The organism is Chelativorans sp. YIM 93263 (genome assembly GCF_028767125.1).
Classification (GTDB): domain Bacteria; phylum Pseudomonadota; class Alphaproteobacteria; order Rhizobiales; family Rhizobiaceae; genus Chelativorans.
In genome coordinates this window covers 675,834-732,987 of record NZ_JAKCWP010000001.1, presented here as the reverse complement: position 1 = coordinate 732,987, position 57,154 = coordinate 675,834, and the positions used below count along the sequence as shown (strand labels likewise).

The 57,154-nt window shown below is 62.0% G+C and carries 54 protein-coding genes and 1 tRNA gene (2 of these 55 only partly in view); 9 read left to right on the top strand and 46 right to left on the bottom strand.

From position 1 onward, the window contains the following. The 4 genes in view from infB to rimP are tightly spaced (at most 46 nt apart) and all read right to left on the bottom strand, a layout consistent with a single transcriptional unit that may run on beyond the window. A protein-coding gene (gene infB, locus LY631_RS03585; RefSeq protein WP_274423732.1) for a translation initiation factor IF-2 crosses the window boundary here: on the bottom strand, positions 1–670 show its beginning. The gene continues 1,892 nt to the left of window position 1, outside the view; only the first 670 of its 2,562 coding nucleotides appear in the window; it begins with the start codon at positions 668–670; its stop codon lies off the left edge, out of view. After that, the gene (locus LY631_RS03580; protein WP_274423731.1) at positions 667–1,305 is read right to left on the bottom strand and encodes an RNA-binding protein; all 639 of its coding nucleotides are present in this window, start codon (positions 1,303–1,305) and stop codon (positions 667–669) included. Before LY631_RS03580 ends, infB begins: the two co-directional genes overlap by 4 nt. A 33-nt stretch (positions 1,306–1,338) precedes the next feature. After that, entirely contained in the window at positions 1,339–2,946 is a 1,608-nt protein-coding gene (gene nusA, locus LY631_RS03575; protein ID WP_274423730.1) for a transcription termination factor NusA, read from the bottom strand. A 46-nt stretch (positions 2,947–2,992) separates the two neighbouring features. Continuing rightward, positions 2,993–3,595 carry a ribosome maturation factor RimP gene (gene rimP / locus LY631_RS03570; RefSeq protein WP_274423729.1) on the bottom strand — a complete coding sequence of 201 codons (603 nt, stop codon included), beginning with the start codon at positions 3,593–3,595 and terminating at the stop codon, positions 2,993–2,995. 230 nt (positions 3,596–3,825) lie between these two features. Here rimP and LY631_RS03565 point away from each other — a divergent pair, with 230 nt between their 5' ends. Continuing rightward, complete coding sequence (locus LY631_RS03565) at positions 3,826–3,990, top strand: hypothetical protein (protein ID WP_274423728.1); 165 nt, start codon at positions 3,826–3,828, stop codon at positions 3,988–3,990. Positions 3,991–4,002: 12 nt separating this feature from the next. Here the strand turns inward: LY631_RS03565 and trmB are convergent, their stop codons facing one another. The 14 genes from trmB to LY631_RS03495 form a co-directional block, all read right to left on the bottom strand. Further along, positions 4,003–4,701 (bottom strand): tRNA (guanine(46)-N(7))-methyltransferase TrmB, encoded by a 699-nt coding sequence (trmB, locus tag LY631_RS03560; RefSeq protein ID WP_274423727.1) that lies wholly within the window; start codon positions 4,699–4,701, stop codon positions 4,003–4,005. A gap of 12 nt (positions 4,702–4,713) precedes the next feature. Further along, positions 4,714–5,991: a methionine adenosyltransferase gene (gene metK / locus LY631_RS03555; protein ID WP_274423726.1), complete on the bottom strand. Its 1,278-nt coding sequence runs from the start codon at positions 5,989–5,991 to the stop codon at positions 4,714–4,716. Between the two features lie 136 nt (positions 5,992–6,127). Then, positions 6,128–6,541, bottom strand: a complete 414-nt coding sequence (locus LY631_RS03550; protein ID WP_274423725.1) for a helix-turn-helix domain-containing protein — start codon at positions 6,539–6,541, stop codon at positions 6,128–6,130. Positions 6,542–6,658: 117 nt separating this feature from the next. Then, positions 6,659–8,188: an apolipoprotein N-acyltransferase gene (lnt, locus tag LY631_RS03545; protein WP_274423724.1), complete on the bottom strand. Its 1,530-nt coding sequence runs from the start codon at positions 8,186–8,188 to the stop codon at positions 6,659–6,661. A 68-nt stretch (positions 8,189–8,256) separates the two neighbouring features. Beyond that, positions 8,257–9,297, bottom strand: coding sequence for a hemolysin family protein (locus LY631_RS03540; protein ID WP_274423723.1), 1,041 nt, complete (start codon positions 9,295–9,297; stop codon positions 8,257–8,259). A gap of 28 nt (positions 9,298–9,325) precedes the next feature. After that, positions 9,326–9,823, bottom strand: a complete 498-nt coding sequence (ybeY, locus tag LY631_RS03535) for an rRNA maturation RNase YbeY (RefSeq protein WP_274423722.1) — start codon at positions 9,821–9,823, stop codon at positions 9,326–9,328. Further along, positions 9,816–10,811 carry a PhoH family protein gene (locus LY631_RS03530; protein ID WP_274423721.1) on the bottom strand — a complete coding sequence of 332 codons (996 nt, stop codon included), beginning with the start codon at positions 10,809–10,811 and terminating at the stop codon, positions 9,816–9,818. Before LY631_RS03530 ends, ybeY begins: the two co-directional genes overlap by 8 nt. Positions 10,812–10,855: 44 nt before the next feature. After that, positions 10,856–12,295, bottom strand: coding sequence for a tRNA (N6-isopentenyl adenosine(37)-C2)-methylthiotransferase MiaB (gene miaB, locus LY631_RS03525; protein ID WP_274423720.1), 1,440 nt, complete (start codon positions 12,293–12,295; stop codon positions 10,856–10,858). Positions 12,296–12,339: 44 nt separating this feature from the next. Beyond that, positions 12,340–13,173 carry a lysophospholipid acyltransferase family protein gene (locus LY631_RS03520; protein ID WP_274423719.1) on the bottom strand — a complete coding sequence of 278 codons (834 nt, stop codon included), beginning with the start codon at positions 13,171–13,173 and terminating at the stop codon, positions 12,340–12,342. Positions 13,174–13,184: 11 nt separating this feature from the next. Continuing rightward, complete coding sequence (rimI, locus tag LY631_RS03515; protein ID WP_274423718.1) at positions 13,185–13,676, bottom strand: ribosomal protein S18-alanine N-acetyltransferase; 492 nt, start codon at positions 13,674–13,676, stop codon at positions 13,185–13,187. Continuing rightward, positions 13,676–14,356 carry a tRNA (adenosine(37)-N6)-threonylcarbamoyltransferase complex dimerization subunit type 1 TsaB gene (gene tsaB / locus LY631_RS03510; RefSeq protein ID WP_274423717.1) on the bottom strand — a complete coding sequence of 227 codons (681 nt, stop codon included), beginning with the start codon at positions 14,354–14,356 and terminating at the stop codon, positions 13,676–13,678. Before tsaB ends, rimI begins: the two co-directional genes overlap by 1 nt. A gap of 28 nt (positions 14,357–14,384) precedes the next feature. After that, complete coding sequence (locus LY631_RS03505) at positions 14,385–16,556, bottom strand: malate synthase G (RefSeq protein WP_274423716.1); 2,172 nt, start codon at positions 16,554–16,556, stop codon at positions 14,385–14,387. Between the two features lie 59 nt (positions 16,557–16,615). Then, entirely contained in the window at positions 16,616–18,652 is a 2,037-nt protein-coding gene (locus LY631_RS03500; protein ID WP_274423715.1) for a hydantoinase/oxoprolinase family protein, read from the bottom strand. A gap of 701 nt (positions 18,653–19,353) precedes the next feature. Beyond that, positions 19,354–21,507, bottom strand: coding sequence for a hypothetical protein (locus LY631_RS03495; RefSeq protein WP_274423714.1), 2,154 nt, complete (start codon positions 21,505–21,507; stop codon positions 19,354–19,356). Between the two features lie 573 nt (positions 21,508–22,080). On the opposite strand from LY631_RS03495, the gene LY631_RS03490 reads away from it, so the two are divergent. Next, a tRNA-Arg gene (locus LY631_RS03490) sits at positions 22,081–22,157 on the top strand. A 70-nt stretch (positions 22,158–22,227) separates the two neighbouring features. Here LY631_RS03490 and LY631_RS03485 read toward each other — a convergent pair. The 14 genes from LY631_RS03485 to LY631_RS03420 form a co-directional block, all read right to left on the bottom strand. Further along, positions 22,228–23,106, bottom strand: coding sequence for an EamA family transporter (locus LY631_RS03485; RefSeq protein ID WP_274423713.1), 879 nt, complete (start codon positions 23,104–23,106; stop codon positions 22,228–22,230). An 8-nt stretch (positions 23,107–23,114) separates the two neighbouring features. Next, a complete protein-coding gene (locus LY631_RS03480) occupies positions 23,115–23,768 on the bottom strand; it encodes a LysE family translocator (RefSeq protein ID WP_274423712.1) in 654 nt (217 codons plus the stop codon). Continuing rightward, complete coding sequence (locus LY631_RS03475) at positions 23,765–24,331, bottom strand: CGNR zinc finger domain-containing protein (RefSeq protein ID WP_274423711.1); 567 nt, start codon at positions 24,329–24,331, stop codon at positions 23,765–23,767. Before LY631_RS03475 ends, LY631_RS03480 begins: the two co-directional genes overlap by 4 nt. A gap of 305 nt (positions 24,332–24,636) precedes the next feature. Beyond that, a complete protein-coding gene (locus LY631_RS03470) occupies positions 24,637–25,278 on the bottom strand; it encodes a LysR substrate-binding domain-containing protein (RefSeq protein ID WP_274423710.1) in 642 nt (213 codons plus the stop codon). A gap of 54 nt (positions 25,279–25,332) precedes the next feature. Then, positions 25,333–25,800 carry a GNAT family N-acetyltransferase gene (locus LY631_RS03465; RefSeq protein WP_274423709.1) on the bottom strand — a complete coding sequence of 156 codons (468 nt, stop codon included), beginning with the start codon at positions 25,798–25,800 and terminating at the stop codon, positions 25,333–25,335. A 92-nt stretch (positions 25,801–25,892) separates the two neighbouring features. Beyond that, positions 25,893–26,774, bottom strand: a complete 882-nt coding sequence (locus LY631_RS03460) for a GlcG/HbpS family heme-binding protein (RefSeq protein ID WP_274423708.1) — start codon at positions 26,772–26,774, stop codon at positions 25,893–25,895. Positions 26,775–26,794: 20 nt separating this feature from the next. After that, positions 26,795–27,652: an ABC transporter permease gene (locus LY631_RS03455; protein WP_445082836.1), complete on the bottom strand. Its 858-nt coding sequence runs from the start codon at positions 27,650–27,652 to the stop codon at positions 26,795–26,797. After that, positions 27,649–28,818 (bottom strand): ABC transporter substrate-binding protein, encoded by a 1,170-nt coding sequence (locus tag LY631_RS03450; protein WP_274423706.1) that lies wholly within the window; start codon positions 28,816–28,818, stop codon positions 27,649–27,651. Before LY631_RS03450 ends, LY631_RS03455 begins: the two co-directional genes overlap by 4 nt. Position 28,819: 1 nt before the next feature. Beyond that, positions 28,820–29,800 carry a PQQ-dependent catabolism-associated beta-propeller protein gene (locus LY631_RS03445; protein WP_274423705.1) on the bottom strand — a complete coding sequence of 327 codons (981 nt, stop codon included), beginning with the start codon at positions 29,798–29,800 and terminating at the stop codon, positions 28,820–28,822. Between the two features lie 14 nt (positions 29,801–29,814). Beyond that, positions 29,815–30,567, bottom strand: a complete 753-nt coding sequence (locus LY631_RS03440) for an ATP-binding cassette domain-containing protein (protein WP_274423704.1) — start codon at positions 30,565–30,567, stop codon at positions 29,815–29,817. Further along, positions 30,560–31,318: an ABC transporter ATP-binding protein gene (locus LY631_RS03435; RefSeq protein ID WP_274423703.1), complete on the bottom strand. Its 759-nt coding sequence runs from the start codon at positions 31,316–31,318 to the stop codon at positions 30,560–30,562. The genes LY631_RS03440 and LY631_RS03435 overlap by 8 nt, the downstream gene beginning before the upstream one ends. Then, entirely contained in the window at positions 31,315–32,088 is a 774-nt protein-coding gene (locus LY631_RS03430) for an ABC transporter permease (RefSeq protein WP_445082835.1), read from the bottom strand. The genes LY631_RS03435 and LY631_RS03430 overlap by 4 nt, the downstream gene beginning before the upstream one ends. Next, complete coding sequence (locus LY631_RS03425) at positions 32,037–33,008, bottom strand: ABC transporter substrate-binding protein (protein ID WP_274423701.1); 972 nt, start codon at positions 33,006–33,008, stop codon at positions 32,037–32,039. Before LY631_RS03425 ends, LY631_RS03430 begins: the two co-directional genes overlap by 52 nt. Positions 33,009–33,119: 111 nt before the next feature. Further along, complete coding sequence (locus LY631_RS03420; protein WP_274423700.1) at positions 33,120–33,452, bottom strand: c-type cytochrome; 333 nt, start codon at positions 33,450–33,452, stop codon at positions 33,120–33,122. Positions 33,453–33,623: 171 nt separating this feature from the next. On the opposite strand from LY631_RS03420, the gene LY631_RS03415 reads away from it, so the two are divergent. The 6 genes from LY631_RS03415 to LY631_RS03390 are packed head-to-tail and all read left to right on the top strand — an operon-like array spanning position 33,624 to position 41,383. Next, entirely contained in the window at positions 33,624–35,696 is a 2,073-nt protein-coding gene (locus tag LY631_RS03415) for a methanol/ethanol family PQQ-dependent dehydrogenase (protein WP_274423699.1), read from the top strand. Then, a complete protein-coding gene (locus tag LY631_RS03410; protein WP_274423698.1) occupies positions 35,693–36,511 on the top strand; it encodes a substrate-binding domain-containing protein in 819 nt (272 codons plus the stop codon). Before LY631_RS03415 ends, LY631_RS03410 begins: the two co-directional genes overlap by 4 nt. Positions 36,512–36,539: 28 nt before the next feature. Then, a complete protein-coding gene (locus tag LY631_RS03405; protein ID WP_274423697.1) occupies positions 36,540–37,370 on the top strand; it encodes a c-type cytochrome in 831 nt (276 codons plus the stop codon). A gap of 21 nt (positions 37,371–37,391) precedes the next feature. Then, positions 37,392–38,447 (top strand): cytochrome c oxidase subunit II, encoded by a 1,056-nt coding sequence (gene coxB / locus LY631_RS03400; RefSeq protein ID WP_274423696.1) that lies wholly within the window; start codon positions 37,392–37,394, stop codon positions 38,445–38,447. After that, complete coding sequence (gene ctaD, locus LY631_RS03395) at positions 38,444–40,975, top strand: cytochrome c oxidase subunit I (protein WP_274423695.1); 2,532 nt, start codon at positions 38,444–38,446, stop codon at positions 40,973–40,975. The genes coxB and ctaD overlap by 4 nt, the downstream gene beginning before the upstream one ends. A gap of 6 nt (positions 40,976–40,981) precedes the next feature. After that, positions 40,982–41,383 carry a hypothetical protein gene (locus LY631_RS03390; RefSeq protein WP_274423694.1) on the top strand — a complete coding sequence of 134 codons (402 nt, stop codon included), beginning with the start codon at positions 40,982–40,984 and terminating at the stop codon, positions 41,381–41,383. A gap of 323 nt (positions 41,384–41,706) precedes the next feature. Here the strand turns inward: LY631_RS03390 and LY631_RS03385 are convergent, their stop codons facing one another. The 9 genes from LY631_RS03385 to LY631_RS03345 all read right to left on the bottom strand — a co-directional run bounded on the left by LY631_RS03385 (position 41,707) and on the right by LY631_RS03345 (position 49,909). After that, entirely contained in the window at positions 41,707–41,928 is a 222-nt protein-coding gene (locus LY631_RS03385) for a hypothetical protein (RefSeq protein WP_274423693.1), read from the bottom strand. Positions 41,929–42,245: 317 nt separating this feature from the next. Further along, positions 42,246–43,235, bottom strand: a complete 990-nt coding sequence (locus LY631_RS03380) for a YeiH family protein (protein ID WP_274423692.1) — start codon at positions 43,233–43,235, stop codon at positions 42,246–42,248. A 55-nt stretch (positions 43,236–43,290) separates the two neighbouring features. After that, on the bottom strand, positions 43,291–44,292 hold the full coding sequence (locus LY631_RS03375) for an Ldh family oxidoreductase (RefSeq protein ID WP_274423691.1): 1,002 nt from the start codon (positions 44,290–44,292) through the stop codon (positions 43,291–43,293). Then, positions 44,289–45,221, bottom strand: a complete 933-nt coding sequence (locus tag LY631_RS03370; RefSeq protein WP_274423690.1) for a hydroxyacid dehydrogenase — start codon at positions 45,219–45,221, stop codon at positions 44,289–44,291. The genes LY631_RS03375 and LY631_RS03370 overlap by 4 nt, the downstream gene beginning before the upstream one ends. Positions 45,222–45,246: 25 nt before the next feature. Beyond that, entirely contained in the window at positions 45,247–45,750 is a 504-nt protein-coding gene (locus tag LY631_RS03365; RefSeq protein ID WP_274423689.1) for a tripartite tricarboxylate transporter TctB family protein, read from the bottom strand. Then, entirely contained in the window at positions 45,747–47,264 is a 1,518-nt protein-coding gene (locus tag LY631_RS03360) for a tripartite tricarboxylate transporter permease (protein ID WP_274423688.1), read from the bottom strand. The genes LY631_RS03365 and LY631_RS03360 overlap by 4 nt, the downstream gene beginning before the upstream one ends. 69 nt (positions 47,265–47,333) lie before the next feature. Continuing rightward, positions 47,334–48,281 carry a tripartite tricarboxylate transporter substrate binding protein gene (locus LY631_RS03355; protein WP_274423687.1) on the bottom strand — a complete coding sequence of 316 codons (948 nt, stop codon included), beginning with the start codon at positions 48,279–48,281 and terminating at the stop codon, positions 47,334–47,336. 140 nt (positions 48,282–48,421) lie between these two features. Next, entirely contained in the window at positions 48,422–49,603 is a 1,182-nt protein-coding gene (locus LY631_RS03350) for a UxaA family hydrolase (RefSeq protein WP_274423686.1), read from the bottom strand. A gap of 18 nt (positions 49,604–49,621) precedes the next feature. Next, positions 49,622–49,909, bottom strand: coding sequence for a UxaA family hydrolase (locus LY631_RS03345; RefSeq protein ID WP_274423685.1), 288 nt, complete (start codon positions 49,907–49,909; stop codon positions 49,622–49,624). A 125-nt stretch (positions 49,910–50,034) separates the two neighbouring features. Here LY631_RS03345 and LY631_RS03340 point away from each other — a divergent pair, with 125 nt between their 5' ends. Next, positions 50,035–50,772 (top strand): GntR family transcriptional regulator, encoded by a 738-nt coding sequence (locus LY631_RS03340; protein WP_274423684.1) that lies wholly within the window; start codon positions 50,035–50,037, stop codon positions 50,770–50,772. Here the strand turns inward: LY631_RS03340 and LY631_RS03335 are convergent. From LY631_RS03335 to LY631_RS03315, 5 genes are all read right to left on the bottom strand, one after another. Further along, positions 50,735–51,817, bottom strand: a complete 1,083-nt coding sequence (locus LY631_RS03335; RefSeq protein ID WP_274423683.1) for a LacI family DNA-binding transcriptional regulator — start codon at positions 51,815–51,817, stop codon at positions 50,735–50,737. The two genes, LY631_RS03340 and LY631_RS03335, sit on opposite strands and share 38 nt — an antisense overlap. Before the next feature lie 10 nt (positions 51,818–51,827). Continuing rightward, on the bottom strand, positions 51,828–54,194 hold the full coding sequence (locus tag LY631_RS03330; RefSeq protein ID WP_274423682.1) for a GH116 family glycosyl hydrolase: 2,367 nt from the start codon (positions 54,192–54,194) through the stop codon (positions 51,828–51,830). A gap of 103 nt (positions 54,195–54,297) precedes the next feature. Continuing rightward, a complete protein-coding gene (locus tag LY631_RS03325; RefSeq protein ID WP_274423681.1) occupies positions 54,298–55,383 on the bottom strand; it encodes a TRAP transporter substrate-binding protein in 1,086 nt (361 codons plus the stop codon). A 31-nt stretch (positions 55,384–55,414) separates the two neighbouring features. Further along, positions 55,415–56,701 carry a TRAP transporter large permease gene (locus LY631_RS03320; protein WP_274423680.1) on the bottom strand — a complete coding sequence of 429 codons (1,287 nt, stop codon included), beginning with the start codon at positions 56,699–56,701 and terminating at the stop codon, positions 55,415–55,417. A gap of 2 nt (positions 56,702–56,703) precedes the next feature. Beyond that, positions 56,704–57,154, bottom strand: partial view of a TRAP transporter small permease gene (locus tag LY631_RS03315; RefSeq protein WP_274423679.1) — the 3' portion only. It continues 95 nt past the right edge of the window; only the last 451 of its 546 coding nucleotides appear in the window; its start codon lies beyond the right edge, outside the window; its stop codon occupies positions 56,704–56,706.

Sequence of the window (57,154 nt, the reverse complement as noted above, 5' to 3'; positions counted from 1 at the left end):
GGTCCTCGCCGCGGGGCTTTGACGGACGGGGCGGTGCTTCGGCGGCCTTCTGCGGCGCGCCGCGCTTACCACCAGCGCCGCCACGGCCGCGATCTTCGCGTTCGACCTCGGGCTCGGGTGCGGGCTTGGCAACAACCTCGCGCGCGCGCGCTTCTTCCTCGGCGCGCTGGCGAGCCTCGGCCTCGGCTTTCAGCCGCTCTTCTTCCTCGGCTTGGCGGCGAGCGGATTCCTCGCGCTCCTTCTGACGACGCTCATCTTCCTCGGCGCGGCGCTTGGCTTCTTCCTCGGCGCGCTTGCGCTCCTCGGTCTCGCGCAGCTTGGAATCCTGGAGCGCGCGGCGGCGCGCCTCCATCTCGCCAGCTGAAAGCTCATTGAGCACGACACCCGAGCGAGCCTGCTGCTGCCTTGGCCTCTCACGCTCGGGCGCGGGGGCCTTAGGCGCGGGCGCCTTGGCGGGCGCCTCTTTTTGAACCGGAGCCTGGGTCGGCGTCGGCTCAGCGCGTTCCTCCGGCTTGGAGAACTTCCGCTTCTTCGTCTCGACGACAACAGATTTGGTGCGCCCATGCGAAAAGTTCTGGCGCACCGTGCCTTGCTCCGGCCGCTTCAGCGTCAGCGTCTTTTTCGGGTTGACGCTCAGCGTCTTATCGTCACCGGTCTTCGTATCTGTCATTCCAATCCCTCTGCGGAACCTGCCGCACTCGACGCTTCCCTGTCCGGGGCGATGCCTCGGTATCTCGCCAGCGCTTTGACGCGCCTAAGCGCTGCCACGCCCGGCCCTTGGTCGAGCACGGCAGCATGTATCACATTTGCCGCCCCCAATGCCAAACTCATTTCAGCTGCCGAAAAGAGTTTGTAAGCCGGTACATCCGACCTACCGGCATAAAAGGCAAATTTGCGGGCGGCGGTCACCTTCCGCACGCCGTCCGCCGACGCTTCGAGCGCATGCAGGACGGCAGCAGCCTTACCGCTTCGCACCGAGGCTGCGACCTTCTCCGTTCCCAATGCCACGGCTCCGGCCTTGCGCGCAAGACCAAGCGTACCCAGGGTTGCCGACCCCATGAGCGATTCAACCCGTGCAGTCAAATCCGCTGGCACCGTGACCGGAGCCTTCAGCGCCCTGGCGAACAGATTTCTCTTTGCGGCTTTCTCGACCAGCGCCTTTTCAGCACCGACCCAGCAACCGCGCCCCGGCAGATTCTGCTTCAGGTCGGGAACAATCGTACCGTCCGGCCCAGCCACGAACCGGATGAGACCATCCGGATGTTGCGCCACGCGCGTTACGATACATGTGCGTTCGTTCTTCACGTTTCGCAAGACCTGCCAGTGGCAAATTCATTTTCAGCTATCCGCAGTCTCGGCGTCAGCGGAGCCGGTATCTTCCTCGTTCGGCTGGAGATCTTCCTCGGTGATCCAGCCGACCTTTAAGCGCGCTGCGACGACCATCTGCTCCGCCTCCGCGCGCGAGACATCAAAGTCGGACAGCACACCGGGGAGGAAGGTGGTCTCACCGTTCTTACGTTCCCGCCAACCCACGAGATCGTCCACGGCATAGCCGGCGAAATCCTCGACAGTCTTCACATCATCCTGGCCCAGCGACACCATCATCGCCGTGGTGATGCCAGGAATCTCACGCAGCTCGTCGGAGACACCCAACTCCTTGCGCTTGGTATCGTGCTCGGCTTCGATCTGCTCCAGATACTCGCGTGCGCGAGTCTGGATTTCGTGCGCGGTGTCCTCGTCAAATCCGTCGATGGAGGCAATCTCGTCGCCCTCCACATAGGCAACTTCCTCGACGCTGGTGAAGCCCTCGGATGCCAGAACCTGCCCCACCATCTCATCGACGTTAAGCGCATCCATGAACAACGTCGAGCGCTCGCTGAACTCTTTCTGCCGGCGCTGGGACTCTTCCTCCTCGGTCATGATGTCGATATCCCAGCCGGTAAGCTGCGATGCGAGCCGCACATTCTGACCACGCCGACCGATTGCCAGCGAGAGCTGATCGTCGGGGACCACGACCTCGATACGCTCGGCGTCTTCGTCCAGGACCACCTTCGCCACTTCGGCCGGCTGCAGGGCGTTAACGATGAAGTGCGCCGCGTTCTCATTCCAAGGGATGATGTCGATTTTCTCGCCCTGGAGCTCACCCACGACAGCCTGCACACGGGAGCCACGCATACCGACACAGGCGCCAACAGGGTCGATAGAGGTATCGTTGCTGATGACGGCGATCTTGGCCCGCGAGCCCGGATCACGGGCCACAGACTTGATTTCGATGATGCCGTCATAGATCTCCGGCACCTCCATGGTGAACAGCTTCGCCATGAACTGCGGATGCGTGCGCGAGAGGAAAATCTGCGGGCCGCGCTGCTCACGCCGCACGTCATAGACATAGGCGCGCACGCGGTCGCCATATTTGAAAACCTCTCGCGGGATCAACTCGTCACGACGGATAATGGCCTCGCCGCGACCGAGATCGACGATCACATTCCCGTATTCGACGCGCTTGACCGTGCCGTTGACGACCTCGCCGATGCGGTCCTTGTATTCATCGTATTGGCGGTCGCGCTCGGCCTCGCGCACCTTCTGCACGATCACCTGCTTGGCGGACTGGGCGGCGATACGGCCGAAATCCATCGGCGGAAGCTGCTCGGCTAGGAAGTCGCCCACCTGGGCATCGGGATTGCGGCCGCGCGCAAGCGAAAGCGGAACCTGTCGCGCCGGCTCCTCGACGTCCTCGACCACCTCCATCAGGCGCTGCAGCTTTAGCTCGCCTGTTTTCGGATTGATGTCGGCCCGAATGTTGGTCTCCTGACCGTAGCGGGAACGCGCCGCTTTCTGGATTGCATCAGCCATCGCGGAAATGACGATTTCCTTGTCGATCGCCTTCTCCCGCGCAACCGCGTCGGCAATCTGCAAGAGTTCCAGCCTATTTGCACTTACTGCCATTTCAGTCTCCCTGGGCCGATTCTCGCCCTGAACGACGGAGCGCGCATCAAGCGTCCGCTCCTGAATTTTTGCCCCGGCGCGCCTTCTTGAGCTGCTGCCGTTCCTTCTTTTCTTTCCTCAGAGCCTCGCGAATGAGATCATCCGTCAGCACGAGCTTGGCCTCGCCGATCGCCTCAAGCGGAATCTCGGACGTCGGATCTTCGTCTTCGGCGACCTTTTCGCGCTCCAGCAGGAGCTTGTCACCAGTAACCTCGGTTATCCGTCCGCGGAACCGCTTGCGCCCGCCGACCATCACCGAAGTTTCCATCTTTGCCGTATGCCCGACCGCGGCTTCAAAATCGCCTATGCGCACAAGCGGACGGTCAATGCCCGGCGAGGATACCTCCAGCTCATAGGCCCTGTCGATCGGGTCCTCCACATCGAGCACGGGCGAGACGGCGCGGGTTACGATCTCGCAATCCTCGACGGTCATGGAGCCGTCCGGCTGCTCGGCCATGATCTGCAATGTCAGGCTATCCTGACCCGACAGGTGGACACGGACGAGCCGGTAGCCGGCCGCGGATAACACGGGAATGACAATCCCGGCGATGCGCGCCTCGAGCCCGGTCTCGCGAATGATGCGGTCGTCTGCTATCTGCCTATCAGGCATACGTATTTCAGCCTCCACGGCTTAACAAAAAAGAGCGGGACCGGTGGGACCCACTCTTCGCCATTAAGACCAAGATTTGAGAGGTGATATAGCCGAGCCGAACAAAGGTTTCAAGCCATAACCGGATATTGCGTTGCACAAAACGCATGGCAGACCTGCGAAGAAAGCCCTCCATTTCATGGGCGATGGTTCTTATGTTGTGTGCACCGCACAAGAATGGAGATTTGACCATGAGTCGTCATCGTTATCTGGCTGGCGTTGGAAATTTTTTCGGAGCCATGGGCAGTGCAATCGCCGTTTCGGCTGCCGTCCGTGATCGTCGCGCCGCCAATCCCGCCGACCTTAGCCGTCTGGGAATCGACCCAGAGCAATTTCAGCGAATCCGGTATCGCTAAGATACCGGATTTTCAAACACGCACGAAGCTCAAATAGGCCGGAACGCGGCCTTGGCGAACGGCTTTCGCCTCGTAGCGGGTGCCAGGCCAGTTCGCATAGGGCTGACGCCAATCATCCGCGCTGGCGGCCCGCCAGGAAAAAGACGGATGCTCCCGACAATGAAGCAGCGTCCAGTTGATGTAGCTTTCAATATCGGAAGCGAAGCGTAGAACAGCGCCAGGCTTCATCACCCGAGCAAACCGGTCCAGATTGTCCCGGTTGATAAAGCGCCGCTTCCAATGGCGTTTTTTTGGCCAAGGATCGGCGTAGAGCAGATCGATCCCCGATAGAGAAGCCTCCGGCAGCCAATCCAGCAGCCGCGTGGCGTCATCGTCGTAGAGCCGAAGGTTCTTGGGCTCATTACCTTCAAGCGCGGTTAGCAGCTTTGCCATCCCGTTGACGAACGGCTCAACCCCTATGAAGCCGGTCTCGGGGTAACGCTCCAGCTGGGTGAGCAGGTGCTCACCGCCGCCGAAACCGATTTCCAACCGCACCTCGCCTACAGTCGCCGCAAAGAGCGCCCTCGGATCGTCCGGCGCGGGCACCTCAAGATCAATGCGCAAGTGCGGAAGGAGCGTTTCCAGCGTCGAGACTTGCCGCGGGCGCAAACGCTTGCCGCGGCGTCGACCGAAAAACGCCTCCGTCGAACGTTCTGGATGTCCGGCGTTCACGACAATACTTCGTCAGGCTGCGGCCGCCAGAGCCTGCTTCAGGGCCTTGACCAAATCCATGCGCTCCCACGAAAAGGAACCATCCCGGCCAGGCTTGCGGCCAAAATGGCCATAAGCTGCCGTCTTGGCATAGACCGGGCGATTGAGATCAAGGTGTCGGCGGATGCCCGAGGGCGACAGGTCCATGACCTGGCGAAGCGCGATCTCGACCTCTTCCTCGGTAACCGTTCCCGTCCCGTGAAGGTCCACGTAGACAGAGAGCGGCTGGGCCACGCCGATGGCGTATGAAAGCTGGATCGTGCACCGCTCGGCGAGGCCTGCGGCGACCACATTCTTGGCCAGATACCGCGCGGCGTAGGCGGCAGAGCGGTCGACCTTGGTCGTATCCTTGCCAGAGAAGGCGCCACCGCCATGGGGTGCTGCGCCGCCATAGGTGTCAACGATGATCTTGCGCCCCGTCAGGCCAGCATCTCCGTCCGGCCCGCCGATGACGAACTTGCCGGTGGGATTGATGTACCAATGACAGTCGTCGCCGACCGCCAGTCCACCGCTCGCCAGCGCCTGGCGGATATAAGGCTCCACAACCTCCCGAACCTTCTTATTGTCCCAGTCGGGATCGAGGTGCTGGGTCGATAGAACGATCTCTGTCGCGGCGGCCGGTTTGCCGTCGACATAGCGCACGGTCACCTGGCTCTTGGCGTCGGGGCCAAGCTTGGCGGCATCACCCTGGCCGGCTTTACGCGCCTCGGCGAGAAGCTGGAGAATGCGATGAGAATAATAGATCGGCGCCGGCATGAGATCCGGCGTTTCGCGGCAGGCATAGCCAAACATGATGCCCTGGTCGCCGGCACCTTCCTCGCCCTGCCGGTCGGATGCGCTGTCGACGCCCTGGCCGATATCAGGGGATTGTCCGTGAAGAAGCACATCGATGCGCGCCTTCTTCCAGTGGAAGCCATCCTGCTCATAGCCGATGGCCCGGATGGCCCGGCGTGCCGCGGAACGGAACTTGGTCGGGTTCACGAGCGGATTACCGTGACTATCCTTCGCGACGTTACCATCCTTGTCACGCTTGAGCAGGCTGTCCGGTACGCGCACCTCTCCCGCGATCACGACGCGGTTCGTGGTGGTCAGCGTTTCACAGGCGACACGGACCTTCCACGGATCCATGCCTTCCTTGCGGGCCTCGCGATAGACCAGGTCCACGATTTCATCCGAAATGCGGTCGCACACCTTGTCCGGGTGACCTTCGGAAACGGATTCGCTTGTAAAGAGATAATGCTTGCGTGCCACGGGCGACCCCTCTGAGAACAAGCCGCCGACTCCCAGCCAACGGCAGGCGCCTTGTTAGCCAATCGCCGCAGAAATGGTCAAGGAAAATGGCTCGCAAACCGCGGCGGCAACTTCGGCAGGATCGTCAGCATCAGGATCAGTCTGTGGCAGGTTCGCTCGCCAGCGCCTTCACCAGGTCAAGCACCTTCCGCCGCACCTTCGCGTCGTGAATGCGCACGAAAGCCCGGTTGAGTTGGATTCCCTCCGAGCTGCTGAGAAAGTCAGACACATAATTGGCCCCATCCTCGGCAACCCCCGGAGCTTCCATGCCGTTCTCGCCGGGAGCCCCCTCGAAGAAGAAGGACACGGGCGCGTTGAGAATGGATGCTATCGCCTGAAGCCGGCTGGCGCCGACGCGATTCGTGCCCTTCTCGTACTTCTGGACCTGCTGAAACGTGATGCCGAGGTTCTCGCCCAGCTTCTCCTGACTCATGCCCAAAATGTTGCGGCGAAGTCTGATCCGGCTACCGACATGAACGTCGATAGGATTCGGGCTTTTCTTGGTGTTCATTTATTCCCCGTCGTTCGATTCGGCTTATAGAGACCGACGAGGTCACGCCCTCCCATTATGCTCGAGCCTCCGTACGTGAAAGTCGGTTTATCTAACTTTTTTGCACAATATCTGATATCACATCAAGCGGTCTCGCATACTAATGAGCAGGGCGAGAATGCCAAAAAATACGGCAAATGTAAGCCCTGCGTAGAATCTAATCCCCAACGTGACAACGTTTTCTTTTGTCACAGGCAAAGAAATATCAAGAGTCCCGCGACTGCCTGGGCCCATGGCGGCGAGAATCCGGCCCCGGGAATCGATCGCCGCTACAATGCCACTTGGCATGGCCAAAACCAGCGAACGTCCAGCCTCGACGGCCTGAATCTGGGCCTGCCGCAGATGCTGATAAGGCGCTGGCGTGCCGACGAATACGCTATAGTCTGCCGGGTTGAGAATGACATCCGCTTCGACCTCGTTCCCAGCCGCGCCGGGGATTATTGCCTCGGTACCTATAAGAGGCAATGCCCTGATCTCTTCATCAATTTTGAGGAGCCGCCTCGGTCTTTCAGATGAGCCAAGAGCGGCGGACATTATCGTCCGCAGGTCCGGAACACGAGCGATACCAACGAAAGGTGTATCGTTGGCCAATAAAAAGAGATCCTGCCTGTCTGCGGCATCGGCGATCTCGCCGTCATTCGTGATGACGGCAACCGCGTCGTGAACAGCCTCATCCCCGGCATATTCACGGCGCTTCGTCCCGAGGACCAAAACCTGCCCGGCCGCAACCGTCTCCCCCAGCGCGGTCAGCAGGTCGCCCCGCTCGGTGAGAACGAACGGAACGGCATTTTCCGGCCATAGGACAAGCGCGGGGATCTCGCCAGCGGCGGGAGCGGCGGTGAGTTCTCGGTAAGATGCGAAAGCCTTCTGGAAATCAGTCGCTTCCGCATTGGCCAGTTTCACCAGCCGGACCTGCACGAACTCGCCTGCCGTAGGGGAGGCGATTTGGAAGTAGCCGTATCCCAATTGCATAGCCACCAGCGCAGCAGCCAAGGCGAGCCCTGCGGCCAAATGTCGCCGGGTTCCGATGAGCGCGGGCGCCGCGAAGACGAAGACTGCCGCCGCATTCAATCCCATAAGGCCGACGACCTGAACGACTTGCATGAAGATCGGCAGCGGCGTGATGACGTACCCTATGGCATTCCAGGCGAAACCGGCGAGAAGCGTGACGCGGAGCCATTCGGCGACGGCGAAAGCGAAAGCGAGGGCCGCAATGCGCCCGAGCCCGTCGCTCCAAAGCAAACGGGAGAGCAGCGCCGCAACGCCGTAGAACAGCGCAAGCGCCGCCGGCAGGCCCATTGTATTGAAGAGGAAAGGAACTACGCTTTCCGCCCTCGCAAACGGCGTTCCGACCCACCCCATTCCCGCAAGGAAATAGCCGAAGCCAAAGAACCAGCCGACGGTAAAGAAGGACAGGAGGCTGGCCCATCGCCCGCGCGCGGCAACCGCGCCGTCCAGCAGCCAAACCAGAACGGGAAAGGCAACGAAGCCTGCGGCAGGAAAATCGAACGGCGCAAGCGCCAACGAGGCGACCGCGCCAGCAACCGTGGCAACGAGCCAACGCCGCCAGCCCCACAGCAGAATCACTCGACCGGCAAGACGCTCCATCGACCCCCACGGACACGAATCAGTGGTCCACAGTTAGACCATCGGTCCGCCATTTGGAACAGCTCTGCTTACCCTTCGGGCGGGCGGATGAAGCGCCGGCGGCGATCAGCCGTGCGGCCCTGGACGATGCGTACGCGCTTTACACGCCGCGGATCCGCGTCGAGCACATGGAACTCGAAGCCGGGTATGGCCTGCACCACCTCGCCGCGCGCCGGGACACGGCCGAGCGCACTGAAAATGATACCGCCGATCGTGTCGACCTCTTCGCCATGCTCGCCCGCCCTGAAGCCATCCCCAATGGCCTCGGCAACGTCCTCGATCTCCGCCCGCGCATCGACGACGAAGATACCGTCCCCGGTCTTCTCGATCATCGGCTCGTCTTCGTCGTGCTCGTCCTCGATGTCGCCGACGACCATCTCGACGATATCCTCAAGCGAGATAAGCCCGTCTGTGCCGCCATACTCATCGATAACAAGGGCCATTTGGGTCCGGCCCGCCTGCATGCGCGCCATCAGGTCCGATGCGAGCATGGAAGGTGGAACGAAGAGCAGGGGACGCATGATCTCGAGTTCTCCGATCGTACGTTCGAGATCGACATTGCCAAGCTGAAGCGAGCGGTCATGGCTGCCATTCTGCCCACGCGTCTTTTTCTGCCGCGAGGAACGGATGATATGTCCCATCACATCACGGATGTGCACCATGCCGCGCGGATCATCCAGACTTTCCAGATAGACGGGCATACGGGAATGGGCGCCGCGCTCGAAAATGTTCATGAGATCGGCGAGCGTCGTGGAAAGCTCGACCGCCTGGATATCTGCGCGCGGCACCATGACATCGTCGACGCGCAACTCGCGAAGGCGAAGAATATTCTTGAGCATTGCGCGCTCGCCTGGCGAAAAGGACGCAGTGCCCGTTTCCTCGCCAAGCGCATCGGCAAGATCCTCGCGCAGAGAAGAGCCGTTTCGTAAACGCAGGAACGCCGCAAGCCTGTGCAGCAGCGGTGCGCGGGCCTGCTCGTTTCTACTCGACCCCTCTTCCCCCTCCACGGGGGAACCGGTTTCGCCGTCCGAAGTGTTGCCGGCGGCGGCGATCATGGAACTGTCAGTCATCGTCGTTCAGTTGTTTCAAGCCCTTCAATTAGGTGTAAGGGTCCGCAATAGCAAGACGTTCAAGAATACGTCCTTCAAGGTCTTCCATTTCCTCTGCTTCGTGGGAGCTTTCATGATCATAGCCCAGAAGATGAAGAAATCCGTGAACAATCAGATGGGCCAAGTGATGATCGAAGGATTTCCCTTCGGCCGCCGACTCTCGTGAAACCGTTTCAAAGGCCAGCGCGATGTCACCCAGAGGCGCTGGTTCATCGGGCGGAACAGTTCCGGAAAGAACCGGGAAGGAAAGCACGTTCGTGGGTTTATCCTTGCCGCGAAATCGATCGTTGAGACCGCGGATCGTCTCGTCATCGGAAAAGAGGAGGGTAACCGACGCACCGGGCTGAACCTTGACCTCGGCGGCGGCAGCGCCGAGTGCTTCGCCCACGAGCGGCTCCAAGGCGAACTGTTCCGGCCAGTCGCCGGCTTCGACGACGATTTCAAAGACAGGCCCCGATCGCGGCGGGGCCGTTGGCCTATCAGACATCGTTCTCCCGCGCCGGCTTGTCGCGACGTGTCTTGCGATCATAGGCATTGACGATCGCCGCCACGAGGGGATGGCGCACGACATCCTTCTCATTGAAACGGACGGTGACAATGTCTTCCACGTCCTTGAGAACCTGCAACGCCTCGACCAGGCCCGAGGTGGTGTTGTGCGGCAGGTCAATCTGGCTGGGATCACCGGTCACGATCATGCGTCCGTTTTCGCCGAGCCGCGTCAAGAACATCTTCATCTGCATGGGCGTCACATTCTGCGCCTCATCCAGGATGACAACCGCGTTGGAAAGCGTACGCCCGCGCATGAAGGCGAGCGGCGCGATCTCGATCACATCAGCGGCAATTGCCCTTTCCACACGCTCGGCGGGCATCATGTCGTAAAGGGCATCGTAGAGAGGGCGCAGGTAGGGATCGACCTTCTCGCGCATATCGCCCGGGAGAAAACCCAGCCGCTCGCCCGCTTCGACCGCGGGGCGGGAAAGTACGATGCGATCCACCATGCCGCGCTCCAGGAGCATGGCGGCATAAGCGACGGCGAGGAACGTTTTTCCCGTTCCGGCCGGCCCGATGCCGAAGACGAGCTCGGAACGCTCCAGGGCGCGCATATAGGCGTCCTGGTTGGCCGAACGGGCATAAACGGTGCGTTTGCGCGTCGATATCTGAGCTGCGGCCAATTTTCCCTTCTTTTCCATGGTAGGCAGGCTGAGCTGGTCGTCCGCAGCCTGCGCGAGTCTCACAGCCCCGTCCACTTCAGAGGTGGAAAGCTCCGTTCCTCCCTGAACGAGCCCGTAGAGATAATCGAGCGCGCGGCGTGCCTGTTCGGCGGCGACCATGTCGCCCCGGATCGCAAGCTGGTTGCCCTTCGAGCTGATATCCACTCCGAGCTTCTGCTCTATGCGCGCCAGATGCTCGTCAAAGGGTCCGTAGAGCGCACCGGCAAGCTTATTGTTATCGAAGCTTAGCACAATGTGTGCCATATCCGAGGCTCCGGATGGCGAGGTATTCAGCTGGGTATCGGACGTCAAAAGCGCCCTCCTTCGGCAAGTGTGGCTTGCGCCGCTGCCGGTCGCACTGAAACTGGCTCGGAAAACAGGCTGTTGCTGCCCGCCTTGGTGATACGCACATCGACGATGTCGCCGATTTCACCCGCGCTCTCATCAACGATTACAGGCTGAAGCCAGGGCGAACGGCCGACGAGCTGACCGCTCTGCCGGCCGGGTTTCTCGAGAAGCAGCTCTATCGTGCTGCCGACGAGGCTTTCCGCGAAAGCACGCTGCTGTTCGTGCAGCAGCGCCTGGAGCCGATGGAGACGTTCGCCCTTCACTTCCTCTGGCACCTGCTCCGAAAGCTCGGCACCCGGCGTGCCGGGGCGCGGCGAGTACTTGAAGGAGAAAGCCTGCGCATAACCCACCTCACGCACGATGCGCATGGTGTCTTCAAAATCCTCTTCGGTCTCGCCCGGAAAGCCGACGATAAAATCGCCCGACATGGCGATGTCCGGACGGGCCACGCGGATGCGATCGATCAACCGCAGATATTCATCCGCCGTGTGGCGGCGGTTCATGGCCTTCAAAATCCGGTTGGAGCCGGCCTGCACCGGCAGATGCAGATACGGCATCAGTTCCGGCAGGTCGCGATGCGCGGCGATCAATTCGTCATCCATGTCGCGCGGATGGCTGGTCGTGTAGCGCAACCGGTCGAGACCGGGAATTTCCGCGAGCCGAAAGAGGAGCCGCCCCAGACCCCATTCAATTCCGCCCGGACCCTCGCCGTGCCAGGCATTGACGTTCTGGCCGAGCAAGGTCACCTCGCGCACGCCGGAGGCGGCAAGGCGCTCGGCCTCGGCGACGATCTGCGCTACTGCCCGTGACACTTCCGCACCACGTGTATAAGGGACCACGCAGAAGGTACAGAACTTGTCGCAGCCTTCCTGGACGGTGAGGAAGGCGGTTACACCGCGTTTCCTTACGATTGTCGCTTGCGGGGCCGGCAGATACTCGAATTTGTCTTCGATGGCATGTTCGGTCTCGACGATCTTCTCGCCCGACTTCACCCGCTGCACGACATCGGGAAGTCGATGATATGTCTGCGGTCCGATTACAAGGTCCACCACCGGTGCGCGGCGCAGAATTTCCTGTCCTTCGGCCTGGGCCACACAGCCGGCCACGCCAATCACGGTGTTCCAGCCCTTCTTCGCCCGCTCCTCCTTGAGCAGCCGGATGCGGCCAAGCTCGGAATAAACCTTTTCCGCCGCCTTCTCCCGGATGTGGCATGTATTGAGAAGCACCAGGTCAGCGTCCTCAATATGCTCCGTCGGACCATAGCCCTCGCTCGCCAGCGCATCGGCCATGCGCTGTGAGTCGTAAACGTTCATCTGGCAGCCGTAGGTCTTGACGAAGACCTTCTTGGCTGCGGCCCTGGAGGGGTTCTCCGTAATTTCCGGCGTCACATTCTGTTCCATGCCGGCTTTCCTAACCTTTTTGCCTGTCAAAAAACAGACGATTCTTAAGCATCAGCCCGTCCGATTTGCGATTTGCAACCGTAAAGCACGTCAGTCAGCAAATCCCGCACGGCGCATTCGGCAGCGCGGGCCACTTTCTTGCGGTTCGATTGCGTCGAAAAGGGGATCGGCTTCCCATAGTGCACCTCGACATCGATCGCGCCGGCCTTCAGCAGCTCCTTCACATGCGGAACGAAATCCATGTCCCCGATCCAGGCTATGCGCCCGCGCTCACGACGGTCGAGCGGTAGGCCATTCCGGCGCATATAGGCGATGGCAACGGGTTGCACCAACACACAATCGGTTTCCATGGCTTCGAGTGCAAGCTGGGCAGCGCCGAAAAGCGTGCTCTTGAAGGGAAGAACACGGCTCCCCTCCCCGGTCGTGCCCTCGGCGAAGAGAACCATCGGGTCGCCGTCGGTCAGACGTGCGGCGATTTCCCGCGCCTGCTCGGGGGAGGCGCGCCGGCGCTCGCGCTCGACGAAGACCGAGCGTTGGAGGCGAGCGAAGGTTCCCATGATCGGCCAGCCTCTCACCTCTGCCTTGGCCACGAAGTGCACCCCCATCATGGATCCCAGCACAAGAATATCCGTCCACGAAACATGGTTGGAGGTGATCAGGAGCGGCCGGCCCGCCGCAGGCTCGCCTTTCGCGACGACGCGGATGCCAAGCACCTTCAATGTGATGCGATGCCAGAGCTGCGGCACGGTGCGGTCACCCCACCAGCCGGTGCGCAAGGCGATCTCCTGCACCGCGATCAGCGGCAGGGTGTATACCGCCACGAAAGCCAGCTTGAGGGCGGCGCTTATTGTCGAGCGTGCGGTTTTCAATCGTCTCATCGCGGATTGTTCTACCGCAAATCGCGGCGCATGGTGATCGCGCTGCTGCGCTGGGCTGCACTATCGCGATAGTAGTCCGGCCGCCGGCCCGCCTCGCGAAAACCGAGGCGGCGATAAAGCGCGATAGCGGCCTGATTTTTCTCATCGACTTCGAGGAAAAGCACCTCGGCGCGCTCGCCATGCAGCGTGCGTAATACAGCGTCCATCAGAGCATGGCCAATGCCCCGGCGCCTGAAGGCGCGCGTAACCGTTACGGTCAGTATTTCCGCCTCTCCCGCGGCAAGCCGGGCAAGCACGAAGCCGACGGGTCTCGCGCGGGACATGCCTTCCTCGACCGCGGCGAAACCGAAGACGTTCTCCTGCAGCAGGAGACTTTCAAACTCATCCTCGGTCCAAGGCCGCGCAAAATCCTCCTCGTGAAGTGTGGCCAGCGTTTCGCTGTCATCGCTTTCGAGCGGCCGCACAGTGAATCTCTTGCGCCGGAAGGATGGCAGTAACGGCATCACCGAGCCTTCAGCGGCAGAGCGAATTGGCTTTGCGGTTTTGCATCGGGCGCGCGCAGATAAAGCGGAGTGGGTTTGCCGCCCCTCGCTCCTCGCAGCGATGCCAGCCTGGCATAGTAACGAATATCCGCAGTGGCCGCCCGCCCGGCAATCTCAAGTTTGCCCTTGCGTTCGGCAGCGACGAGGTCCGCCGCCTCACCAGTTACCACGGCGCCCGCGCGGATTGCGATCATGCCCGCTTCACCAGCAGATACAAGTTTCGGCTCCTCCAGCACCGCGCCTTCTCCGTCGAAGAGCCCCATGGCCAGACTGTCGGCCCGCTTGCCCGTGACGGCAAGTACCTTGCGCTCGGGAACGGTCTCGCGCACTTCTGCCGCCAGGGCTTCCAGCGTATTCACGCCGATGGCCGGAACGTCGAGTGCGAGAGCGAAGCCGCGGACAGCGGAAACGCCGACGCGAACGCCGGTGAAGGAGCCAGGGCCGACCGAAACGGCGATCGCCCGCAGCGCCTCGTAAGTTAGACCAGCTTTTTCCAATGCCTCTTCAACCGTCGCCATCACGTGCTCGGCATGGCCCTTTCCAAGATCAAGCACGGCTCGGCCGAGCTCACGCCCCGCGACGGAATCGTAAACGCAGGCAGCACAAAGCGACGCGGCGGTGTCGATGGCAAGAATGATCATTGGTTCATTTCCACGGCATCCCTCAAGATCACCCGCTTGCCCGTGCCTTCTTCTCCAGCCTGCGCGCATGCAGCACCGGCTCGGTGTAGCCGTTCGGCTGCTCACGGCCCTTGAAGACGAGATCGCAGGCGGCCTGGAAGGCGACGGAGTTGTCGAAATCCGCCGCCATCGGCTCATAATCCGGATCACCGGCATTCTGGCGATCTACGACCTCGGCCATCCGCTTCATCGTCTCCATCACCTGCTCTTCCGTGACGACATCGTGGTGCAGCCAGTTGGCGATGTGCTGGGAGGAGATGCGCAGCGTGGCCCGGTCTTCCATCAGCCCGATATCACTGATGTCGGGCACCTTGGAACAGCCCACGCCCTGGTCGACCCAGCGCACGACATAGCCGAGAATGCCTTGCGCATTGTTGTCCAGCTCCTGCTTGATCTCCTCGGGCGCCCAGTTCGGACGGCTTGCCACTGGGACCGAAAGGATATCGGAGAGTTTAGCGTGCTCCCGATTTCTCAGTTCCTGCTGAACCGCCTTCACATCCACCTTGTGGTAATGGGTGGCGTGCAACGTCGCTGCGGTCGGTGAGGGAACCCAGGCCGTATTCGCACCCGCCTTCGGATGTCCGATCTTCTGTTCCAGCATGGCGGCCATCAGCTCCGGCATCGCCCACATGCCCTTGCCGATCTGAGCGCGGCCGGAAAGCCCACAGCGCAAGCCCACATCGACATTCCAGTTTTCATAGGCCGAAATCCAGGCCGACTGCTTCATGTCGCCCTTGCGGATCATGGGGCCAGCTTCCATCGCGGTATGGATCTCGTCGCCCGTGCGGTCAAGGAACCCGGTGTTGATGAAGACGACGCGCTCTGATGCCACGCGGATACACTCCTTGAGATTGATCGTCGTGCGGCGCTCCTCGTCCATGATGCCGATCTTTATGGTATTGCGCTCCATGCCGAGCGCATCTTCCACCCGGCCGAAAATTTCGACCGCGAAGGACACTTCCTCCGGCCCGTGCATTTTTGGCTTAACAACATACATGGAGCCGGTCCTGCTGTTCATGCGCCGACCGTCCGGGCCGATGTCGTGAAGCGCAATGAGTGCAGTGAACATGGCGTCCATCATGCCTTCCGGCACTTCGTTGCCATCCCGGTCGAGAATGGCGGGATTGATCATTAGATGCCCGACATTCCTGACCAGCATAAGCGAGCGACCCTTGAGCGAACGCTCGTCGCCTGCCGGTGAACGATAGGCGATGTCCGGGTTGAGCCGGCGGGTGAAGCTCCGCCCGCCCTTGGATACCTCTGCTTCCAGATCGCCTTTCATGAGCCCGAGCCAATTGCGGTAGACGAGGATCTTGTCCTCGGCATCGACGGCAGCGATGGAATCCTCGCAATCCATGATGGTCGTCATGGCCGATTCGAGAACAATGTCCGCAATGCCCGCCTTGTCGGTCTTGCCGATCGGATGGGATGGATCGATGACGACGCGCGCATGAAGGCCGTTGCGCTCCAGAATGATAGCGCCCGGGGAGGACGGCTCACCTTCAAAGCCGGTGAAGCGGGCGGGCTCCTTCAGTGTCGCCGTACCTGCCGTGGTCGTGACCAACAGTTTTTCATCCACGACCGCAAAGGCTGTCGCATCGGACCATTGCGCACCGTCAAGCGGTACGCTCTCATCGAGAAGGGCGCGTCCCCACGCGATCACCTTCTTGCCGCGTCTTGGATTGTAGTCCGGCCCTTTCCCAGAGCCGCCCGTTTCGGGAATAGCATCGGTTCCGTAAAGCGCATCGTAGAGTGAACCCCAGCGAGCGTTGGCGGCATTCAGCGCATAGCGCGCGTTCATTACCGGCACTACGAGCTGCGGGCCTGCAACCTCCGCTATTTCCGGATCGACATTGGCGGTCGTCGCCTCGAAATCCGGCCCTTCGGGCACGAGATAGCCTATCTCACGCAGGAAGGCTTCATAAGCTTCCATATCGCTTGGCGCGCCATTCTCCCGATGCCACGCATCGAGCTTTGCCTGCATATCGTCGCGCGCGGCCAGAAGCTCACGGTTCCTGGGCACGTAGTCATGAATCAGGTCAGAAAGGGCGCGCCAGAAAGAGCCGGCCTCGATCCCTGTTCCGGGAAGCGCCTCATTCACCACGAAATCGTGCAGAACATTCGCAATTTTCAGCCCGTTAGTTTCGACGCGGTCAGTCATGGAAAGCTCCTCCCGGTCTTCGTATTGGTCGGTTTTTTGATCATGCTCCCGCCCAGGGGTCAATCGCTTGTTATACGCGGGCGGCCGCTCGCCGTCGCAATCACTGTCGCCTCGATGAAAAGGCGCTCACCATCGACATCGACCGTTTTCAGCGCGCGGGAAACGGAGACGTTCGGCTCGCTTGCACCCGCTTCTCCCGCACGCAGAGCCGCGAGGGCGCGTGCGCGCTCCTCGGCAAAGGAAACGGCCTCTTCCTCAGTCCCGAAGTCGCAGGTTTGCGCGCCCGCACTTGCGCGGAAAACCCCCTGCTTGGGCTGGGTCACCTTAGCTTCCACCTTGATGCGCACCTGCCCAGCGACCGCCCCGATGGCGTTTGCCACGTCGAGGTCGTCGGGCAGCATGCATTGCTGGTCCAGATACCCCTCAAGCCCTTCATAGTGCAGCCGGGCCGAGGCACCAAGAGCGACAATCGGACGGTCGACGGACAGCCGAAATCTTGAAACACCTTCAAACCCATCCAAAGCCCTCTGAACCACCGGATGCGAGGGTGAAATGATCTCCTCCAGCCCATCCTCGGCGAAGGCGGTTTCGAGGACGGCTTCTGCGGAACGGCGCTTGAGCACCTCGAGCACGCGCGCGGAGATTGCCTCGGCACCTTCCGCCAGAGGCCGCCCCCTCGCATCCTTGCGGCGGGCGAAGAGCTCGGCCCCAAGTCTCGCCGCTTCCGGATCCCAGGTGGATTGGCGGCCCAGAACGTGGGCCGCGTCCGAAGGTGTGAAGCCGCAGAGCTGCGCCAGGCCGCGCGCGAGAAGGCGCTGAAGGGCCGCCTGTTGTGGGGCGGCCTCCACCACCTCGCCAAGCGGTCGTGGCTTCGCCTCCAAGCGGATTAAGACACGCTCCTCCGTTGCCGTCAGCCCTTGAGCCGCACTTTCGGGCAGCCCCGTCGCGAAGGCAAAGCGTCCGGCTAGTCGCGCCGGTCGCTGATGACGCAACTGCCGCTCCAGTTCCGGCCGGATCGCGCCGGGGTGAAGCGTCTCGGCGAGTGAGAGCGGCACCAGGCGACGCGGACCGAGGCTGATGCCCGCTTCAAGCCCGCCGTCCCTCAGAGCGACTTCCGAATCGCCGCCGAGGCCGAAAGTGCGCATGGCGACCGCCTCAACCATGGTCCGGAAACCGCCGATCACCGCACCTTCCGGTGCAAGACGCGGGCGCCCGCCGGAAAGCAATGCGATATCGGTGGTCGTGCCGCCGATATCGGAGACGATCGCATCGTCGATCCCGGTCAAGTGGCGCGCACCTACCAGGCTTGCCGCCGGGCCGGACAGAATGGTTTCGATGGGCCGTGCACGGGCAAGCGAAGCGGTTATGAGCGCGCCGTCGCCTCGCACGACCATGAGCGGCGCGTGAATGCCGCGCTGCTCCAGGGAATCGGCAGTCGCCCGGATCAAACGGTCGATGAGCGAAATCAGCCGCGCGTTCAGGAGTGTAGTCAGTGCCCGGCGCGGGCCGCCCAGCCTTGCTGAAAGTTCATGGCTCGCCGTGACGGGCTTGCCGGTGATCTCGCGGATGCGCTCGCAGACCGCGATCTCGTGCGCCGGATTGCGCACCGCGAAATAACCACAGACCGCAAACCCGTCCACGCCTGCGGAGACCTCCTCGAGCCAGGGATTGAGAGCGCACATGTCCAGCGGCTTCTCAATTCCGTACACATCGTGCCCGCCCGGAAGAAAAACGACCGGATCCCCGCCAAGCGCACCACGCAGGCCGTCACGCTGCAAATCCTGTTCACTGAATCCGACCATCACCAGCCCGGCCCGCCCGCCATGGCCTTCGACAAGGGCATTGGTCGCCAGAGTGGTGGACATCGATACGAGACCGATCTCTGCGCTACCAGCCTGCGCCAACGCACAGTCGACCGCGCGGGAAATGCCAACGGATAGCTCATGGCGGGTGGTAAGCGCCTTCGCCTTGGCGACAACGCCTTCACCTTCTCGATAAAGCACCGCGTCGGTATAGGTGCCCCCCGTATCTATCCCGAGCAGGAAGGGTCCGCTCGTGGCGCCATCCGGTCGATCAGTCTGCAGCGCAGAGTTCATGGGCTGGGCTGTAGCGCAGCAGAAAGCGCGCGGAAAGCTTAAATATACAGCGAAGTGAAAGGCCGCCCCGGCGCGCGAACCGGGACGGCCTTCCGCCGTCAGCCCTGGGAGGATCGGGCCTTAGCGAGTGCGTGGCCACCGTTAGCCGAAATCTTCGAGATAAAGTGCCTGCTCCTCAATGATTTTCAGCTCAGTGCGAGTGTCGGTCCATCGTTGCGATTGGCGGGCTTCCGACGTTCCGTTAAACACGTTCGAACGCTCTAACAATCGAGCGGAATCTCGGTTCCAAGCCAATCGATGCACTCGATCACATTATGCGTAGACGGAAATTACCTACTCAAAGAACAAGCGGCTTCGGCAAATGCCGAAACCGCTCCCAGGGTCCGGAGGCGGAGCCTCCGAACATGTGTTAGTCCTTGTTGGTAGCCGGGCGAGTCGTCCTCATCGCTAGGGCCTAAACCCGAGGCTGCAAAGGACGCGCGTGGCTGGTTAACCAGTAAATTCGCAACGGTCGCCGGTGAGCAGTCCTCAGCGAATGGTGAACTATCTGAGAGCGGTGAGCGGGTCCCGCGCTTAAGCGTCGTATGCCGATTCCCAAAGCGTTGTCACGTCCGTTTGACAAATCGTTTGGCGGCCCTCCATCTTTCACTCTTCAGAGGGTTCTTGGGGTCGCGGTTTCCATGCGAGACGTCCAATCCCATTCAACGAGACTGCACCTTGACCCGCCCTTTCAGGGACAGGCTCGTGCTGCCGCTCTCACCGCTACCCGGACCGTAAACCTCCGGCTGCCTTTCTTGACGGCAGTCAAAGTTGACCACCTCGCGGGCGTCGCTGGCCCAGGACCCGTCCAGCGCACCGTCCGGAGGGCCAGCGTGCGTCATGTGCGGGCCAAATCCCCACCATCTCCCCGGTGAGTAACACGTAAGCGCCCAAAAATGCGTCCGGGATCTGGTCTCTTCGCCGGAAGGCCCGTGGACGGTTGTCGTCACGGTGACCGGCAGTTTGGCCTCCAGGCGCACCACATCGTCATCCGACACAATCCGCAATTCGCCACCGCCGTCGGCTATCGATCCGGCGCCCGAAAAAATCTCCTCCGTCCAGTAGTTGCATATCTCTGGATGCCCTGGGGCACAGCGCTCGTGCAGGTAGCTGCCGCTCAGCATCCATTCCGACCCATCATCCGGGTAGACGAGGCGCTCTTTCTCCGTAACGGGATCGGTCTCCGTCTCGGGCGACCCGGTCTCAATGTTGAGAACCGCCTGCCATCGCACCGTCGCCTTCTCGGCAAAGGGGATCTCATTGGGTGAGCCTGCAAAGGCGCCGCTGAAATGCGCTGTCATGTTCCCGACCAAGATGCAGTCTTCATCCATCACATCGAAACGGCCCAATTTGACCTTCGTGGTCGCCGGCTCGACGGGGGCCAGACCCGTATCAGCGCGCGTGATTGGGCTGTCGATCTCCAGGTGAACATTCATCTCGCCCGCTCCCGCCGGCGTAATGGTTACGCCGTTTACCGTGCCGTTGTCGGTGGTCAGCCGCCAGTTGGTTCCCTCATCCGGATCGAAGCCGTTTGTGTCGAACGTGGACGGTTCGCCTGCCTGGAAACAGATCGGTGGACCGAATTCAATGGGACGGGCACTGACGCGCAGTTCAAATTCATTCGGCTTTGCGTCACCTTGAGCCTGCGAAGGCGCATTCACGACGCGCACGAAACCGAGCTCATCCGGTGCGTTAGAGCCATTGAGCATCAGCTTTTCGCTCAGGCGTTCGTCCGCCCGCTTGTGCTCGGTGACCAGAGTTAGATCGTCGAGCGGCTCCCCTTTCATCACCTCAAGCTCGGCCATCATGAGCGTATCACGAGCCCGTGCATCCGGTTGCGGCGTTAGCTCCAGCTGCATGAGCATTGGTGCCACCGCATAGGTGGGTGATGTACCCTTGAACACCTCGGAATACGCCTGGTCGGTGGAGAGGATCTCGACGGTATGCCGGTCGATGTCGGTGTAGTAGTGATAGGCGCTATCGTGCGGTGCGGATGACTTCCCAACATTGTTGAAGGTGGCGACAAATTTCGGAAATACCTTGTCGAAGGTCTCGGATCCGACGAGGCCGTCATCATAAAGAGGGATCATGCCAGCCGATGCGGGCTGGCCAGCAAAAATCTCCGCTGCATTCAGAATACCTGGTTGCGCCAGGTAAGCCACCCAGTCTTCGCTACCGAGCGCCTGCCCCACGCCGAGGAGATAGGCCCAGTTCCCATACCCAGCGTCGACCGCATCATAGAACGGTCGGTCAAGTGACATAAAGTAGTCCGGAGGGAAAACTCCCGCCGCGAAGCCGTGTCGTCGCCCGAAAGCTGTTCCCACTGCGGTCGCAACCGCCTCATTGAACCACTTGAGTTCGCCGGGATCCCGTTCGGGCTGTATTGTATGCAGGTATTCGTGAGCCAGTGTCGAGGGATCTTGCGCGATATCCTCGGCTCGATGCAGGGGCACAAACATCCTGGAATAATATCCAGGCTGCAGCACGTGACAGGCAACGGCGTTCGGGCATCGGTTTTGGTTCGGAGGGCTGGGATCCAGACGGAGAAGACCGATGTCTTCATTTCCCGATTCCAGGTGACTTTCAAACACTGGGAAACCGAGATCGCTCAACCATGCGCGCGCATCCTCCAGTTTGGCAAGGAGATCGTCCAGCGTGGCCATCAACGCTGGATCGTCCTCGGTGCCACAGCCATTTCCATCATTGCAGTATAGCCGGAAATTTTCGGAGTCCGTGATGGGCTGTGGCTCTCCTTGTGCTGACGAAAAGCTGGAAAGAAAAAGGAACCCCAATGCCGCTGCGTTTCTGAAAAACATCTGACCTCCCCGCAAAAATTCGCACCAAGCCTATCAACAAATTCATGTGCTTCACACGTGCGGGAGCATTGTCCCCGTGCAAATTGTGTAAATGGTGCAAGCTGCTGCGCGCTCGCACTTGCAATTTCAGCCGGGCGCCAGTGAGTGCCGTTCAATCATGATGGCGCGATACGCGGCCATGTCGAATGCGGCGGGGTGCGTCGTTTTTCAGGTCGTTATCAAGACCGGGTTCACCCTCGACGAAGATGCTGATGACGACGACTAGATCGGTCCGTGTGCTGTGGCGAGAACGGCGGACGGGATAGTTCGGACAGCGGGTGGTTGGCGCCTGCCTCTACCTCTCCCAGCAGTATTGGCCGGTCTAGCCAGTTTGCCACTCGATCACCCACAGAGGACGCACACTACATTGGCGCGTTTCGGGCCGGTCACTCGGGGCACAAAACCGCTACGCATCCGTCAGCATTCGAACCCGGTATCTCTGCCTTCAGGGTTCGCGTAATACCAATTTGGCATTGATGCGCAGGTGGCGTTCGGTTATGTAGGCGCGACCATCGTCGATTACGATGACTTCGAGCACCCGTAGCTCAGCTGGATAGAGCGCTGCCCTCCGAAGGCAGAGGTCATAGGTTCGAATCCTATCGGGTGCGCCAGTGCTACCATTTCCATCGCGCCAACACGAAATTACCGCCAAGCGCGGCATCGAAATCCCTGGTCCTTAGCTCAGTCCGTCGCGCCACTCCCCTTCCGCCCGGCCTCTGATGAAATCGCGCCGAGAGATGCAAGGGATATGCATGCGATTGCCAGCCACTGGAGTGGCTGAAGATACTCCTGTAGTACGATCACGCCAGCAATTCCCGCAACGACAGGCTCGAGGCTTTCCAGTACCCCGACCAGTCGAGGTGGGAGGCGGCGCAATGCGGCTTGGTCGAGACTGTAAGGTACAACAGCAGAAAGCACTGCCAATGCGAGTCCAACAGCGGCAACTTCTGCGCTGAGGAATTCGAAGCCGGATTGAGTCAAGCCTGCGGGCATGTACAGCAGTGCGGCCCATGTGACTGCAAGCGCAAGAAATGAGCCATCCCCGCAAGCACCGCCACTTCTTTTGGAAAGCAAAAGATAAAGCGCCATCGCCAGCCCAGAGGCCAGTGCGAAAAGTAGACCCGGCAGCGAAAACTCCGTTCCCCTCGGAAGATAAAACAGAGCAACGCCGCCAATCGCCAGTATGCTCCACAAGAAATCCACCTTCCGCAAGGAGGTAGCCAGCGCGAGGCAGAGCGGACCGAGTAGTTGCAATGACGTTGCCATTCCAAGTGGCAGATACTGCATCGCGGGATAGATAAGGTTCATCCCCGCGATGGCCGTGCCAAAGCCGATGGTCAACAGCCAAGAGGCGCGATCCTGGGGGAGCCGGGGGCGCCAGATGACCAGCAGTATGGCGGCGGCGAATGCCAGACGCAGAAATGCGACGCCGGCAGCACTCCCCACCAGTGAGAACATGTCCTTGCCGAAGGCCTGACCGAACTGGATGCTCAGAACGCTGCCGAGCACCAGAAGCGAGGCGGGAAACCGGGGACGTGATCTGTTTTGGGTGAACGCCATACTCGCGCTTAAACGCCAGCACGGGCCAATGCTGCGCCCGCAGCAACAAGCGCGGCACCGCACGTGCGCTCCCACCATTCTCGATGGTGGGCGGCGGAGCCGGACCGTATGAGCTTTCGAGCCATGCCGATAACAACCAGCCAGTAGGCAACGCCCAACACGATGTCCAAGAGAGCTAGCAGGAGCACCTGAGGAAGAATGGGCGCTGACGGATCGACGAACTGGGGCAGGACACTAGCGAAGAAAAGCATCGCCTTTGGGTTCAGCAGATTAGTCATGCAGCCGGCACGAAACGCAGAGCCGACGCTCACAGCGATCGCCTCATTTCCGCGTTCCGACGGAGTATCTGGACCTTGCCTATTGTCGGTGCGACGCCGTTCTCGCAGACTGCGCCAAAGCGTGGTGGAGCCAAGCCAAATGAGATAGGCGGCACCAAGCAACTTCACCACGGCTAGAGCGTAGCTTGAATGGATGAGCAAGGCTGACAGGCCCGACGCCGCGACCAGCATGTGAACACAAAGGCCTGCCTGCGCACCCAAAGCCGACGCCCGGCCAGCTGCCGTATTTCGCGCGGAATAGCGCGTCACGATCAGGAAATCCGGACCGGGCACTAGATAGGCAATCGCGACAACCGCGATGAAGCCCGCAAGATTGATGGTCATCGTGGTTTCCTTTTTCGCTTGTGGTAGCGCGCGGTCCGAGCGCGATCGCCGCAGGCCGGACAGCACCAAGCCTGGTTTGGCCGGCGGCGATGGAAGAATTGGCCGCAACTGGGAGCATCACAGAATGCCAACTCATAGAGGTCCTCCGCGGCCAGGAGATCTACAATGGCGGCGGCGAGGGTGGCCTTCAGATCGTGTCGGAGATCGCCAGATGAGGCCGGGAGTGTCTCGACGCGATTGGTACTCGATCTCAGAATTCGCGGAAGGGGATGGCTGGCAACGATATCGTTCACCCACATCACTGCCTGTCGGGGCAATTCCGTGCCTGCAAGGGCAGCATCGAGCAGATCAAGGCAATGGTTTCGCAACACGATAAATTCGTGCAGGAGGACCTCGTCCACATGCCGTGGAACGGGCAAGCGGTGCCGCTCTAGGTGAAGCCACTCTGCGAGGTCGTCCGTCACTTCGAGCAGTTCGCGCGTTTGTCCACCGCAGCGCCTAACGGTGTTGGCGAGATCGATTGCGATGTGATCGCCGAGCCAGTTCCACTTTTCATTCGACATGTGATCGAAACCGCCATGTCATGGTTTTGTTCCTTAAAACCATGACATTCATCCGCGAGCAATGGGACGTTAAGAAGTATCCGCGTTCTATGACCGCGGCACTCATGCGGTGATCAATCCCGCAACTTCAAAGAAAGGAAGGCGTCCACAGTGATGCGACATGGTGTGGGAGCATTTTACCGCATTCCCCGCTTCGCCGCGGCGTCTGGTGATGTGGTGCGGTTGGGGAATCCTAGCGTTGTCCTTGGCGCGACCGCCCTGCCGCCACAAAAGGTGATGTGGATTCGATCATCGGAAAACCGCTCTCAGTCACGCTTGAGTTGCTCAACGATCAAATCCGCCACGACACGAACGGAGGGAAGCTGGCCGCGTCGGTGCGGCATCAGAAGCGTGATCGTCACACTGCCTGCGTCCCAATCCGGCACCACCCTCGTAAGCGCTCCAGAGCGTACTGCGCTCTGGCACATCGAGCTCGGCAGGCAGGCAATGCCGAGGCCGGCAATGGCGGCTGCCAAAAGGCCCGCACCTTCGTTCGCGTAGTAGCGCGGTTGCAATGTTACCGCCAAAGAAGCCCCTTCCTTGTTCTGGAGCGTCCAGCCTGTTTCGCCCTGGGCAGCGAACAGACCTTGCCAACCGTCGATATCTGCTGGGTCGAGCGGAACCTGTTCGTCTGCTAAATAATCCGGCGCGGCGACGAGCCAGAACGATTCTGTTCGGATACGCCGCTGAACCAATCCGGAGTCCGGCAGCGGGCTAAAGTGGTCCCGCAGTGTGATGTCGTAGCCCTCCTGAACAACGTCAACAAATCGGTCGCTGGCGTTCAGCAAGCGTTCAAGCCCTTCGGCGCACCTATGCTCATCCTTGAGGATATTGGGGTGGTGCTCGTGATGATCGGGGCGTTGCGGTGCACAAGCCGCCAAGGTTTTGAAAGCTGTCGAGCGCGGCAACACCACCGGTGAAGTGAATGTTTCGATGCGCTACCCCACTACCATAGCGGTTGCTCACTTGTCGCCGAACTTCAACCGCATCTCGCTCGCAGGCTTGAAACCAAGTCCGCGATAAAGTGCTTCTCCTGCCTCGGATGAATGCAACACGACATCGGTGCAGCCCGCACGTCGTAGATGATCGACAGCCATCCTGGTCAACGTCTTGGAGATGCCCTGCCTCCGATATTGTGGGGCGACGTAGACTGCCCAGATGTAACCTGGCAACATACGCTCGCTTTTCACAACCGCAGGATACGGCATTGAGTGAAGCTGGCAGGAGGCAGAACCTGCGGCGACCACTCCATCGAACGCAATGAAGCTGGCAAGGCTTCTCTCTTCGCGTCCCGAAACGAGAAAGTTCCGCACGATCGCTTCTGCATCAACCTGTAGCTGATCAGGAGGGGTACCGTAGCTTTCCCAGATGGCCATGTAATGACGGACAATGATGTCGTCTTGGTCAGCCGTCGCCTCAACGAAATCCACTAGACCCCTCCTATCAGTATTCCTCAGTCTAACAGCCAACCACTTGGAAGCGGAATTCCATGGAGTGATCTCTACTGCCGCCGACGTGGCGGCTATGAAGCACCGCCTGTTGGGTGGGTCTCCCCAAAGTTCTCCGAAATTCTTTCAGCCGTGGGACTGCAGGTCGGATGACCGTAGCCGCTCGAGCTCTCTTGCCTGCCGGTGGCCGGATCGACCGTGAGATCATGAATGATGTTGTCGTTGCCTGCGTCGGTCACGCCGTCTGGCACGTGGTCCAGATCGAGCGAGTGGCGTACTTTCCAGGCGATCACGTGGTCGGTGCAGGCCTCGTCGCCGCTGAGCCCGAGGGCGCCAGCAAGCTCGTCCTCTCCGGTGTAGAGGGCCAATCCACCGCCGAACACCGTCACTCCGCTGGCGGGCTGTCCAACCAGCGGGTCACCCTCCGTGCCCCAATCCTCGGCAGAGCCTTCCTGAACCGCGCCGGCGGCGGGATGGCTTGCTTCTAGCCCGTAGAGGGCGCTGCCCGGCTGTGAAGGCCAGTAGAGATTGGCGGTGGAAAGCGCAAAACCCGGCAGGCTGAAAGCGTTGGCCGTATGCGCCTTGGACAGCGCGATGGCGCGGCTGCCCGGCCACTGGTCGCCGAAGTTCTCACCGGAGCGCGCGACCGCGCAGACCACGCCTGCCCGGTTCACAACGACCGCCCACATATGATTGCCGAGGCCACCATTGACGGACGGATCGCCTGGAGCCACCACTTCGCGCAGCGAAGAGGTGAGTTGTCCATGATCGGGGAGGCCGGCGCAATCGGGCGCCTGTTCCGCCTGCGCTTGCGGTGCCGGCTGCTCTTGCGCCTGCGGCTCCGCACCTTCCTCGCGTGGTACCAGGGGCTCGGCAGGTTCTTCCTGCGCTGCGGCCGGCAGGACAACAACGCCCAATGTAGCGGCTAGGGTGACGGCGGAAGCTGCACATTTCATCACGGACCTCCTTTTCCGGGTCATGTGGATTGCGGGTTTCGGGGAGCAGCCGGCGGGCTGCGCAACCGATAGCCGGCGACCGCCAGTGCAAAGAAGGCTACGAGGCAGCCGCCCACGACTGCAGCGGCGAGTGTGTGGAATTGTCCGTATAGGGTAAAACGGATCAGCTGGACGCCATAGGTGAAGGGATTGAGCTGGGCGGCCACATGGACGATCTGCGCGCCGGCTTCCTCGAAGCGCCAAAGCGGATAAAGCGCCGGGGAGATGAAGAACATCGGGAAGATGACGAAGTTCATCGCGCCGGCGAAGTTCTCGATCTGGCGGATGTGGACTGATAACGCGAGCCCGAGCGCGCCCAGCATCATGCCGACAAGGAGCAGTGCCGGCAGCGCCCACAACCATCCCATCCAGGGAATGTCGACGCCGAAGGCTGCCGCAACGGCGAGAAAGCCAAAGGCCTGCAGCACCGAGAGGACCGTGCCCGAGACCAGTTTGGACAGGAGCAGATACCAGCGCGGCAACGGTGCGGCGAGCAGGAGCCGCATGAACCCCATCTCGCGATCGTAGACCATGGCGAGCGAAGACTGCATGCCGTTGAACAGCAGCACCATGCCGAGCAGCCCCGGCACCACATAAACCTGGTATTCCACATAGGTCTCGTAAGGCGGGATGATTGAGACGCCGAAGACGTTGCGGAAGCCGAGCGCGAAGACGAGCAGCCACAGACTCGGGCGAACCACCGCGGCAACGAGCCGGCCGCGCTGGTGCACGAAGCGGAAGAGATCGCGCTGCACGATGGCGCCAAGCGCGCGGGCCGCGTGTGCGGCCCCGAACCCGGAGGGAGTGCCGGTTCGGCCCGAAATCGCTTCAGCGGTCATCGGCTGAGCGCGCATTGCGTCTCCCTCTCGTCGAAGCCGAGCGTGTCGAGATTGTTGGTCTCGTGCAGGAAACCTTCGAAAGGCGCCCGGTCGACCACCCAATTGGGCATGGTGAGAAAGACCGGTTGGCGCAGCTGATTGTTCCAAGGACGAAAATTCAGCGGATAGCCTTTGAAGCCGTCGAGCACGATCTCCTCGCTCCGGACATAATCGGCGACGGCGCCGAACTCTGTCGTTTCGGTGCGCACCACCGCCTCCACCACTGCTTTCGTCGCGATCCAGGCGGCCCAATCGTAGCCGGTCATGAAGCGCTCCGCCTGCCGCTCAAAGCGATTGTTGAGCTGTGCTGCGCCATGCCGCTCCCACGCCCAATGCCAAAAGTTCGGCGTCAGCCCCGCTGCACCGACCGCCGGACGCGGATGCTGGGTGCGGAACGGCACTTCGCGCGCGAACTCGCCGCTTGCCTCGGCGATGAAAAGCACATCGTACTCCGCGTCCGAGGTGAGAAGCGCCACGTTGTTGCGCTGGCGTTCGCGCGGGTCGCTGCCCAGAACGAAGGGGCGCACCTCGGTGATGTTCAGCCCGTAGCGTTTCGCCGAGCGCTCGAAGGCGGCGAACACCGCCTCGTCCTCCGGCGCCTCGCCCTTCAGCACCATCACGTCGCGCCAGTCCTGGCGAACGAGATATTGTGCCAGCGCGTCCGACAGCATGGCTCGGCTCGGCCCGATGTTGAGAAGGTTTTCCGAGCAGGCGGTCTGCCGCAGAGCATCATCCGGTGCGGAGATGTTGAAGAGCATCACGTCGCGCCCGGCCGTGGCCTGGGCGAGTTGCGCAACGAGCTCGCCCGGCAGATCGAGCAGCACGAAAGAGATTTCCTGCTCGATAAACGCGTCCAGCGCGCTTGCGGCTTCCTTCGGCTCGGCGACGACCACGCTTTCCAGATCGAACTCAACCCCGAGGGCAGAGCCCACGAAACGGCTTTCCCGCAAAGCAACCTCCGCGCCCTGGTCGGGCTTGCCCCAGGGCTGTGCCGGAAGCCGCATATCGAGCCGGCTTTCCGAATAGCGCGGGTCGCCTTCCAGCGAGAGGAAGCCAAAGGTGACCGTCTCGGCGGCGGCCGGGACCACCGCCAGCAGGAAAAAGAGAATCGCCGCGATGATGCGCATCTCAATCCACCACGACGACGCTATGCGGCGTTCGCGCCACGGGCACCGATTTCGCCACGCTCAGGGAAGCTGTATCGACCACCGACATGTCGTCGCTGAGCCCGTTCGCAACGTAGAGCGTGGACTCGTCGCCGTTGAGTGCCAGACCCCACGCGCGCTCGCCGACCAGCACATACTCGCGCACGGATTTCGCCGCGACATCGACGGCGGCCACATGGTTCGCCCTGCCCAGCCCGACATAGGCAGTGCTGCCGTCCTCGGTCATGACGATGCCCACAGGCGTCACGTTCTCACGGCGAAAGCCCTGCGGCTCGAAGGCGATTTCTTCCGTCACTTCGTAGCTGCCGGTATCGAGGATGGAAACGCTGCCGCTCAACTCGTTGGTCACCCACAGCTCGCTGCCGTCCGGCGTCAGCGCAAACCGGCGCGGGCGGTTGCCGACCAGCGTGTTGGCGAGAAGTTCATGGGTTTCGGCATCGACTACATGCACCATATTCGCCACCTCGGAGGTGACGTAGACCACCGAACCGTTGGGGGCGGCAAGAACGCCTTCGGGTTCCTCGCCAACCTCTACCTCGGCCACCGCTTCCTTGGCGGCAATATCGAAGACCGTCAAAAGCGCGTCATCCTCATTGGAGACGTAGATCAGTTTGCCGTCCGGGCTGAGGTCGAACATCTCCGGATCGTCCCCCACCTCGAGGCGGTCGATCACCTCCATTGCCTCGAGGTCGATGACGTCGATCGCGTCGCCGTCGCCGCAAGCTGCATAAAGCAGGCGCCGGTCGGGGCTGAGCTGCAGGGCACGCGGCCGCTCGCTGGTGGGTATCTCCGCCGTCTTCTCCAATGTGCCCGCGTCGAAGACGATAACTGCGTTATCCTTCTCGCTGCTGACGAAGACGCGCCCGCTTTCCTGCGCCTGTGCGGCGATAAACGGTACCGTCAGGAGAAACAGGGAAAGAATAATCCGGCGAAGCGTCCGCATGAGGGGTCCTCCATTCATATTGTTGACTCGCGTGGTGCGCCTGCCTTGGTGATCGCCAGAAAGGCAGCATCCACCGTCGGCTTGCCCGTTCTGAAGGTGAACTCTGCCGGTGCGGCGTCGCTGAGGACGCGGCCCTCATGGAGCACGACGATGCGGTCTGCCTCGCTTGCTTCATCCACCAAATGCGTCGCCCACAGCACACCGACCCCGCGCCGGTTGGCGAGCCGGCGCACATCCTCCACAAGGGCGCGGCGGGAGGCGTGGTCCAGCCCCGCAGTCGCCTCATCCATGAGAAGGACTGTAGGCTCGTGCAGCAGCGCGCGGGCAAGCTCCACCTTGCGCCGGTTGCCTCCCGAGAGTGTGCGGCAGACCTGTCGGCCGGCTTCAACGAGACCGGCGCGAGCAAGCTCTTCCTCCATCCGGCTTTCAAGCATGCGACCGCCCATCCCATAGAGTGCGCCGTGGAAGCGCAGATTGGCGCGAACCGACAAATCGAGGTCGAGGGTGGGCTGTTGGAAGACGATGCCAAGTGCGCGCCTTGCGCCGGCATCGCCCGGGCGGCCGCCGCCGATCCGCACCTCGCCGGCGTCAGGGGGGAGAAGCCCGCACAGGATGTTGAAGAGCGTCGTCTTGCCGGCGCCGTTCGGGCCCAGCAGGACGACGAATTCGCCCGCGCCGACCGCAAGGTCGATCCCTGCAAGCCCCGTCCTGCCGCCGTAGCTCTTGGCAAGGCTGGTGACTTCGAGGAGGGGGCGGTTGCTATCCATCCGGCATCGCCTCCCTCTCTTCCCGAAGGATGCCTTGCAGCAGGCCTGGATGGCTTTCCAATAACTCCTGATGGAGTGCATGAATGGCAACGTCGTCGACACTGCGCGGGCGCGGCAGGTCGATGGAGAAGTCCAGCACCACGCGCCCCGGCCGCCTGCGGATGAAGACGACACGGTCGGCGAGCGCCAGCGCCTCGTGCAGATCGTGGGTCACATAGAGGATGGTTGGCCGGGTCTCGCGCCAGAGATCGAGCAGAAGTTCGCGCAGGGCAGAGGCAGCGGGCCGGTCGAGCGAGACGAAGGGCTCGTCCATCAGAAGAAGGCTCGGCTGTACCGCAAAAGCGCGCGCCAGTGCCGCCCGCCGCTGCATGCCGCCGGAGAGCTCGCGCGGAAAGGCATCCTCGAAGCCCGCCAACCCCGTCGCGGTGATGAGTTCTCTGGCGCGCTCGCGTTCCCCAGGACCATCGCCGGTCACCAGCAGGATGTTCTCAAGGGTGGACAGCCATGGCATCAGACGGGGCTCCTGAAACACGCAGCCGATGCGCGTGCCTCCGTCCAGGAAATGGATGCTGCCATCGAACGCCCGGTCGATGCCGAGAATGAGCTTCAGCAGTGTCGATTTGCCGGCACCCGAGGGACCGACCAGCGAAACGAAGGAGCCTTTCTCCACATTGAAGCGCAGCCCCTCGAGCGCCACTATGTCGCTCGGCGTGTATTCCTTGCGCGCAATGTCGATGGAGAGCGCCGTCATGCCCGCCACCTGGCTACTCGCCGGTCGGCTGGGCGGAGAACCGCCGCCTCCAGCGTCAGGATCACCGCTGCGAAGGCGAGCGTGTAGGCAAGGATGCCGGCGATATCGAACATCTGGAAGAAAAGGCCGAGCTGGAAGCCGACGCCGCTTGAGCGGCCGAGTAGTTCGACAACGAGAACAACTTTCCAAGTAAGGGCCAGACCGCTACGCGCGGCGGCCATGAAGTAGGGGTAGAGTTGGGGTAGATACACCTTTCGCAGAGTGCGCGATGGCGGCAGGTCAAAGGCTGTCGCCACGTCCATGAGCTGCCGGTCGACGGCTCGCGCGCCCTCACGCATGGTCACGGCGACGGTGGGGATCTTGTTGATTGAGACGGCAAGGATGGCGGCGGCTTCCGTCAGACCGAACCAGACGTAGCACAGTATGATGATCACCAGTGCAGGGATGTTGAGCCCGAGAACGAGCGCTCCATCCAGGGAATAATCGGCGCGGCGCCAGCGCCCCATGGCGATGCCCATGATCGAGCCCACGACCATCGCTACGGCGAAGGCGGCCAGGACGCGCGCAAGAGTAGCGGCAAGGTGGAAAAGCAGGTTTCCCTCGGTCAAGTGCTGCGATAGCGCGACGAGAACCGTGCCCGGGGCTGGCAAAACCCGGCCGCCGGCCCAAAAAGCTGCAGCTTGCCAAGCCAGAAGCAGAGCGACGAAACAAAGCGCTCTTAGGGCTGCGCCGTTGAGCTCGCGCTGTCCTGAAGCCGGAACCCCGACCAGAACGTGCCCGGCGTCAGGTTCTCCGCGCCGCCTGTCAACTCGCCACCACCCTCGCGATAAAGCACCGCGAAGGTTTCCTCGGCCGCTTCCACCTGACGTTCTCCGAAGGTTCGTGGAATGCCCCGGCGATAATTGATCATCAGCGCTTTCAGCGTCGCGTCGTCTTCCGCCTGTACCAAGGGCCTGATGCGCGTCCATTCCTCCTCCGATTCACCCAGGATCTTTTTTGCCTCGTAGGAGGCGTCCAGGAAGGCTTGCACCTTCTTGCTATTCTCCTCCGCCCAGTCTTCATCAAAGACCCAGCCGAGCAGCGGCACGCTGTCATGCACGCCGAGGCCTTCCAGAATGTCTTCGACATCGATGAGGCGCTTCATGCCGGCTGCTTCCAGCCGTGCGCCGTAATGCCAGTAGTTGATGACGGCTGGCAGATCGCCGCGCAGCATCAGTTCATTGAGCAATGGCGGGGCGGCAAAGGTCGGTTCCGCGATGTCGGCGAGGTCGGCGCCCTCCTCACTGCGTGCATAGGCCCGCATGAGCAGCCAGTTCTTGTCCAGTGCCCCACCGGCTATGCCGATCTGCTTGCCTTTCAGATCAGCGAGCGTGGCGGCGTCAGCATCGGGCGAAACCATCAGCGAGCCGACCATGGTCGAATAAGGCACAAGCGTGAAGGACCGACCCTCATGGCGTTGGCGCGAGACCCACAACCAGTCGCTCACCACAATGTCGACTGCGCCGGCATTGAGTGCCACGTCAAGCGCGCCCTCACCACCGTAGCGGACGATTTCGAGATCAAGGTCTCGCTTCTCCGCCAGTCCGTGGTGGTCGATGACGTCGAGTTCCCAGGCAACGGTGCCGTACTCAAGAATCCCGACGCGGATGTCGGCAGCGAAAGCGGGCCGCCCGAAAGTCAGCACAGCCATGAAGGTTGCCAGCAGCAGCGGCCGCAACCCGGAAACGCGAGCGCAGGACGAAGGCGTCGGCCGTTTGGGCAATTCATTAGTCAAGTGTTGTCCCCCTGGTTAAATCTCTCTCTAAGGTGCGTCCGCCAGTGGGCCGACTGCGCTGAAATAAGCGGAGAGGTCCTCGATATCCTGCGGGGTCAGCGCCTCGGCTACCGGGGTCATAACCGGGTGAAACCGCTGCCCATTCTTAAAATATTCGAGTTGTATCTCGAGGTAGGCGGCGTTCTGGCCGGCAAGATGCGGAAAGGTCGGATTGGGGGCCACTCCCCCGGGGCCATGACAGGCCACGCATTGCTGTGCCTTCTCGCGCCCCGACACGAGGTCTCCGCCCGCGAACGCTTGGGAAGTCCCGGAAATGAAGGTCGCTGCGGCAGCCAGTATAGCGGTCGCTCTTGCGCGCATTTCATCCTCGCTCGTTCAGCGGCTCAGGAGTCGACATCCATGGCGTAGTTCTAAAAGCGGAACATTTGCGGAGCATGATTGTTCCGCAAATGAGCAACTTGTCGGGCCGAGGGCGTCCGGCGGATGAGCCGGCGCCATATCAGGACCGGCCACATCACCAGGGGAGGGACAATGAACATCGCCATTCCGGTCGCGGGGATCATTGCTCATGGAGGACTACGCCGCTTTGCATTGACAGCCAGCGCAGCATTCTTCTGCACCTTCTGTTCAGGCGCCCAGGCGAATGAAACGCTGGTCGAGCTTTCTGAGGATGATACGCAGTGGGTCATGCCGGCGAAGAACTACGCTTCGACGCGCTTCAGCGGCCTCGACCAGATCAATGCCGAGAACGTGCAGGACTTGGATGTGGCGTGGACCTTTTCCACCGGCCTGGTGCGTGGGCACGAGGCTGCACCGCTCGTCGTCGGCGACACAATGTACATCGTCACGCCGTGGCCCAACATTCTCTATGCGCTCGACATCACCGACGGTTCGTTGAAGTGGTCCTACGAACCGGAGCCGGATCGCGCGGCGCAGGGTGTCGCCTGCTGCGATGTGGTGAACCGGGGCGCCGCGTATCTCGAAGGAAGGATCTTCTTCAACACCCTAGACAACCACGCGGTGGCTGTGGACGCGGAGACCGGCGAAGAAATCTGGAAGACCAAACTTGGCGACATCAACCGCGGAGAGACCATGACCATGGCGCCGCTGGTGGTGAAAGATAAGGTTCTGGTCGGCAACAGCGGTGGCGAGCTGGGCGTGCGCGGCTGGCTGACCGCGCTCGAAGTGGAAACGGGCGAGATCGCCTGGCGCGCCTATTCCACCGGGCCGGACGAGGAAGTGCTCATCGGTGAGGACTTCCAGCCGCCCTACCCTCAGGATGCCGAGCCCGATCTCGGCGTGACTACATGGCCGCCGGGACGATGGGAGATCGGCGGCGGCACCGTTTGGGGCTGGATTTCTTACGACCCTGAGCTGGACCTCATCTACTACGGCACCGCCAATCCAGGGCCGTGGAACCACAATCAGCGGCTGGGCGACAACAAGTGGACCGCCTCTATCTTCGCCCGCAATCCGGATACGGGCATGGCGCGCTGGGCCTTTCAATGGGGCCCGCACGACCTGTTCGACTATGACGGGGTCAACGAGAACATCCTGATGGACCTGGAGATCGACGGCGAGATGCGCCAGGTGCTCGTACGCCCGGAGCGCAACGGCCACATGTATGTGATGGACCGGACCACCGGCAAGGTGCTTTCGGCCGAGGAATACGAGCATGTGACCGTCACCCGTGGCATCGATTTGGAGACAGGCCGGCCGATCCATGTCCCGGAGAAGGAGCCGCGCGAGGGCGAGATCACGCGCGATATCTGTCCCGCCGCCCCAGGTGCGAAGGACTGGCAGCCCTCCGCCTATTCTCCCCAGACGGGCCTCGTCTACGTACCGCACCAGCATCTGTGCATGGACATGAAGGTGGTTGAGACCAACTACATCGCCGGCACGCCCTTCGTCGGCGCAGAGGTGGAGATGTATGCCGGCCCCGGCGGCTATCGCGGTGAATACATGGCCTGGGATCCCGTCAACGCCGAGAAGGTCTGGGCAATCGAGGAGAATTTTCCGGTCTGGAGCGGAACCGTGGTAACGGCCGGAGACGTCGCCTTCTACGGAACCATGGACCGCTGGTTCAAGGCGGTCGACGCACGCTCGGGCGAGCTTTTGTGGCAGTTCCGGGTGGATTCGGGCATCATCGGCCAGCCGATTACCTATCAGGGATCGGACGGCAGGCAGTATGTCGCCGTGCTGGCCGGCGTCGGCGGATGGGCAGGCGCGGTGGTGGCCGGCGATCTCGACACCAATGTGCCCTTCGGCGCGCTGGGTTTCGTCGGCGCGATGCAGGATCTCCCGGAGCACACCGGCCCTGGCGGCACGCTCTACGTCTTCGCCCTGCCCGAGGAGCGTGCGGATACGATCAACTCACAAGAAGCTCCACCAGCCGATACCGAGCCTGGAACCGAAGCTGCGGCACCTGCCGAGCCGCAAGAGGAGATCGGGACGGAAGCACCGCCCCCGCAGGTCGAGCCGGATTCGGGTATCCAACCAGGCGCAGAGCCGGAGGAAGATGCTCAGACCGGAGCGCCAACGGAACCTGAACCTCCAGCACCTGCCCCTGTTGAACCTCTACTCGATGAGGAGGAAGGGCAATGACGGGTGGATACCGAAAGTGGCTTTTCGCCGGGTCCATTGCCACACTAGGCGCCGTTCTTACTCACGGTGCGGCAGCCGACACGCGCGAGTTGCGCGTGTGCTCCGATCCTAACAACCTGCCGTTCTCTAATGAAAAGGGCGAGGGATTTGAGAACAGGATAGCTGAGCTGATCGCCGAGGATTTCGGTGCCGAACTCTCCTACACCTGGTGGGCGCAGCGGCGCGGCTTCGTCCGCAACACGCTCAATGCCGGTGATTGCGACGTCATCATGGGCGTGCCGGCGGGTTACGAACTGGTGGAGACGACCAAGCCATATTACCGCTCGACCTATGTCTACGTCTATCGCGAAGAGAGTGGCCTTGATCTCCACTCCATCAGCGATCCGCGCCTGAAAGAGCTGAAGATCGGCGTGCACCTGATCGGCGACGACGGCGCCAACACCCCGCCCGCCCATGCTCTGGGCAACCAGGGGATCGTCGACAATGTTTCCGGCTATATGATCTACGGCGACTATCGCGAGCCGAACCCGCCGGCGCGCATCATAGACGCGGTGGCATCGGGCAAGCTCGACGTGGCCGCGGTCTGGGGGCCGCTTGGGGGTTATTTCGCCACGCGAGCGCCGGTCACCATGAGGGCGGTGCCGATCACTGACACTGAGGACGCCTCATCTCTCCGCTTCGACTTCTCGATTGCAATGGGCGTGGGCAAGGACGACCAGGCGCTGAGGGAGGAATTGAACGATTTCCTGCAGCGCCGGCAGGATGACGTCCGCGCTGTGCTCGAGGAATACGGCGTGCCTTTGGTGGACGGCTGAAAGCGGAGGCACAATCAAGGAGCAGGTAATGACTCCAAAAAAGCGGGCAAGCGTCCGGATCTACGTGATATCGGCGCTGGGATTGGCCCTTGCCGCCTGCGACCAGCCAGGCGACACCGCCGAAACGGAGCCGCAGATCGACCCGTTGGCAACGATGCGGGAGCAGGCTGCTGCGGACCGTACCGAGACCCCTGGCCCGACCGAAATCGCACAGGCAACAGATAGCTCCGAACCTGGCGAGCCCGGCGATGGGGGGGAGCCGGTCCAACTTACCGAACCCGCAGGAAGCGATGCGCCCGCAGCGCCGGAGGAACCTGGCGAGCCGCAGCAGGCACAGTCTCCCGCCGGCACTTTCACGCCTCGGGTCGAGGAGGAGGAAGGGATCTGGGAAGGCCGACTGCCGACCGGAGACGGGCGCTCCATCCTCATTCCGGCCACGACGCTCTTTCCGGGTATGGCGCGCGTCGATCCGCATATCGAGAACCCTTATTCCGGCGATACCGATGCTATTGCCGCCGGTGAACGCCATTTCGCGGCCTATAATTGCGCCGGCTGCCATGCCCCCCTCGGTGGCGGAGGGATGGGCCCACCGCTCAGCGACAATGACTGGATCTACGGTGGGGAACCGGCCCAGATTTACCTCAGCATCATGCATGGCCGCGGTAACGGGATGCCCGCCTGGGCTTCCATGCTGCCGCGCAAGACGGCGTGGGAGATGGTCGCCTATATTGGGACTCTGAGTGAGATCGAGGATTACGCTGCCGAGCTCGGCTTCGAGGAGGGCGGTCGCTACGAGCAACCCGATGACAGCGGCGAAGAGCAGCAGCCCGATACCGGAACCGACGCGGGGGGAGGATAGTGGCCCCCCGGCAAACTGCCGGTGATCGACCTCCGGGAAGACGATGAGGTACCGGCGCCGATGATCTCGCCAGCATTGGGATTCGCTGCCCGGTATTTCGCCGGTCTTGTCGCCGCAGCCGTTTTTCTATCCACAGGCTGCGCGGGCCCGCAATCGGCGCTGCAGCCGAGCGGCGCCGCCGCGCGCGAGGTGGCCTATCTGTGGTGGGCAATGTTCTGGGCAGGCACCGCGATCTTTCTACTCGTTCTCGGCTTGCTGCTCTATGCCAGCTTTCAAGCGCCGGAAAGACGCTGGCGCATTGCACCGGTGAAGATGATCGTCGCGGGCGGCGTTGTGCTTCCCATCGTTGCGCTCTCCATCCTCCTGGTTTTCGGCCTGAGGGCAGGCTCCGGTGTGAGTGCCGATCTGCCGGAAAACGCAATCAGCATCCGCGTGACGGCGCATCAGTGGTGGTGGGATATTGAATATGTCGACCATCGCGATCCCAGCCGCAACTTCACCACGGCCAACGAGCTATATCTGCCGGTAAACCAGCCGGTTGAGCTGCTCATGACCTCTTCGGACGTCATCCACAGTCTCTGGCTGCCGCGGCTGGCCGGTAAGCTCGACCTCATCCCCAGCCAAACCAACCGTCTCGTCATCGAGGCGGAGGAGCCGGGCGTCTTTCGCGGCCAATGTGCGGAGTTCTGCGGATTGGCCCATGCACAAATGGCCTTCTATGCCGTGGCTGTACCACAGGAGAAATTCGAGGCATGGGCCGAGCGGCAGCGCTCGCCGGCCACGCCGCCCGAAACGCGAGCCGTCCATGCCGGAAAGGACGCCTTCGACGCGAGCGGCTGCGTCGTCTGCCACACGGTGCGCGGGGGAGGCGCCTGGGGAACGGAAGGTCCGGATCTTACTCATCTGGGCAGCCGGCTCACCATCGCAGCAGGCACCTTCGACAATACCCGGGAGAACGTCGCCGCCTGGATCGCCCGCAACGACGACATGAAGCCCGGCAACAAGATGCCGGAATTTCCGCATCTCGACCGTGAAACGCGGCTCTCCATCGCCGCCTATCTGGAGAGCCTCCAATGAATGACGCGGCGGAAAAATTCCGCTCCCCCCTGGCCGCCGAGGTCGTGGGCCCCGAGGCGGAGGCGCAGTTCGAGCGTGTCTGGGAGAAGCCGAGCGGATGGCGCCGCATCAGCGCCGTCAACAACTCGGTGATCGGCCGGCGCTTTATTCTCACCACCTTCATGTTCTTCCTCGCCGGCGGTGTGCTCGCGCTCCTCATACGCACGCAACTCATCGTGCCGGAGAACGACCTGCTTTCGACCGAGGTCTACAACCAGTTCTTCACCATGCACGGCACGACGATGATGTTTCTCTTCGCCGTGCCCATGATGGAGGCCTTCGGCGTCTATCTCATACCGTCGATGATCGGCACGCGGGACCTCTGCTTTCCACGCCTCAGCGCTTTCGGCTACTGGTGCTTCCTGTTCGGCGGGCTGCTGCTCTATTCGAGTTTCCTGATCGGCTCCGCGCCTGATGGCGGCTGGTTCATGTATGTGCCGCTCACGACCAAGGAGTTCTCCCCCGGCATCAATCAGGATTTCTGGCTGCTCGGCGTCACCTTCGTCGAAATCGCCAGCATTACGGGCGCGCTGGAACTGATCGTCACCATCCTGAGGATGCGCGCTCCCGGCATGTCGCTCCACCGCATGGCGATCTTCGCGTGGTACATGCTGGCGGTCTCCTTCATGATCATCTTCGGTTTCCCGCCGCTGATCCTCGCCAGCATCCTGCTTGAGGCCGAACGCGCCTTCGGCATTCCGTTTTACGACGTGACACGCGGCGGCGATCCCCTCCTATGGCAGCATCTTTTCTGGATTTTCGGGCATCCCGAGGTCTACATCATCTTCCTGCCGGCGGCGGGGCTCGTCAGCGCCATGCTGCCGACACTGTCGCGCGGACCGCTGGTGGGTTACAGCCTGCTCGTTCTGGCCGTGGTGGGCACCGCCTTCCTGAGCTTCGGCCTTTGGGTCCACCACATGTACGCTACCGGCATTCCGCGCTTGGCGCTCTCCTTCTTCGCCGGGGCAAGCCTTGCCGTCTCGATCCCGAGCGGAATCCAGGTCTTCGCCTGGATCGCCACTCTGTGGGAAGGCCGCCCGCTCCTGCGCACGCCACTTCTTTTCGTTATTGGCTTCATCATCATCTTCGTCATAGGCGGACTGACCGGCGTCATGGTCGCCATGGTACCTTTCGACTGGCAGGTGCACGACACCTATTTCGTGGTCGCTCATTTCCACTACGTGCTGATCGGCGGCATGGTCTTCCCACTCTTCGCTGCGCTCTTCTTTTACCTCCCACGCGCGACGGGACGAATGCTCTCGGAAACGATGGGCAAGATCAGCTTTTGGATGCTCTTCATCGGTTTCAACGTCTCCTTTTTCCCGATGCATCTGACCGGGCTCCTAGGTATGCCCCGGCGTGTCTACACCTATCCCGCTGGTCTCGGCTGGGATTGGCTGAACCTAACTTCGACTCTGGGCGCTTACATGTTCGCTGCCGGCGCGGTCGTGTTTGTCGTCAACGTGTTCTGGCATGTGCGTTGGGGTGAGCCGGCGGGTGATAATCCCTGGGAAGCGGGAGGGCTGGAATGGGCAAACCCATCGCCCATCCCGCCCTACAACATCCGCAGCATTCCCCGTGTTACCAGCTATAATCCGCTGTGGGACCAGCCGGGCCTGCACGACCGCATCGAGAGCGCACGCGAATATCTGCCGACCGCCACCGAAGGCAAGCGCGAGGTGCTTGCCACCTCGGTCGTAGGTGCTGCACCGGAATATGTGCTGCGCTTGCCGAGCCCCAGCTTCGTGCCGCTCCTGGCGGCACTCGCCACCGCCGCGACCTTCATTGGCTTTCTCATCTCGAAATACTGGATCGCAGCGGCCGGTGCGGCCACCTTCCTCCTCATCCTCCTGTTCTGGCTATGGGAGGAACCGCACGAGAAGCATGAGAAATATGTCGGTAACGGGCTCACCCTTCCGATCGGCTCGGGCAGCACCGGCGCGCATGACTGGCTGGGCTGCTTGATCTTCATCTTCGTCGACGGGGCGGTCTTCGCGTCGCTCGTCTACGCCTACTTCTATCTCTGGACCTCCGCCGCCGTGTGGCCGCCGCCGGGCTTTGCACCGGAGACCGGAACGTCCGCCATCATCGTACTCGCGCTCACAGTGCTTTCCCTTATAGTGGTCGGGCTGACTCATTGGGCAGCCAGCCATCACAACCGGCGTGGTATCCTTCTGGGACTCTTCCTTAGCCTCCCGGTCCTGGGCGGCCTCGCCTATGCGCTGTTCGCGGCCTGGGGCGAGCTACCCTTCAATCTGAAGAGCCACGCCTATGGAGCGCTGGTGGTCTTTATCGGCGGTTATTTTGCGCTGCATGTGTTGCTGTCGCTTTGCTCGGCGCTCTTCTCACTTGCGCGCTTTTTTATCGGCGGGGCAGTACCGCACAAGGACGTCTCCGCACTTGTCTTCACGCAGCTCAGTCTCTATTCCGCGGTGGTCGGGCTGGTGGCGTTCGCCGTCATCTATCTATCGCCGACAGCCTTTGGGTGAGACACGATGGCCAAGCCCGAAAAGTTCGCTCCCGCACCCAAATACGGTTTCCCGGCCGACGCCAAGGGTTTTCTCCTCCCACCCGTGGTATGGGCAGGTTTCTTCGTCGCGATCTATTCGGTGCAGGGTGCGGGCTGTGCGGCCATCGAGGCGGGTTATCTCGGCTTCGGGACGCTCCGGCTTCTGCTCACCGCTCTGACGGTGCTCACTGCAGCGGCCATTCTGGTCGTCGGAATCTGGTCTGGACTCGCCTTCCGGCGTATCCGCCGGGAGAATGCGGAAGGAGACGACGGCGCAGTCCAATCGCGCTTCCTTGCCGAAGGTGCGATGCTCAGTGCGGGCCTATTCTTTGTCGCGACACTATGGATTGGGTTGCCGATCGCCTGGACCAACCCATGCGGCGGCTGACGCAAACGCAAGAGAAACGTTTCCAACGGAAACCCGCCCGACACTCTAGAGGTTTCTGGTCCCCCGCTCGTGCTCGATCGCAGGCTGAACCGTGAGCGCTACCTGATGACCCGTTAAGAACGTCAACAGTGAGCTAGTTGCGGGGTCTCGTCGGTTAGCGGCCAACAACAACGCGAGGGAGGCAGCATGAGCACCACCACGCCACATTTGCGTTACCTGCTTCGGCCACGAGATTTAGGCGGATACCATGGCCCACATTTTGGGAACTACGGCCAGACTAACGTCCGGGGTGGACAACGATAACTATGAGCCATTACGGCAGCTCACGCCTGAGATTTCGCTGCCGTACATATCATATGGATCTCCGCCGGGCTGAACGTGATGGAGAACCGCTGTGTCGCCTTGGGCGTGTAGATATCGGCGGCAAGCACCGTAAGAACAACCTCACCCGTAGTCCTTACTTCGATATTCTCCACCGTAAGGGGCTGACTGTAGAGGATCTTGGGGTCACCAACTCTCTTTCCAGGGCGGGCCAGCAGTCTCATTTTCTACCTCCTTGAGGCGTGCGAGGACTACGCCCAATGGACAACGCAAGTCACGTGCCACCGCTTTCTGGCCGATATCTGTGCGATTTGGATTACACCAAGCCAACGAAGTTTCAGAATGGGACACCAATCACTCTGGTTACCTGAGAGCCCTCAGCTTTCTTCCCGTTTATGGGGGTGCCGCGGGTCAGATCACCCGGCGACGCGCCAGATGCACTCGTGAAGGCAAATTCAGCAACACTGAACCTGGGTCGACGTGGCGGAGCGGATCGACCCGCCAGGGGGTTACTGGGATCGGTACATGGTATACGACCCCGTCAGACGAGCCGCGAAAGGCCCAGCGCGAAGAGCATCAGGAAGAGGGTTATCGAAACCACCACATTGATGTGTCCGGCGCCGAGCGCGAACATCTCCTTCAGAGCCGTCTTCATGCCGAGCGCGGCAATCGCCGTCACCAGCAGCCAGCGTGACAGCTCGGACAGGAAATCCGCCACCCGCACGGGAATGAAGCCGATACTGTTGAGCACGACAAGCGCGGCGAACAGAAGGACAAAACCGGGCAGTGACACGCCCTGGCTACCTTCGCCGCGGCGCACGAAAAGCATGATCGCGATCACCACGACGGGAAGGAGCGCGACGCGAAGCAGCTTAACGAAGGTCGCCGTATCGCCCGCCTGTTCGGAGACGGCATAACCCGCGCCCACGACCTGTGCCACATCGTGGATCGTCGCGCCGATCATGACGCCGATCTCCCGATCATCAAACCCCAGCGCGGAAAAGAGGATCGGATAGACGATCATGGCGATAGTGGAGAGACCCGTCACCGCGATCACGGTGAAAAGCGTGTCTTTTTCGCGCTCCGGCCGGTCCGGCAGCACGGCGGAGATGGCGAGCGCGGCCGAAGCACCGCAGATCGCCACCGCGCCACCGGTAAGCATGCCGAAGGTCCAGTGCCGGCGGAAAAGCCGCGCCATGAGAAGGCCGAAGCCGATGGTGGCGGTGACGCAGACAAGCACGAGCAGGACCGGCCCAAAGCCGAGCGCGCCGATGTCCTCGAATGTGATGCGCGCGCCCAAAAGCCCAACGCCGAGGCGCAGCAGGCTTTTTGATGAAAACTCGATTCCCGCGGCGCTGCGCGGCTCTTCCGACAGGAAATGAAGCGCCATTCCCAAAAGAAGGGCGAAGAGCATGACGGGCGCGCCGTAGTGCTCCGACAGGAAAGTCGCGGCGAGCGCGATGAGGAGCGCGAGCATGACGCCAGGCGCCAGCCCTTTCAGCCTTTCCAGGCGCTGTACATGGGTGGCCATCAGGAAAATGCTCAGATCACAAGAGGTCGAAGCGGCAATTGGGAATCCTTGTCCTTCACCGGCCGAGCACCTCGATCTGGCGCATCAACTCAGGGTCGGCGGGTATGCCTTCCTTCTCCAAATCCCTTTTCAGGGCTTGGCGGCGGCGGCCCGGCAGGCGCGCACCATCCATCTCCTCGATCAGCCGCGCCATTTCGGTGAAACGGGCCGTGGCGCCTTCGCCAAAGGCGGCCGGATCGATGGCGATCAGGGTCTGTCCGGTCCCGGGCGGGGTGCCCTCGCCCTCGAAGAAGGAGGTGGCTTCGTAGGCATAATTGGCACCGGTGAGCCCGGCGCACAGCATCTCGACCATCATCGCAAGCGCGGTACCCTTGGCGTCGCCCATGGGCACCATGGTGCCGGCGAGCGCGGCATCGGGATCGGAGGTCGGATTGCCGTCGGCATCGAGCGCCCAGCCCTCGGGAATTGGTTCGCCCTTCTGCTTGGCGGCCATGATCTTGCCGCGCGCCACCTTGGAAAGCGAAACGTCAACGACGAGCGGATCCGCGCCGTCGAGCGGCGCGGCGAATGCGATCGGGTTGGTGCCAAAGAGCGCCCGCTTTCCGCCCCAAGGCGCCATGGCGGCCGGCGAATTGGCGACCATGAGTCCGAGCAGGCCCGCTTCCGCCAGCCGCTCCACGAACAGCCCCGTAACCCCGCTGTGATGCGAGCGGCGAATGCCTGCAATGGCTACACCCTGTTTGCGCGCCGCACCGGGCAGCCATTCCAGCGCCAGCTCGAGCGCGGGATAGGCAAAGCCGTTGGCGGCGTCCACGGCCAGAGCACCCGGCCGGGTCTCCGCCTTTTGCGGCTCCGCCATGCCGTCCACTTTCCCACTCAGCGCCTGAGCGCAATAGGAGGGCATACGGCGGAGACCGTGCCCTGCCTGGCCGGCAAGCTCAGCGCCAATCAACGCGCGAGCGACGGCCTCGGCATTGGGTCTGGACGTGCGGCAGCGCATGAGCGTTTCGACGACCAGCCCGGTCGCCTCTTCGATCGACAATCGGTTTGAACTCATGCCTTGCCTCCGAGATGCTGAAGAACGCTTTCAGCGGTCTTTCGGCTGACGCGCACGTTCGATTCGTGCGTCACGCCGGCAATGTGAGGGGTGAGCACCATATTCTTGAGCCCGCGGAATTTCTCGCCGCTACCGGCTGATAGTGGCTCCTCCTCGAACACGTCGAGCGCCGCGCCAGCGATCTGCCCCTCGCGCATGGCCGCACAGAGAGCTTCCTCATCGACAATGCCGCCACGCGCGGCGTTGATGAGCACCGCCTCCTTCTTCATGCGGGCAAAGGCGGCGGCGTCGATTATGTGACGGGTATCCGGCGTCAGCGGCGTGTGGAGACTCACGGCATCGGCCTCGGCCAGGAGATCCTCGAGCGAGACGTTTCTTGCCGCCTCCCAGGCGGGATTGTCCGCCGGCAGAAACGGGTCATAGGCAATCACCGACATTCCGAGCGCATCCGCCCGGCGCGCCACCTCGCGGGCGATGGAGCCGAACCCAACAAGTCCGATCGTCCGGCCGGAGGCCTCACCGCCGATCAGGGCCTGGCGCGGCCAGGTTCCGCCGGCGACTGCGTCGCTCGCGTAATATGCGCCGCGCAGGAGGACGAGCGCCGTCGTGATGACATATTCGGCGACGGCCAGGTCATTGGCCCCGGTCGCGGGATACACCGTGACGCCGCGCGCCTTGCAGGCGTCCATATCGATATTGTCGAGCCCGACGCCGAGGCGACCGATGCATTCGAGCGCCGGCGCGGCCTCGAGCAAAGCTTCCCTTACCTGCGTGCGGTTGCGCACGATGAGCGCACGGGCCTTCTCCAAAGCCTGCGCAAGCTCGGCCGGACGGTCGACCAGGGTCGGCTCGTAGAGCGTATCGAAGCGCGCGCGCAGGTTTTCCACCGCGGCTTCATCCATAAACTCACTAATGACGATATCGGACATGGATGTGTAACAATCTCCCCGAGGGTTAGAACAGAAGGCCACGCGGCATAGGAATATTCAGCACGTTGGTCATGAGGAAGTAGAAGAAGGTCACCATGACCAGAACCGTCCCGAGCAAGATCCCGAGCCGCAGGGGCGAGAGGCGGGCGAAGGTGCCGGTGGCCATCAGAATCACACAGGCAATGAAACTCGTGACGAACATGCCGATGATTGGGAACAGAAGCGCCCAGCCGGCCATCACCGCAACCAGAACCAGCCGGCGGCCGAGCCCCTCGGCCTGCTCGGCCACGCTGCTGCCCCGTTCCAGCGATTTTCCGCTGCGGCCTGTTACGGATGCCAGAATCTGCAGGACCGCCAACGCCGCCATGACGGCGCCGATGGTGCGCGGGAACATGGCCGCCATGTCGCTCATGCCGAAACTGGTCACAAACGTATAGAGACCGACAATCAGGAAGAACACCGAGCCAACCGCGCCCGCCCAGTCCTTTTCGCCGGCAGGGGTGGTCTGGTTATCCGTATCCTGGCTCATGGGCGCACCTCTTTCGCCTTCCCGTTCGCGCGAAAGTGTCTGAAGATCGGCACGGCCAGCGTAATGACAATGAGCGCAACGATGCCCCAGCTGATCGGGCGGTTGAACAGAAGTTGGCCGGCGAAATCGCCGCGGGCCCCGCCGATCATGTAGGCGCGCATGAAGCCCTGCTCGGCGATCTGCCCGAGCACGAGGCCGAGGACGATGGGCGATGGGCCGTAGCCGGCGAGGCCGAGCAGCCAGCCCAGAAGCCCCATCGACACCATCACCACCACGTCGTGCGGATTGGCATGGATGGCAAAGCTGCCGACCACTGTCATGAAGGCGATCAACGGCACCAGCAGGCCCTTCGGCGTGTTGACGATAAACCGATAGGCATATCGCCCGATGAGGAGTCCCATCGGCAGCATCAACAGCGTGGCTATAAGTAGGCCGAACATGAAGACGTAGACGATGCCGCTTTGTTGGGTGAAAAGCTCCGGCCCGATGCGGATGCCCTGCACCAGCAGCGCACCGAGAATGACGGCGTCGGGCGGCGTACCTGGAATGCCCAGCACCAGGGTCGGAATGAAACCGCCGCCGACGGTGGCGTTATTGGCGCTTTCGGTGGCCAGAAGGCCGGCCGGCTCGCCCTTGCCGAAGCGCTCGGGATGACGGCTGGCGCGCCGCGCCTCCGAATATGACACGAGTGAGGCGATGGAGCCGCCGGCACCCGGCAAGATCCCCACCAACGTACCGATGATCGAGGAACGGATGAGATTGAAGCCGTTTTTGGCACAGATGCCGATCGCCTCGAAAAGACGGAAGCCACGGCCAAGCGGCGCAGGCTCCAGGTGCCGGTCCGGACGCGCGACCATGTCTATGAGAACAGGGATGCAGTAGAGGCCGATGAGTGCCGATACGATATCAATGCCACCCAGAAGCGCGGTGGTGTTGAAAGTATAGCGCGTATCGCCACCGATCACCGCGACGCCGATCATCGAGAGCGTCAAGCCAAATGCGCCTCCGATCAATCCCTTCAGCACATTGCCGGAGGAGAGGCTGGCAACCAGGGTGAGCCCCAGAATGGCCAGCCAGAAATATTCGCTGGAGTGAAAGGCGAGGGCAATCTGCGCCAGCATCGGCGAAAGGGTCATGAGCAGAATGGCGCCGACCACGCCGCCTGTCACGCTGGCAAGCGAGGCAAGCGTCATGGCGAGATCGCCATTGCCCCCCTTGGCCATCGGAAAACCGTCGAAAGTCGTGGCGATCGCCGAAGGCGTTCCCGGCGTATTGACGAGAATGGCGGCATAGGCTCCGCCATAGATCGCTCCCGTATAGATCGCGCCCAGCATGATCAGCCCTGAGGCCGGATCCATGGTGAAGGTGAAGGGCACTAGGACCGCAATCGCCATGGTCGCCGAAAGACCGGGAAGCGCGCCGATGACCGTGCCGAGAACGACGCCGATCAGCGCCAGAAAGAGATTGAACGGGCTGAAAGCCTGGGAAAGGACAAACCCGAAATCGATGTCCATGACCGGGTTCCTCGTTTGCAACAAGATCTCCGGCCGCGGGCAGCATCCCGCGGCCGGAAAGGATGTGTGTTACTCGTCGTTGAGCTGTTCGGCGATTTCGCCGTAAACCCGCTTCCGCTCCTCCATGAAGGCGTCCATTTCGTCGTAAGGGACGTCGAGCATGGCGAAGCCGGCTTCCTCCATCTGTGCGATAAATTCGGGATCGGCGTTGATCTCGCCGATGATGTCGGAGAGTTGCTGACGGATATCCTCCGGCGTCGACTCCGGCACCGCGATGCCGCGATAGGCGCCGCCGACCATGTCTATGCCAAGCTCCTTGAAGGTGGGCACATCCGGGAACAAGGGATGCCGCTCCTCCTGCGCGACGGCGAGCATGCGAACCTCGTCGCCCTGGCCCGCGGCAACGGTGGTGTAGCCCCACAGCATTTCGACCTCGCCGCCCAGCAGCCCCGGAATGGAAGCGCCAGTGCCGGTATATGGGATGTAGGTCAGCTGCGCGCCGGTCTCGTTGGCGAAGAGCTGATTGGCGATGTGGTTGGCCGAGTTCGTGGCGGAGCCGCCCGCCGTGAGAGCGCCCGGCGCCTCGCTGGCGGCATCAATGACGTCCTGCACGGTTTCGAACTCGCTGTCGGCGCGAACGATCAGCGCATCCGGCGTGAAGTGAAACATATAGACGTTGGTGAGATCGTCGGTCTCGTAACCCGGATCCTGAAGCAGCGGCTGCAGCACGATGTGGGGCAGGTTGGTGCCCATGATCGTGTAACCGTCGCCCGGCTGGTCGTTAAGCACGGACCAGGCCTGTGCACCGCCCGCGCCGGCCTGGTACTGGATAACGACATCCTGCCCGGTCACCTTGTTGAAATACGGCGACTGCAGGCGCGCGGAAATATCGCTTTCACCACCAGGATTGAACGGGATGATGTAGTTGATCGGCTTGTCCGGATAGGCCCAGGCGGCCCCCGAAACGCCGGCAAACGCCGCGGCCGCGGCCAGCATCGTTAGTTTCTTGAAGATCATGGTATTCCTCCCAACAGGTTTGAAGTCGGCATCAGGCGAAGCCTTCCTGCCGCCGAGACGACGGAGGCTTTGCAGCCACCGCCTTCTGCAGAATGGCATCGATTCGCGAAAATCCGAAGCGATGCCATTCTTTTTTGTCGTCAGGCGCTCCGGTAGAGCTTGGTCATGACGAACTCGCGATGACCGAGCGCCTCTGCGGCGGTGCTACGGCCATTGGCGGTCCGCGCGATCATATCGATCAGGGCGTCACCCGCGTTATCGAGCGTCATCTCGCGGCGCAGAATGCCGGAGACATCCACATCGATATGCTCGCCCATAGTGCGTACCGTGCGCGGATTGGCCGAGATCTTGATGACCGGGACGATCGGGTTGCCGACCACGTTGCCCTGGCCCGTGGGGAAGGTGTGGACCACGTAACCACCCGCCGCCATCAGCGTCACGCACTCGGCCGCGGCCGAAGAACTGTCCATGAAGTAGAGACCGTTCCCGGATTTCGGCGCCTCGGCCGGCTCGAGAATATCGATATACTTCGAAGTGCGGCCGATCTTTTCCAGGTTTCCGAGCGCCTTTTCCTCGATGGTCGTCAGACCGCCCTCGATATTACCCTTCGTCGGCTGGCTTTCGGAGAGGTCGTCGACCTTGTTCGCCTCGATCACCTCCTCCTGATAGGCCTTCCACATCTTGTACCAGCGCTCGCCCACTTCCGGATTGATGGCGCGGGCCTTGGCAATGTGCTCGGCGCCGGTGATCTCGGAAGTCTCGCCGAAGCAGCCATAGATGCCCTCCGGCAGAAGCTTATCGTACATGTTGCCGACGGTCGGGCAGGAACCCAGCCCCGTGGTGGTGTCACTCTCACCGCACTTGGTGGAAACCCACAACTCGGAGATGGAGCACTCCTCACGCTGCAGTTCGGTGGCGTAATGAACGAATTCCTTGGCCTTGCGGGAAGCGTCCATGACCGTCTTGTGGTCGCCGTTCTGCTCGATGGAGAAACCGACGACCGGCTTTCCCGTCTCGGCGATGCCGTCGACGATTCTCTTCGTCCAGCCGGGCTCGATGCCGATCACGACCACCGCCGCGACGTTCGGGTTCGCTCCGGTGCCGATCATGGTGCGGAAATGCAGATCGAGATCCGGGCCGAATTGCAGCCGGCCATAGGCGTGCGGCAGGGCCAGCGTGCCCTTGATGTTGTTGGCCACTGCCTCACAGGCGGCGTTGGAAATGTCATCGACCGGCAAAATGACCACGTGGTTGCGCACGCCGACACGGCCATTGTCGCGACGATATCCCTTGAAGGTGATATTCGAATACTTGGATGCCATTGAACTGCCCTCTTCGGCCTACCAGCGCTTGGTCTTGAGATTGTGGACGTGCACGTGTCCGCCCTTTTCGACGTCGGCGATGAACTTGCCGATGTCCTCGCCGTATTTGATCGCTGTATCGCCGTTCTTGAGATCCTTGAGCGCGATCTTGTGGCCGATCGGCACATCGGCCTTCGCCGTGAGTTGAAAGCTCGAATTATCGGCGGTGACGACGCACAGCATATCCGTGCCGGCCTTGAGGCCTTCCACGACGACGACGCCGACATTGTCCTGGTGCTCATGCACGAGAAGGTGCGGACTTTGCATCTTGTCTCTCTGCTATCTTACATTTAATGTCTTATATAAGATATAGGTCATAAGTTAGAAGCCATGTCAATCGGCGGGCACGCAAAAGGTCCGCAGCATTCTTCTCGCAAACGAGGGCACGCACCATGACCGAGGACACCAAGCCCAGGGCCTTCGGGTTCCGGCCCCTCTACCTCCAGGTCAGGGAGAGTCTGGTCCGCCGGCTGATTGACGGAAGCTGGCAGCCCGGCCAGCTCATTCCATCGGAGATGGAGCTTGCGCGCGAGCTCGGGATAAGCCAAGGAACCGTGCGCAAGGCACTCGACGTCATGCGGGCCGAAAACCTCCTCATCAGCCGCCAGGGGCGCGGAACCCGCGTGGCCGAGCCAGAGGAGAGCCGAATCCTCTTCCAGTTCTTCCACCTCGTGCCCGACAATGGAGAGCGCTCCTTTCCGAACTCGCGCGTGCTGCACCGGGACCGAGCGCGCGCGAGCAAGGCCGAGGCCGAAGGGCTCAATACAGAAGCGGGCGCGGAGGTCTGGCGGATCGAGCGTGTGCGCACGCTCGAGGACGCCAAGCCGCTGCTGATCGAAACGATCACTTTGCCGGCCGCGCGCTTTCCCGAATTCGAGGCACTCGCGGCGATCCCCAACAATGTCTACCGGCTCTATTCCCAGACCTGGGGAATCACGATCGGCGGCGCATCGGAGGCGCTGAAGGCGATCAGCGCAAGCGCCGAGGACGCGCGCGTTCTCGGCTGCGCGCCCGGAACGCCACTGCTGGAGATCTCGCGCACGGCTTTCGATCTCGCGCAGGCGCCCGTCGAACTGCGCGTCTCACGCTGCCTTACCGAGCAGGCGCATTATCGTGCCGACCTGAGATAGCAGAGATCGCGCCGCGAGCGGAGCTTTCCCGGACAGTGAGCTCGAAGCCAAGATCGATCCGGATACGGCCCTCGTCCCCGCTGTCGGGCCCTGCCAGAATCTGGTCAGCGACGCGCTCGCCAATGTCCGTGCGCGGCGGCGCGACCGTGCTCAACGCCGGCACGCTGTCACGCCCGAAGTCAAGATCGCCAAAGCCAATCAGAGCCACGCGGTCGGGAACCGCGATGCGGCTTCGCTGGGCCTCGAAGAGCGCACCGAGCGCCAGAAGGTCGTTCGAGAAGACAATTCCGTCAACTGAAGGACGTCGCCTTAAAAGTTCGGCAAAAGTAGCACCGGCTGCCGCGGTTGAGGCTTCGTGGCCAATATCGATGATTTCCGGCGGCGCCATTTCGCTGTGGCTGCGCAAGGTCTCCGCATAGCCTTCCGCGCGTTGCGCCGCGCGCTGGTCACGCTCGAGGCGCGCGCCAATAAAAGCGATCTCGCGCGCGCCGTTCTCGATCAGGTGGCGTGCCTGCATGCGGCCGACATCCCCATGGGAAAAGCCCACGAGCCGGTCGATCGGCTGCGGTCCGAGCTCCCACATCTCCACCACCGGAATATCCGTGGCTTCGAGCATGCGCCGCGTCGTCCTGCTGTGGTGAAGCCCGGTCAGCACCATCGCGCCCGGCGACCAGGAGAGAAAGGTGCGGACGAGCTGCTCCTCCGTTTCCGGATCGTAGTCGGTATGGCCGATCAGCATCTGGTAGTTCTCGGCCCAGAGCCTGGCCTGTAACGCCGTCACCGTGTCTGCGAAGAAGGAATTGACGATGGAAGGAACAACGACGCCCACGACGCGCGTGCGCGTTGCCGCCAGAGCACCAGCCATGAGATTGGGAACGTAATTCAGGCTGTCGATGGCCTTTTGCACGCGGGTTCCGAGCTTGGGAGAAACCTCCTCCGGCGCACGCAGGTAGAGCGACACGGTGGATGGCGCCACGCCGGCCATGCGCGCGACGTCGGTCATCGTTGTGCGGTTGGTGCCGCGCCTGCGGCGGTTTCCACTCATCGTGCTCCTTTCAATCGCCGGCCATCATCGCCCAGAGGGCAAGTGGACGCATATTGAGCGGTGCCCGGAAACAACCCTGTCCATCCCACGCCGCCGGCGTGCGAAACTGAAGGCGGGCAGTCTCGTCATGATGGCGGGTCATCGCTGACAGCACGTTGCGTGATTCCTCGATCAGCCCCCAAGCACGCAAGCAGCCGGCCAGAACATAGCCCGAGCCAACCAGAACCTCGTTCACCTGAAGTTCCTCTCCACCATCGCGTTCATAGTCCGTCACGCCCGGCTCCGCCACCAGAAGCGGTCCGAAGCGCCCCTCTCCAAAAGCCAGGAAATTGGTCTCGTATACGCGCCCGAGGTGCGCCCGCGCCGTGTCGGGCGGGATGAGATCGTCAATGCCCATGAGCAGCGCCTGCCATGGACCGAAGAGGGCGTCGGCCTGGGTGGCGTCGCGGTATTTTCCGTCGCTATTGGTGCGGTAGAAGGAGCCGGTCCAGAGCGTCTGCAACGTCTCGCCCGCGCGCGCCCGCAAATCGGAATAACGCCGCGCGCCTTCAGAATCCCCCTGTCCGGCAGCCAGGCGCTCCATCACTGCCCAGGCGGCCAGGCACAGCCCGGCTGCATAGGTCGAGTGGCCTCTCATGTCGAGGTTGTCCCAGGTGCTGTCACCGAAATCGCTGTGCCGTGGCACTCCCTCGCCATGGACGTCCTGCGCGATGGTGAAGGCCGCGGCTTGCGTCAGGGCCGCATAGTCATCGGCGGTGACCGATTGCCCCGTGATCTGGCGGTGCAGCGCGAAGGCGACGATGAAGGCGGGGTTGTGATCCTTCCAGAGGTTAGGATCGTCGCGCATGACATAGCCGTTCAATCTCACGAACGGGTCTTCCGGCGGCGCGCCGAGATCATGCGGCAGCTTGCCCTCTACCAGTATCGGCTCCATGGTTTCGGTGCGGTAGACGATGCGCTGGCGCTCATCCCTCATCGCTATGGTATCGATGAAATCCTGAAACACGCTTTCGGCAAGCCGCGGGTAGGTCAGGCTGAGCGCAGGGGCCGCGTAGACCCACAGATCCAGCGTATTGTAGTAATAATAGCCGGAGTCGAAGCCCTCCAGCAGCCCGAAATGCGCCGGATTGCGCAATTCCTTCCGCTCGGGTTTGTCCAGAGCCTCGGCAAGATATGCCGTACCGCCGCCAGTGAGAAAAGCGAGCTGATTGATCGCGGCTGGCGCGATTTCAGTGTTGCGTTCCAGCATCCTGTCCTGCCACGCCCCGATCCGCTCCAGCCAATCTTCGCGCGCGTCGAGCGCCCGGGCAGCAAGGCGCGAACCGTTGTTGCCCTCTCGCCCCACGGTTTCCGTGTAAGCGCGCCACCAACGCCGGCCCATGCCGAAGCGGACGACCGGCACATCCATGGCGATCGCGAAATGGATTGGCGCCGGTGCTTTCTCTTTCATGGTGACGCGGCCGGCGATCGCGCTCGCCAGCGGCTCATGCCAGTGGGCGCTCCAGCTTTTGTCGTAACCGGCCCAGCCGGTCCCGCCGGCAAAGGCCGCCTCCATATGGGCAATGGTGTAGCGCTGTTCGGCATCGGGGCGACCGAGTGCGTTCTGGTCCGCCTTGAAGCTGAGGGCCCGAGACAGTTCCCAGCCCGTCCCCTCGGCCATCAGCGCGACTTCACCGGGCGGGATCGTGTCGATATCAAGGCTCTCCCGCGTCTGGACAATGCCCAGCCGGCCGGCGCCTTCCTTCGCATCGTGGTGAACCTGTCCTGCGTGGCTCTGGTTCGGCCACAGGATGCCCTCGCGACGGGCTGGCGTCATGGGCGGTAGCGACCAGCCGAGCAGGTTAGGCCAGCAAAGCCCGATTGCAACGTCCGACTCTTCCGTGCCGCGCGGCGCGACATGAGCGGAGAACAGAGTGACCGGCAGCGCGGAGGACGCCTCATCTTCCGGCAGCAACGGTGAAAAATATTCCAGTGTCAGCACGAAGGGCAAAGCCGGATCGTCATAGGTCTCGACGACCAGCGGATAAAGAACCGCAACGCTGCGCGTGAGCGCATCGAAGCCGCCGGGGCCTTCGCGGAGGCGGCGATATCCCGCGCCGCTTGCCGTGCGCCAGCGCAGCATGAAGAATGCCGCGTCGATGTCCTGATGACCGTGGCGGCCGGGCTCGAGCTGCCAGCGCGAGAAGCTGCCCTTCAGACCGCGCGCGAAATTCGGCCCCCCAAGACCACCGAGGAACGGCCCGCAATCCGGCCCGTCATCATGGCTTCGCTCGCGGGCGCGGGCTCCGGCCGCGGGTTCGCCCCGGCCCGGCTCGTAACGAAAGCCGTAGCGGTGAGCACGGTCGAAATGGGCGTCGCTCAGATATTCGGAAGCCATTACTGTCGATGACCTCGCTTGGAATGGTAAGAAAAGCGCCAGTGCGATTGCACCGGCGCTCTTCGCGATCCGCCCGGAGGAGGAGGAGGGCGGACCGTTGCAGTTACTGCATCGCTGAGGCGCGGGACTCTTCCACCTGGCTCTCGGCCCGATCGATCGCGGCCTGGAAAGCATCGAGGAATTCCTGCCCGTCCTCGCCAAACTCTTCCAGATACCAGTCACGGATCGGTTCAGCCGCGGTGCGGAACTGCTCCGCTTCCTCTTCCGTCGGCGTGTAGATCTCGCCGCCGCCGTCGGTCCACGCTTTGAAGGACTCCAGCTCCTTGCGCGGCTGGATACCGAACTGGACGGTGGACATCATGGCTGCGCCGTCGAGCACGACCTGCTGCTGCTCTGGCGGCAGCGAGTCGAACACCTGCTTGCCCATGACCCACATGGAGGCCATGTAGGCGTGGCCATCGAGGGTGAGATATTTCAGCTGCTCGTTCAGATTGGCGTTGACAATGTCGCTGATCGAGTTCTTCGAGCCGTCGACCACGCCGGTCTGCAGGGCGGTATAGACCTCCAGCCACGGAACGGGGGTCGGAGAGCCGCCCATTTCCTCGACGAGCTGCTGTTGAATCTGCGATTCGATGGTGCGGAAACGCAGACCCTCGACATCGGCTGGGGAGCGGATCTCGCGCTGCGTATTGGCGAAATTGCGCCAACCGCCGGTCTGGGTCATGGAAAGAACCATGATGTCGCCGCCGGAGGACTCCAGCACCTTTTCACGGATGAAGCGGTTGAACTCCGGATCCTTCAGTGTCAGCTCCGCAACGCGGTCGCCGGAAAGCATGTAGGGAATATCCATACCCTGGATCGGCGGATAAATCGCCGACGTGCCGCCGGCCGTCGCCGTATAAATGTCGAGCACGCCGGTGCGGATCGATTCGAAGCACTCGTTGGCCGAGCCGCACAATTGGGCGCCGACAAAGATGTTGACGGTGACTTCCCCGCCGGTCCGGCTTTCCACGTAGTTCTTGAACACCTGCGCGGCATCGTATTCCTCATCCTGCTCGTTGGCGAGGAAGGTCAGGTTGAGCTCCACCGCGCTGGCGGCCTGCGGCGCAAGCGACACAAGGAGCGTAGTGGCGGAGCCCAGAAGTATGGCGCGTGCACGTGCGCCCAAGTTCATGGATTTCAGAATCATTGAGAATCCTCCCTTTGGTTGATCATAACTCTCACACATACCCGAGCATCCGTGGCATCCACAGAACGAGCTCGGGGAAATAGACGAGTGCGGCGACCACCGCGACCTCGAACAGGAAATAGGGGATCAGGTCCCAGGAAATGCGTTCGATACGCTCGCCGGAGACGCCGGAGACCACGAAAAGCACCAGTCCCAGGGGTGGCGTTATCAGCCCCAGGATCAGCACGATGCACATCACCACGGCAAAATGAATGGGATCGACCCCGACGCCGACCATGACCGGAGCCAGGATCGGGCCGAGAATGAGGATCGCCGGTCCGGCATCCATGATGGTACCGATCACGAAAAGGAACGCGACAACGACGAAGAACAGGGTCAGCGGATCCGAGGTTAGGCCGAGGACAAATCCGCTGACCATCTGCGGCGTCCCCTTGAGGCTGACAACGGAAGCGAAGGCAACCGCAGCGCCGACAAGCAGAAGCACCACCGCCGAGCGCAGAGCGGCCGCGCGGAAGAGATCCGGCAGATCGGAAAACCTGATCTCGCGCGTGATGAACAGGCCCAGAAGCAGCGCGTAAAAGGCAGCAACAGCCGCCCCTTCCGTCGGTGTGAAGACGCCGCCGACAATCCCGCCGATCAGGATGACGGGGGTGAGCATCGGCAGAAAGGCACGCTTGCCCTCCTCCCAGCATTCGCGCCAGGTGGCGCGGGGGGACGGCTCGGGAAAGCTGCGGAAACGCGCGACGATTGCCACCACGACCATCAGACCGAAGCCGATGATGAGACCGGGAATGATGCTCGCTGCGAACATCGCCGCCACCGAGACATTCATGATGAAGGCGTAAAGGATCATCAGCCCACTTGGCGGGATGATGCTGGCGAGCACCGCCGAGGCCGCGGTGATGGCCGCCGAGAAGGACTTGCTGTAGCCGGCCTGGTGCATACCCGGAATCATCACGCCGCCGAGTGCGGACGCATCGGCAACGGCCGACCCAGAACCGCCGGCCAGCATGATGGAGGAGGTGACGGAGACCTGGCCGAGACCCGCCCGCCGATGCGCGACAAAGGTTTCGGCGAAGCGCACGATGCGCTGGGTCACGCCGCCGGCCGTCATCAGGTCACCGGCGAGGATGAAAAACGGCAGTGCCATGAGGGGAAAGCTGTCCATGCCCGCAAAGAGGCGTTGCACAAGCAGGTTCAGGAACCGGAAATTTCCCTCGATCACCAGCGCCATGGCCGGCGCCATCAGCATCACAAAGATGATCGGCGCGCCGACGACCAGAAGTAGGAAGAAGAAGTAAAGGTAAAGCGCAGCCATGGTTAGGCGCCCGCTCCCGTCGAGCTGCCGAAGACATGCACCTCGTAGCGCCCCGGACGTGCCAGATTTCCGGCGATCCGCAGCAGCCGCTCGAGCGAGCAGAGCGCAACGAGTGTAAAGCCGACGGGCATGATGGCGTAGACATAGATCAAGGGGATCCTGAGCGCCAGCGTCTCGCTGCGCGCCGCGCCCATGGTCAGATTGTAGGAATAATAGACCGCACCGCACAAAAGCAGGAATATCGCCAGTTCGATGACAAGGCCGATCCACCTGTAGACCGCGGATTTTTCGATGGGGGCGACGAAGAGGTCGAGACTGACATTCAGAGCCTTGCGGTGCGCGGTGGGGAAGTAGAGAAAGCCCATCCACACCATCATGGTGCGTGACAGTTCCTCCGTCCAGGCAAAGCCGCTGTTGAGCGCGTAGCGGAAGAAGACGTGCACGACGACGACG

Excerpts from the sequence above, each read along its gene's own strand:
- nusA (WP_274423730.1), bottom strand. The coding sequence starts at position 2,946 with ATGGCAGTAAGTGCAAATAGGCTGGAACTCTTGCAGATTGCCGACGCG.
- rimP (WP_274423729.1), bottom strand. The coding sequence starts at position 3,595 with ATGCCTGATAGGCAGATAGCAGACGACCGCATCATTCGCGAGACCGGG.
- LY631_RS03565 (WP_274423728.1), top strand. The coding sequence starts at position 3,826 with ATGAGTCGTCATCGTTATCTGGCTGGCGTTGGAAATTTTTTCGGAGCC.
- LY631_RS03550 (WP_274423725.1), bottom strand. The coding sequence starts at position 6,541 with ATGAACACCAAGAAAAGCCCGAATCCTATCGACGTTCATGTCGGTAGC.
- lnt (WP_274423724.1), bottom strand. The coding sequence starts at position 8,188 with ATGGAGCGTCTTGCCGGTCGAGTGATTCTGCTGTGGGGCTGGCGGCGT.
- LY631_RS03540 (WP_274423723.1), bottom strand. The coding sequence starts at position 9,297 with ATGACTGACAGTTCCATGATCGCCGCCGCCGGCAACACTTCGGACGGC.
- ybeY (WP_274423722.1), bottom strand. The coding sequence starts at position 9,823 with ATGTCTGATAGGCCAACGGCCCCGCCGCGATCGGGGCCTGTCTTTGAA.
- LY631_RS03530 (WP_274423721.1), bottom strand. The coding sequence starts at position 10,811 with ATGGCACACATTGTGCTAAGCTTCGATAACAATAAGCTTGCCGGTGCG.
- miaB (WP_274423720.1), bottom strand. The coding sequence starts at position 12,295 with ATGGAACAGAATGTGACGCCGGAAATTACGGAGAACCCCTCCAGGGCC.
- LY631_RS03520 (WP_274423719.1), bottom strand. The coding sequence starts at position 13,173 with ATGAGACGATTGAAAACCGCACGCTCGACAATAAGCGCCGCCCTCAAG.
- rimI (WP_274423718.1), bottom strand. The coding sequence starts at position 13,676 with ATGCCGTTACTGCCATCCTTCCGGCGCAAGAGATTCACTGTGCGGCCG.
- tsaB (WP_274423717.1), bottom strand. The coding sequence starts at position 14,356 with ATGATCATTCTTGCCATCGACACCGCCGCGTCGCTTTGTGCTGCCTGC.
- LY631_RS03505 (WP_274423716.1), bottom strand. The coding sequence starts at position 16,556 with ATGACTGACCGCGTCGAAACTAACGGGCTGAAAATTGCGAATGTTCTG.
- LY631_RS03500 (WP_274423715.1), bottom strand. The coding sequence starts at position 18,652 with ATGAACTCTGCGCTGCAGACTGATCGACCGGATGGCGCCACGAGCGGA.
- LY631_RS03495 (WP_274423714.1), bottom strand. The coding sequence starts at position 21,507 with ATGTTTTTCAGAAACGCAGCGGCATTGGGGTTCCTTTTTCTTTCCAGC.
- LY631_RS03485 (WP_274423713.1), bottom strand. The coding sequence starts at position 23,106 with ATGGCGTTCACCCAAAACAGATCACGTCCCCGGTTTCCCGCCTCGCTT.
- LY631_RS03480 (WP_274423712.1), bottom strand. The coding sequence starts at position 23,768 with ATGACCATCAATCTTGCGGGCTTCATCGCGGTTGTCGCGATTGCCTAT.
- LY631_RS03475 (WP_274423711.1), bottom strand. The coding sequence starts at position 24,331 with ATGTCGAATGAAAAGTGGAACTGGCTCGGCGATCACATCGCAATCGAT.
- LY631_RS03460 (WP_274423708.1), bottom strand. The coding sequence starts at position 26,774 with ATGAAATGTGCAGCTTCCGCCGTCACCCTAGCCGCTACATTGGGCGTT.
- LY631_RS03455 (WP_445082836.1), bottom strand. The coding sequence starts at position 27,652 with ATGACCGCTGAAGCGATTTCGGGCCGAACCGGCACTCCCTCCGGGTTC.
- LY631_RS03450 (WP_274423706.1), bottom strand. The coding sequence starts at position 28,818 with ATGCGCATCATCGCGGCGATTCTCTTTTTCCTGCTGGCGGTGGTCCCG.
- LY631_RS03445 (WP_274423705.1), bottom strand. The coding sequence starts at position 29,800 with ATGCGGACGCTTCGCCGGATTATTCTTTCCCTGTTTCTCCTGACGGTA.
- LY631_RS03440 (WP_274423704.1), bottom strand. The coding sequence starts at position 30,567 with ATGGATAGCAACCGCCCCCTCCTCGAAGTCACCAGCCTTGCCAAGAGC.
- LY631_RS03435 (WP_274423703.1), bottom strand. The coding sequence starts at position 31,318 with ATGACGGCGCTCTCCATCGACATTGCGCGCAAGGAATACACGCCGAGC.
- LY631_RS03425 (WP_274423701.1), bottom strand. The coding sequence starts at position 33,008 with ATGGCTGTGCTGACTTTCGGGCGGCCCGCTTTCGCTGCCGACATCCGC.
- LY631_RS03420 (WP_274423700.1), bottom strand. The coding sequence starts at position 33,452 with ATGCGCGCAAGAGCGACCGCTATACTGGCTGCCGCAGCGACCTTCATT.
- LY631_RS03415 (WP_274423699.1), top strand. The coding sequence starts at position 33,624 with ATGAACATCGCCATTCCGGTCGCGGGGATCATTGCTCATGGAGGACTA.
- LY631_RS03410 (WP_274423698.1), top strand. The coding sequence starts at position 35,693 with ATGACGGGTGGATACCGAAAGTGGCTTTTCGCCGGGTCCATTGCCACA.
- LY631_RS03405 (WP_274423697.1), top strand. The coding sequence starts at position 36,540 with ATGACTCCAAAAAAGCGGGCAAGCGTCCGGATCTACGTGATATCGGCG.
- ctaD (WP_274423695.1), top strand. The coding sequence starts at position 38,444 with ATGAATGACGCGGCGGAAAAATTCCGCTCCCCCCTGGCCGCCGAGGTC.
- LY631_RS03390 (WP_274423694.1), top strand. The coding sequence starts at position 40,982 with ATGGCCAAGCCCGAAAAGTTCGCTCCCGCACCCAAATACGGTTTCCCG.
- LY631_RS03385 (WP_274423693.1), bottom strand. The coding sequence starts at position 41,928 with ATGAGACTGCTGGCCCGCCCTGGAAAGAGAGTTGGTGACCCCAAGATC.
- LY631_RS03380 (WP_274423692.1), bottom strand. The coding sequence starts at position 43,235 with ATGGCCACCCATGTACAGCGCCTGGAAAGGCTGAAAGGGCTGGCGCCT.
- LY631_RS03375 (WP_274423691.1), bottom strand. The coding sequence starts at position 44,292 with ATGAGTTCAAACCGATTGTCGATCGAAGAGGCGACCGGGCTGGTCGTC.
- LY631_RS03370 (WP_274423690.1), bottom strand. The coding sequence starts at position 45,221 with ATGTCCGATATCGTCATTAGTGAGTTTATGGATGAAGCCGCGGTGGAA.
- LY631_RS03365 (WP_274423689.1), bottom strand. The coding sequence starts at position 45,750 with ATGAGCCAGGATACGGATAACCAGACCACCCCTGCCGGCGAAAAGGAC.
- LY631_RS03360 (WP_274423688.1), bottom strand. The coding sequence starts at position 47,264 with ATGGACATCGATTTCGGGTTTGTCCTTTCCCAGGCTTTCAGCCCGTTC.
- LY631_RS03355 (WP_274423687.1), bottom strand. The coding sequence starts at position 48,281 with ATGATCTTCAAGAAACTAACGATGCTGGCCGCGGCCGCGGCGTTTGCC.
- LY631_RS03350 (WP_274423686.1), bottom strand. The coding sequence starts at position 49,603 with ATGGCATCCAAGTATTCGAATATCACCTTCAAGGGATATCGTCGCGAC.
- LY631_RS03345 (WP_274423685.1), bottom strand. The coding sequence starts at position 49,909 with ATGCAAAGTCCGCACCTTCTCGTGCATGAGCACCAGGACAATGTCGGC.
- LY631_RS03340 (WP_274423684.1), top strand. The coding sequence starts at position 50,035 with ATGACCGAGGACACCAAGCCCAGGGCCTTCGGGTTCCGGCCCCTCTAC.
- LY631_RS03335 (WP_274423683.1), bottom strand. The coding sequence starts at position 51,817 with ATGAGTGGAAACCGCCGCAGGCGCGGCACCAACCGCACAACGATGACC.
- LY631_RS03330 (WP_274423682.1), bottom strand. The coding sequence starts at position 54,194 with ATGGCTTCCGAATATCTGAGCGACGCCCATTTCGACCGTGCTCACCGC.
- LY631_RS03325 (WP_274423681.1), bottom strand. The coding sequence starts at position 55,383 with ATGATTCTGAAATCCATGAACTTGGGCGCACGTGCACGCGCCATACTT.
- LY631_RS03320 (WP_274423680.1), bottom strand. The coding sequence starts at position 56,701 with ATGGCTGCGCTTTACCTTTACTTCTTCTTCCTACTTCTGGTCGTCGGC.